This is a genomic window from Streptomyces sp. NPDC085931 (assembly GCF_044540565.1).
Taxonomy (GTDB): domain Bacteria; phylum Actinomycetota; class Actinomycetes; order Streptomycetales; family Streptomycetaceae; genus Streptomyces.
In genome coordinates, this window is sequence record NZ_JBITSK010000013.1 from 114,817 (window position 1) to 171,276 (window position 56,460).

Annotated in this window: 49 protein-coding genes and 3 pseudogenes (2 of these 52 cut by a window edge); 15 read left to right on the plus strand and 37 right to left on the minus strand. The window is 68.8% G+C overall.

Annotated elements, in window-relative coordinates; genetic code table 11:
• The 4 genes from istB to ACIGAN_RS26210 all read right to left on the minus strand — a co-directional run.
• Positions 1-139, minus strand: partial view of an IS21-like element helper ATPase IstB gene (gene istB / locus ACIGAN_RS26195; protein ID WP_399861368.1) — the beginning only. The gene continues 602 nt to the left of window position 1, outside the view; the window shows 139 of its 741 coding nt (coding positions 1-139); it begins with the start codon at positions 137-139; its stop codon lies beyond the left edge, outside the window.
• Positions 133-1,788, minus strand: a complete 1,656-nt coding sequence (gene istA / locus ACIGAN_RS26200; RefSeq protein ID WP_399861102.1) for an IS21 family transposase — start codon at positions 1,786-1,788, stop codon at positions 133-135. Before istA ends, istB begins: the two co-directional genes overlap by 7 nt.
• Positions 1,789-2,120: 332 nt before the next feature.
• Entirely contained in the window at positions 2,121-2,354 is a 234-nt protein-coding gene (locus ACIGAN_RS26205; RefSeq protein ID WP_399861104.1) for a hypothetical protein, read from the minus strand.
• Between the two features lie 36 nt (positions 2,355-2,390).
• Positions 2,391-3,332 carry a hypothetical protein gene (locus ACIGAN_RS26210; RefSeq protein ID WP_399861107.1) on the minus strand — a complete coding sequence of 314 codons (942 nt, stop codon included), beginning with the start codon at positions 3,330-3,332 and terminating at the stop codon, positions 2,391-2,393.
• Positions 3,333-4,110: 778 nt separating this feature from the next.
• On the opposite strand from ACIGAN_RS26210, the pseudogene ACIGAN_RS26215 reads away from it, so the two are divergent.
• A pseudogene (locus ACIGAN_RS26215) lies at positions 4,111-4,368 on the plus strand (IS110 family transposase); the annotation flags it as partial.
• A gap of 926 nt (positions 4,369-5,294) precedes the next feature.
• Here the strand turns inward: ACIGAN_RS26215 and ACIGAN_RS26220 are convergent.
• Together ACIGAN_RS26220 and ACIGAN_RS26225 are read right to left on the minus strand one after the other, a co-directional pair.
• Positions 5,295-5,507 carry a hypothetical protein gene (locus ACIGAN_RS26220; RefSeq protein ID WP_399861110.1) on the minus strand — a complete coding sequence of 71 codons (213 nt, stop codon included), beginning with the start codon at positions 5,505-5,507 and terminating at the stop codon, positions 5,295-5,297.
• Between the two features lie 740 nt (positions 5,508-6,247).
• Complete coding sequence (locus tag ACIGAN_RS26225) at positions 6,248-9,565, minus strand: RHS repeat-associated core domain-containing protein (RefSeq protein ID WP_399861112.1); 3,318 nt, start codon at positions 9,563-9,565, stop codon at positions 6,248-6,250.
• 668 nt (positions 9,566-10,233) lie between these two features.
• On the opposite strand from ACIGAN_RS26225, the gene ACIGAN_RS26230 reads away from it, so the two are divergent.
• On the plus strand, positions 10,234-10,728 hold the full coding sequence (locus tag ACIGAN_RS26230; protein WP_399861114.1) for a lamin tail domain-containing protein: 495 nt from the start codon (positions 10,234-10,236) through the stop codon (positions 10,726-10,728).
• Positions 10,729-10,773: 45 nt separating this feature from the next.
• On the opposite strand, the pseudogene ACIGAN_RS26235 reads toward ACIGAN_RS26230, so the two are convergent.
• The 5 genes and pseudogenes from ACIGAN_RS26235 to ACIGAN_RS26255 all read right to left on the minus strand — a co-directional run.
• Positions 10,774-10,947: pseudogene (locus tag ACIGAN_RS26235) on the minus strand (integrase core domain-containing protein); the annotation flags it as partial.
• A gap of 152 nt (positions 10,948-11,099) precedes the next feature.
• Positions 11,100-12,173 (minus strand): alkene reductase, encoded by a 1,074-nt coding sequence (locus ACIGAN_RS26240; RefSeq protein WP_399861117.1) that lies wholly within the window; start codon positions 12,171-12,173, stop codon positions 11,100-11,102.
• A 252-nt stretch (positions 12,174-12,425) separates the two neighbouring features.
• A complete protein-coding gene (locus ACIGAN_RS26245) occupies positions 12,426-12,905 on the minus strand; it encodes a MarR family winged helix-turn-helix transcriptional regulator (RefSeq protein ID WP_365099684.1) in 480 nt (159 codons plus the stop codon).
• 37 nt (positions 12,906-12,942) lie between these two features.
• Positions 12,943-13,857 (minus strand): NADP-dependent oxidoreductase, encoded by a 915-nt coding sequence (locus tag ACIGAN_RS26250; protein ID WP_399861121.1) that lies wholly within the window; start codon positions 13,855-13,857, stop codon positions 12,943-12,945.
• Between the two features lie 143 nt (positions 13,858-14,000).
• Positions 14,001-15,209, minus strand: a complete 1,209-nt coding sequence (locus ACIGAN_RS26255; protein ID WP_399861122.1) for a serpin family protein — start codon at positions 15,207-15,209, stop codon at positions 14,001-14,003.
• Between the two features lie 183 nt (positions 15,210-15,392).
• On the opposite strand from ACIGAN_RS26255, the gene ACIGAN_RS26260 reads away from it, so the two are divergent.
• Positions 15,393-16,222, plus strand: a protein-coding gene (locus ACIGAN_RS26260; protein WP_399861370.1) for an IS5 family transposase whose coding sequence is annotated in 2 segments (ribosomal slippage) — positions 15,393-15,732 and positions 15,732-16,222 — 831 coding nt in all. Because the reading frame shifts where the segments join, the coding sequence is not laid out codon by codon here.
• Positions 16,223-16,237: 15 nt separating this feature from the next.
• Here the strand turns inward: ACIGAN_RS26260 and ACIGAN_RS26265 are convergent.
• From ACIGAN_RS26265 to ACIGAN_RS26285, 5 genes are all read right to left on the minus strand, one after another.
• Positions 16,238-16,459, minus strand: coding sequence for a hypothetical protein (locus ACIGAN_RS26265; protein ID WP_365740679.1), 222 nt, complete (start codon positions 16,457-16,459; stop codon positions 16,238-16,240).
• 135 nt (positions 16,460-16,594) lie between these two features.
• Entirely contained in the window at positions 16,595-17,428 is an 834-nt protein-coding gene (locus tag ACIGAN_RS26270) for a hypothetical protein (RefSeq protein ID WP_365740680.1), read from the minus strand.
• Positions 17,409-18,320: an aldo/keto reductase gene (locus ACIGAN_RS26275; protein ID WP_399861125.1), complete on the minus strand. Its 912-nt coding sequence runs from the start codon at positions 18,318-18,320 to the stop codon at positions 17,409-17,411. Before ACIGAN_RS26275 ends, ACIGAN_RS26270 begins: the two co-directional genes overlap by 20 nt.
• A complete protein-coding gene (locus ACIGAN_RS26280) occupies positions 18,317-19,489 on the minus strand; it encodes a JmjC domain-containing protein (RefSeq protein WP_399861127.1) in 1,173 nt (390 codons plus the stop codon). Before ACIGAN_RS26280 ends, ACIGAN_RS26275 begins: the two co-directional genes overlap by 4 nt.
• A 20-nt stretch (positions 19,490-19,509) precedes the next feature.
• Positions 19,510-19,659: a hypothetical protein gene (locus tag ACIGAN_RS26285; RefSeq protein WP_365740683.1), complete on the minus strand. Its 150-nt coding sequence runs from the start codon at positions 19,657-19,659 to the stop codon at positions 19,510-19,512.
• 187 nt (positions 19,660-19,846) lie between these two features.
• Here ACIGAN_RS26285 and ACIGAN_RS26290 point away from each other — a divergent pair, with 187 nt between their 5' ends.
• On the plus strand, positions 19,847-21,145 hold the full coding sequence (locus ACIGAN_RS26290) for a hypothetical protein (protein ID WP_399861129.1): 1,299 nt from the start codon (positions 19,847-19,849) through the stop codon (positions 21,143-21,145).
• 100 nt (positions 21,146-21,245) lie between these two features.
• On the opposite strand, the gene ACIGAN_RS26295 is transcribed toward ACIGAN_RS26290, so the two are convergent.
• Genes ACIGAN_RS26295 through ACIGAN_RS26305 form a run of 3 tightly spaced genes read right to left on the minus strand, consistent with a single transcriptional unit; the run spans position 21,246 to position 23,405 of the window.
• The gene (locus tag ACIGAN_RS26295) at positions 21,246-22,241 is read right to left on the minus strand and encodes a hypothetical protein (RefSeq protein ID WP_399861131.1); all 996 of its coding nucleotides are present in this window, start codon (positions 22,239-22,241) and stop codon (positions 21,246-21,248) included.
• Between the two features lie 10 nt (positions 22,242-22,251).
• Positions 22,252-23,190, minus strand: coding sequence for a sigma factor-like helix-turn-helix DNA-binding protein (locus ACIGAN_RS26300; RefSeq protein WP_399861133.1), 939 nt, complete (start codon positions 23,188-23,190; stop codon positions 22,252-22,254).
• Positions 23,187-23,405, minus strand: coding sequence for a hypothetical protein (locus ACIGAN_RS26305; protein WP_365740687.1), 219 nt, complete (start codon positions 23,403-23,405; stop codon positions 23,187-23,189). The genes ACIGAN_RS26300 and ACIGAN_RS26305 overlap by 4 nt, the downstream gene beginning before the upstream one ends.
• A 608-nt stretch (positions 23,406-24,013) precedes the next feature.
• On the opposite strand from ACIGAN_RS26305, the gene ACIGAN_RS26310 reads away from it, so the two are divergent.
• Positions 24,014-24,721, plus strand: coding sequence for a hypothetical protein (locus ACIGAN_RS26310; protein WP_399861136.1), 708 nt, complete (start codon positions 24,014-24,016; stop codon positions 24,719-24,721).
• On the opposite strand, the pseudogene ACIGAN_RS26315 reads toward ACIGAN_RS26310, so the two are convergent.
• Positions 24,678-25,130 (minus strand): annotated as a pseudogene (locus tag ACIGAN_RS26315) (PucR family transcriptional regulator); the annotation flags it as partial. The gene ACIGAN_RS26310 and the pseudogene ACIGAN_RS26315 overlap by 44 nt on opposite strands.
• A 455-nt stretch (positions 25,131-25,585) precedes the next feature.
• Here ACIGAN_RS26315 and ACIGAN_RS26320 point away from each other — a divergent pair.
• Together ACIGAN_RS26320 and ACIGAN_RS26325 are read left to right on the plus strand one after the other, a co-directional pair.
• A complete protein-coding gene (locus ACIGAN_RS26320) occupies positions 25,586-25,732 on the plus strand; it encodes a hypothetical protein (protein WP_399861138.1) in 147 nt (48 codons plus the stop codon).
• A gap of 223 nt (positions 25,733-25,955) precedes the next feature.
• A complete protein-coding gene (locus tag ACIGAN_RS26325; protein WP_399861141.1) occupies positions 25,956-26,897 on the plus strand; it encodes a hypothetical protein in 942 nt (313 codons plus the stop codon).
• 512 nt (positions 26,898-27,409) lie between these two features.
• Here ACIGAN_RS26325 and ACIGAN_RS26330 read toward each other — a convergent pair.
• The 5 genes from ACIGAN_RS26330 to ACIGAN_RS26350 all read right to left on the minus strand — a co-directional run bounded on the left by ACIGAN_RS26330 (position 27,410) and on the right by ACIGAN_RS26350 (position 34,351).
• Complete coding sequence (locus tag ACIGAN_RS26330) at positions 27,410-28,690, minus strand: metallophosphoesterase (RefSeq protein WP_399861143.1); 1,281 nt, start codon at positions 28,688-28,690, stop codon at positions 27,410-27,412.
• 207 nt (positions 28,691-28,897) lie between these two features.
• Positions 28,898-29,575 (minus strand): response regulator, encoded by a 678-nt coding sequence (locus tag ACIGAN_RS26335; protein WP_392120699.1) that lies wholly within the window; start codon positions 29,573-29,575, stop codon positions 28,898-28,900.
• Positions 29,572-30,888 carry a sensor histidine kinase gene (locus ACIGAN_RS26340; RefSeq protein WP_399861146.1) on the minus strand — a complete coding sequence of 439 codons (1,317 nt, stop codon included), beginning with the start codon at positions 30,886-30,888 and terminating at the stop codon, positions 29,572-29,574. The genes ACIGAN_RS26335 and ACIGAN_RS26340 overlap by 4 nt, the downstream gene beginning before the upstream one ends.
• A 190-nt stretch (positions 30,889-31,078) precedes the next feature.
• The gene (locus ACIGAN_RS26345; RefSeq protein ID WP_399861149.1) at positions 31,079-33,313 is read right to left on the minus strand and encodes an MMPL family transporter; all 2,235 of its coding nucleotides are present in this window, start codon (positions 33,311-33,313) and stop codon (positions 31,079-31,081) included.
• 171 nt (positions 33,314-33,484) lie between these two features.
• Positions 33,485-34,351 carry an SDR family NAD(P)-dependent oxidoreductase gene (locus tag ACIGAN_RS26350; RefSeq protein WP_399861152.1) on the minus strand — a complete coding sequence of 289 codons (867 nt, stop codon included), beginning with the start codon at positions 34,349-34,351 and terminating at the stop codon, positions 33,485-33,487.
• A 57-nt stretch (positions 34,352-34,408) separates the two neighbouring features.
• Here ACIGAN_RS26350 and ACIGAN_RS26355 point away from each other — a divergent pair, with 57 nt between their 5' ends.
• The gene (locus tag ACIGAN_RS26355) at positions 34,409-34,873 is read left to right on the plus strand and encodes a MarR family winged helix-turn-helix transcriptional regulator (protein WP_399861154.1); all 465 of its coding nucleotides are present in this window, start codon (positions 34,409-34,411) and stop codon (positions 34,871-34,873) included.
• Positions 34,874-35,125: 252 nt separating this feature from the next.
• Here ACIGAN_RS26355 and ACIGAN_RS26360 read toward each other — a convergent pair whose 3' ends face one another.
• Positions 35,126-35,275 (minus strand): hypothetical protein, encoded by a 150-nt coding sequence (locus ACIGAN_RS26360; RefSeq protein WP_399861157.1) that lies wholly within the window; start codon positions 35,273-35,275, stop codon positions 35,126-35,128.
• Positions 35,276-36,030: 755 nt separating this feature from the next.
• Between ACIGAN_RS26360 and ACIGAN_RS26365 the strand changes: the two genes are divergently transcribed.
• Both ACIGAN_RS26365 and ACIGAN_RS26370 read left to right on the plus strand, forming a co-directional pair.
• On the plus strand, positions 36,031-36,624 hold the full coding sequence (locus ACIGAN_RS26365) for a thermonuclease family protein (protein ID WP_399861159.1): 594 nt from the start codon (positions 36,031-36,033) through the stop codon (positions 36,622-36,624).
• A gap of 88 nt (positions 36,625-36,712) precedes the next feature.
• A complete protein-coding gene (locus tag ACIGAN_RS26370; protein ID WP_399861162.1) occupies positions 36,713-36,922 on the plus strand; it encodes a DUF6207 family protein in 210 nt (69 codons plus the stop codon).
• A gap of 360 nt (positions 36,923-37,282) precedes the next feature.
• Here ACIGAN_RS26370 and ACIGAN_RS26375 read toward each other — a convergent pair whose 3' ends face one another.
• Positions 37,283-37,660, minus strand: a complete 378-nt coding sequence (locus ACIGAN_RS26375; protein WP_399861165.1) for a peptidase inhibitor family I36 protein — start codon at positions 37,658-37,660, stop codon at positions 37,283-37,285.
• Positions 37,657-38,313, minus strand: coding sequence for a hypothetical protein (locus tag ACIGAN_RS26380; protein WP_399861167.1), 657 nt, complete (start codon positions 38,311-38,313; stop codon positions 37,657-37,659). Before ACIGAN_RS26380 ends, ACIGAN_RS26375 begins: the two co-directional genes overlap by 4 nt.
• Before the next feature lie 317 nt (positions 38,314-38,630).
• Between ACIGAN_RS26380 and ACIGAN_RS26385 the strand changes: the two genes are divergently transcribed.
• On the plus strand, positions 38,631-39,134 hold the full coding sequence (locus ACIGAN_RS26385) for a hypothetical protein (RefSeq protein ID WP_399861170.1): 504 nt from the start codon (positions 38,631-38,633) through the stop codon (positions 39,132-39,134).
• A gap of 365 nt (positions 39,135-39,499) precedes the next feature.
• Positions 39,500-40,231 carry a hypothetical protein gene (locus ACIGAN_RS26390; RefSeq protein ID WP_399861172.1) on the plus strand — a complete coding sequence of 244 codons (732 nt, stop codon included), beginning with the start codon at positions 39,500-39,502 and terminating at the stop codon, positions 40,229-40,231.
• Between the two features lie 212 nt (positions 40,232-40,443).
• Here ACIGAN_RS26390 and ACIGAN_RS26395 read toward each other — a convergent pair whose 3' ends face one another.
• The 8 genes from ACIGAN_RS26395 to ACIGAN_RS26430 all read right to left on the minus strand — a co-directional run bounded on the left by ACIGAN_RS26395 (position 40,444) and on the right by ACIGAN_RS26430 (position 50,393).
• Positions 40,444-40,797: a hypothetical protein gene (locus tag ACIGAN_RS26395; protein ID WP_399861175.1), complete on the minus strand. Its 354-nt coding sequence runs from the start codon at positions 40,795-40,797 to the stop codon at positions 40,444-40,446.
• Positions 40,798-41,394: 597 nt separating this feature from the next.
• The gene (locus tag ACIGAN_RS26400; protein WP_399861177.1) at positions 41,395-42,726 is read right to left on the minus strand and encodes a hypothetical protein; all 1,332 of its coding nucleotides are present in this window, start codon (positions 42,724-42,726) and stop codon (positions 41,395-41,397) included.
• Positions 42,727-42,758: 32 nt separating this feature from the next.
• Entirely contained in the window at positions 42,759-44,009 is a 1,251-nt protein-coding gene (locus tag ACIGAN_RS26405; RefSeq protein ID WP_399861179.1) for a gluconolaconase, read from the minus strand.
• Between the two features lie 743 nt (positions 44,010-44,752).
• Positions 44,753-45,682, minus strand: a complete 930-nt coding sequence (locus ACIGAN_RS26410) for an acyl-ACP desaturase (RefSeq protein ID WP_399861182.1) — start codon at positions 45,680-45,682, stop codon at positions 44,753-44,755.
• Positions 45,679-47,841 (minus strand): methyltransferase, encoded by a 2,163-nt coding sequence (locus ACIGAN_RS26415; RefSeq protein ID WP_399861185.1) that lies wholly within the window; start codon positions 47,839-47,841, stop codon positions 45,679-45,681. Before ACIGAN_RS26415 ends, ACIGAN_RS26410 begins: the two co-directional genes overlap by 4 nt.
• Before the next feature lie 35 nt (positions 47,842-47,876).
• On the minus strand, positions 47,877-49,112 hold the full coding sequence (locus tag ACIGAN_RS26420) for a beta-ketoacyl-[acyl-carrier-protein] synthase family protein (RefSeq protein ID WP_399861187.1): 1,236 nt from the start codon (positions 49,110-49,112) through the stop codon (positions 47,877-47,879).
• Positions 49,109-49,360 (minus strand): acyl carrier protein, encoded by a 252-nt coding sequence (locus tag ACIGAN_RS26425; protein ID WP_399861190.1) that lies wholly within the window; start codon positions 49,358-49,360, stop codon positions 49,109-49,111. The genes ACIGAN_RS26420 and ACIGAN_RS26425 overlap by 4 nt, the downstream gene beginning before the upstream one ends.
• 61 nt (positions 49,361-49,421) lie before the next feature.
• The gene (locus ACIGAN_RS26430) at positions 49,422-50,393 is read right to left on the minus strand and encodes a 3-oxoacyl-ACP synthase III family protein (RefSeq protein WP_399861193.1); all 972 of its coding nucleotides are present in this window, start codon (positions 50,391-50,393) and stop codon (positions 49,422-49,424) included.
• Between the two features lie 688 nt (positions 50,394-51,081).
• On the opposite strand from ACIGAN_RS26430, the gene ACIGAN_RS26435 reads away from it, so the two are divergent.
• Positions 51,082-52,380, plus strand: coding sequence for a wax ester/triacylglycerol synthase domain-containing protein (locus ACIGAN_RS26435; RefSeq protein ID WP_399861194.1), 1,299 nt, complete (start codon positions 51,082-51,084; stop codon positions 52,378-52,380).
• Positions 52,381-52,403: 23 nt separating this feature from the next.
• Positions 52,404-53,288, plus strand: coding sequence for an SDR family NAD(P)-dependent oxidoreductase (locus tag ACIGAN_RS26440; protein ID WP_399861197.1), 885 nt, complete (start codon positions 52,404-52,406; stop codon positions 53,286-53,288).
• Between the two features lie 391 nt (positions 53,289-53,679).
• Here ACIGAN_RS26440 and ACIGAN_RS26445 read toward each other — a convergent pair whose 3' ends face one another.
• Positions 53,680-55,905, minus strand: a complete 2,226-nt coding sequence (locus ACIGAN_RS26445; protein ID WP_399861200.1) for an MMPL family transporter — start codon at positions 55,903-55,905, stop codon at positions 53,680-53,682.
• Between the two features lie 215 nt (positions 55,906-56,120).
• On the opposite strand from ACIGAN_RS26445, the gene ACIGAN_RS26450 reads away from it, so the two are divergent.
• Positions 56,121-56,460 carry the 5' portion of a hypothetical protein gene (locus tag ACIGAN_RS26450; RefSeq protein WP_399861202.1) on the plus strand. Its footprint extends 245 nt past the window's final position, so only the first 340 of its 585 coding nucleotides appear in the window; it begins with the start codon at positions 56,121-56,123; its stop codon lies off the right edge, out of view.

Sequence of the window (56,460 nt, forward strand, 5' to 3'; positions counted from 1 at the left end):
ACATCTGCTCACGGGCGGCGCCGTCGGCCTGGTCCTTGAACTGCTGGCGGATGGTGGGCAGCCGCAGCATGCGGCATGCCTGGTCGATGGAGGCGGTGGCGGCTTCTTCGGTCAGCCCGCGCTTGCGTGGACTCATGATCCTTCTTTCTCGCCTGCCGTGCGGCCAGGCCGTTTGAGGAGCTGGTCGTAGTGGGCCACCGAGGGAAGCGGCCGGGTGTCGGGCGGGAGATGGGACAGCTTCCAGTCGGCGAGGAAGGTCACCGACGCGGTCGGTCCCTCGTCCTTCGTCGCCTGTTCTGTCCCGGGACGGGCCGGTGGGACCGGGTCACCGTCCGACTCGGCGAGCTTGCGTGCCTCCAATGCGACCGCGTCGGCGGTTAGGGCTCCGGCCCGGTAGGCGGCGGCCAGACCGGCCACGACCTGCTCGTGGTCCATGTGCCGGGCCAGCAGCAGTACCTCGATCAGTGCACGGGTGCCGACCGCGTCACCGTGGGCAGCCTTCGCCGCGGCCCACCACTTGTCGTGGACAGGGGTGAAGCGGCCCGCGGAGCGGGCCTGTTCCAGCGCAGTCGATCCAGGAAAGGCTCCCGGCTTGCGCAGCAGGGCTTCCAGATAGTGGTCGAGGACCAGGCGGGAGCCGTGCCGGCCGCCCAGACGCTCGTGCCGTGTGATCACGGTGCGACCGTCGTAGACGACGAGGTCGTTGGCGTGGAGGAGCACTCGCAGCTGACGCCCGATGAAGCGGACCGGTACCGAGTAGGCGTTGCCGCGAACACTGATCTGGCTGAACCGGTTGACCCTCGGGGTGAACCAGCGTCCCGTCTCGAACGGCTCTGTGGGCAGCGGCCGCAGCAAGTGCTGTTCCTGTGCGAAGTAGTCGCCGATGGTGCGGGTCCGGCCCCGCAGCCTGCGTGCTTCGTCGTCCTGGTCCCACTGGTCGACCATCGCGTTCAGCTCGGTGAGCGAGGCGACCTTGGGCACGGGGACGAAATGGTTGCGGCGGTAGTAGCCGATCTGCCCCTCGACTCCGCCCTTCTCGTGGGCGCCCTCGAGGCCGGGCCGACAGTAGAACGGCTCGATGCCCCAGTGCGAGCGGAATGCCGTCCAGCGGTCCGTCTCCACCCGGCCCCGGTAGAAGCCCAGCACCCGTTCGACTGCGGCCCGCAGGTTGTCGTAGCGGATGTGCGCTCGCGGAATGCCGCCCAGGACCCGGAAGGCGTGCACATGGCCTTCGAAGAACGCCTCCTGACCTGCGGTGGCGAACACCCGGTGCACGGCCTTGCCGGAGTACGACAACCGCAGCGAGAACAGATAGAGCCGGGTCAGCTCGCCCGCCAGGAGCACGTGTACCTCGCCGAAGTCGACCTCCGCTTCCGCGCCGGGCAGGTGGGTCTGTGGCACGAACATCGCCTGCGGGCCGATGCCCGCATCTCGCCGAATCTCCGGCCGCCGGTCCTTCACGTAGGTGCGGACCATGGGGTAGGAGATGTCGTCGGCACCGTGCTCCTCCACCAGCCGGTCGAAGATCCGCTGCGCGGTATGCCGTTGCTTGGTCGGCGCGTCCAGATCCGCCTGCAGAATTCCGTCGATCAGCGGCTTGTAGGGGTCCAGCCGAGACTCCCGGCGGCGGTGCTGTTTGCGGGGCTCCGGCCACTGACCGTCCAGGGCCCTCCGCACCGTCCGCCAGGTGACGTTGTACTTGCGCTGCAGAGCCCGCTGTGACATGCCACCGCGGTGGTCACGGCGGATCGCGGCGTACAGATCGACCTTCGACTGCGACTTCCCCATAGGGCCCCCTGTGGCAGAAGCACACTCCACCGTCGCACTGCAAGACCCTGGGTGACGTCAAAACAAACCGACATCGCAAACTCGGTCAGAAGGTGACTCCCACAGTCACCTCGAAACGACTCCCCCACTGAGATACAGAGCCACTCGGGTGTCTGCGCTGCCACATCGCACGCAGAACGCTTTCTGGGTCTTCATGGTTCTGGTGTACAGCAGATCCGCGGCATCGTTCCCCCCGCTCCGATCCGAGGTGCCGGCGGGCGCGGAGCACGCGGCCCGGGGACGCGGGCCGGGCCCCGGAGGACACTGATGCCCGGGGCCCGTGGCGTGCCGGGTCAGGGTCGCCGACGGAACCAGCCGCGGCCCCGCCCTGGCTCGGGGTCGTCCTCCGGCGCCGGCGGCGCGGCGGCCTCGAGGCGGGCGGCTTCAACGGCGGCCTCCTGGCGGGCGACGTCGTCAGCGTGGCACGGGCTGCACACCGACTTGTCCCCGGCCCGTACGGCGGTGCGGTGCACGGTGATCTCCTCCCAGCGCTCGTCGGTGAACTTCCGCCCGCAACGCTTGCACACTGGGCGCTCCGCCTCCCGCTGGGCGGCGCGGCGCTGCTAGTCCTCCGCGTCGGCGCGGGCCTCCTGGGCAAGGTAGAGGGCGTGGCCGTCGGGGTTGTCGAGCGCGTCCGTCAGCGTCTGTTCCCCGGTGCGTCCCAGCCGCCGCCACACCGCCGCGCCGGCGCCGTGCTCCTGGAGTTGTTCCAGGGTGGTGACGACGACGGGCACGGCCTGGCGGTAGTCCCGCGCGGTGACTGCCTTCGGGTAGAGGGTGTCGTACCGGCGCGGTGCCCAGTAGCGGTGGCCGGCTTCCTCCAGCACGGCGACCGTGTTGGCGACCTTCGCCTCGGTGGTGTCCGCGAACACGAACGCAAGCGGCACCAAGCCCTCCCGGCCGGTCGGCGGATAGACCCGCCGCCACAGCCGCAGCTCGTGGCCGACGTCCTCGATCGCACCTGGCCGGGAGCGGACCAGGTCCACGGTGCGCTTGGCCGCGTCCTTCGGGAGCCACCGGCCCCACTCCCAGTACCGGCACATCTTCTGCACCAGGTCGTGCGCGTCCTCGGAGCGGCGGTCGATCTCCAGCAGCATCACCGGCACCCCGGCCTCCGGCGCCCGCACCACCAGGTCCGCCCGCTGCACGTACCCGTCCGCGAGCCGGTGCCCGATCTCGGTCTGGAAGCCGAGCCGGTGACCGATCCCGGCACGGTGAAGTTCGGCGGCCGTCGAGGTGACCGCCGCCGCGTGGTCGTCGTAGCTGGCACCGAGCAGTTTCCCGGTGACCGGGTCGTACTTCTTTTCGCGCAGCGCCGAGATACGTATGCCCTTCGGCTCCAGCAGCTTCTTCGCCTCGCGATGTCCTCGCTTGGTCAGCACCCACACCTGCCGCTGGTCCTCCCGAACCGCTTCGATCCTCACCAGGTCGTGGTCCTCCAAATCCAGGAGGGTGTCCCGCACGAGCTTGTCGTGCTGGTTGCCCGGCCGGGTCAGCTTCCACAACTGGTCAGGCGTAGACCTCTGGAAGATCCCCAGCGCTTGCAGCAGCTCCCTCCGCCGGGGCCCTGTCGAGTTCCTCCTGTGCTTGGGACGCCGTGCTACATCTGCACGAGGGTTGTCGGACCTGCGCCGCCCCCCTGTCCGCCGCGCCTGACCTGCAAAAACGCCCGGCTGCTGAGTGCGGGGCGCGGAGGGGGTGATGGAGGGGTCCACGGAGGAGGGCTTTTCGGTCCGGTCAAGGGGCTGCTCGGGATCGCCGGCGGTTGCCAAGGGATGCTCCTGGAAGTGGGGCGGGCCTATCCCGCCATTCACCTTGTACAGGTCCGGTCTTCGGCCTTCGTGTGACGCCCACCTCGGAAAACAACTCCGTCGTGACCGCATCGTGATCAACCCTGGGGGAAAGTTTTCCCCCCTCAGCGGCCGGACTTTGTCGACAGGACCTCAAGCCGAGCATCGGTTACGAGGCCGCCGCGATCCGCGGGGCGGCCCGTACGTGAGGAGCCGACATCCCCACACCACGCCGCTCACCCCGATGCCCCCCCACGCGGCGATCAGCGCCTTCAACTACCTCCGTGCCGTCCAGGCCGACGACGTCGACACCGCCCGCGAGTTCGCCGGCGCCGAACCGCAGATGCCCGAGCTGCTCGTCGACGTCGCCGAACGCATCGTCGTCCCGGTCACCGCGCTGCCCGGCCCGGAGGCCGGCGAGCCGTGCGCGGACACCTTCGCCCTGGAGGCCCTCGGGCGCGTCTTCGTGACCTCGATGCGGACCTCCCGGGCGACCCGCCAGTCCGGCACGTCGATCCAGGGCGAACATGCACCCCGCGGCGGGAACCGGCAGCTGAAACGGGCGATGTTCCTCTACGCGTTCGCGGCCCTGCATGATCCCGCCTCCCGGGCCTACTACGGCCGCTGCCGGGCCCTCGGCAAGACTCACACCCAGGCACTCCTCCGCCTCGCCCGCCACCGCATCAGCGTCCTGTTCGCCATGCTCCACGACGGAACCTTCTACCAGCCGAGAAGCCCACAGCTCGCTTGACGAAGGACATAGAAGCCCCCCGGCAAACCGCCCGTCAGCGAAGGTCCACCGCCGGCCAGTACACGTGTCGAGGAACTCCTGGCCGCCTTCAAGGACGCACTCGGCTTCGTGCGCATCCCCCGCCCTCACCCGCCCGCCGATGCCTCGCCGCCCCCATCCCCGGCGCCACCCACTGGAGCGGCCGCTGCCCCAGAGAGCCTTCGCAGCGGCACCCGGCCTCCGGGCGCGCTGCGAAGGCGGCTGCAGTGCCGGGTGTGACTACACCTGGGTGTCTGGCTGCCTCTCGGGACGCCGGACGACCTGTCGCAGCCGCTTTTCCACCTCGTACCGGTTGAGGCCTTTCGACCTCTCGTAGTGGGTCACGGCAGCTCGTATGGCCACAGCGGCGTCGCGCCATACTCGGCGCTGCTGGTCGCGCTCCTCGTGGTCATCGCGGATCGCTGTCACCGGGCTAGTGCCCCGCGGCCGCCGGGCGAGCACCTGCTGCACCGCCTGGCCATCGCGGACGTCGGGATCACCCTGGAGCGGGTAGGCGGGGCTCTCCGAGCGGGAGGTCCACCCGCGCCCGGCGCTGGCCACAGAGTTGCTCGCCCGGCAGCTCCAGGGCGGCCCCCGGCCTGAACGGAGCGTAGGTCCACGGCGCCGCCCAGGACGCGGGCCTATGTCCACCGGGCGAGCCCTTAACCGGGAGCCGCCGGGCATCTTAGTGTGCAGCCGTTCACCCTCGAGCACGGCATGCGTATCTGAAGAACTGGCGGGCCTTGGCCCGACACCTCGGTCGCCGAGAGCACATCAGCGACACCGTCCCAACCGCCGCCAGCCTGCTGTCTCACCAACACATCGCGGACCTGCACCCGGCACCGCAGGCGTAAATACAGGCCACCGCGAAACTCTCGATGCCTCACCACTTACCGTGCACGAGCTCGTTAGTGGCGCTGGTGGTCACGCCGGGCTAGCAAGTAGTGCTCCACACCAACACTGTAAGTAATGCGATCGCTTTGCGCCTGCATTCGCCGTTCCTGCTCGACGAGGAGCCCGTCGGCATTCTCCGTCCTGCGATTCCCTCGCCTTAACAAAATGAAGGTCAACGCCAATACTACCGCCGCCAATAGGCCGAACAGAATGGCAAGCTCAGTCATGAAAATCCCCTGGAGTGCGCGCTGGCGATACCAAACAGTCAGGTTAGTGATCGATCTAAAGCTGGTTCACATTATTCCCCCGACTCCTGGTCAGTAACCTGCTAAGTCATCTCAACGGCTTACCTTGGTCGTTGAGTGGTCGTTTCTTGCTCGGGGCGGGCGACCCTCACAGGCGGTCCGGAACGCGTTCAGGCCGTCTTGGCAGCGCACTGGTACAGCGCTTGCAGTCCTTCCGAGGACCGGGGAGGCACCCGGGCGGCTTGTGCGTTACACGGCCGTGGACGACCCAACCCAGGCGGTACCCCGCGTGGGTTGGGTCGTCTCGCAAGCGGTCGGTGTGAGGGAGGTAGCCATGCTAGGCAGTGGCCAGCGAGGTTATCCGCCTCATTCACACCCAATCGGGCATTGCCGAACAGCTCTCAGCAGACGGACGGGCGTCCGTTCGGAATCACCTTCCACGTCGGCGCTGAGCAATTGCTGGCGGTCAAGAACCGGTGGTCTGCCTACCTCTTTCCCAGACCGAACCTGTTCGTCAGCAGAGAGATTCCTGCCAGGCCCAGCGCTGCTGCGGCGACGTACATCCACACGTTTCCACCGGCCGCAATCACCAGTAAGACACCCACGATGATGCAGGCCACTGCCAGCATTACGAGGGGTAGCGACCTATTGTTCGTGTCTGACACTGCAACTCCCGAGAGACCGGCTGCGGGGCGACTTCGAGTCACGCCCGCAGGTACTTGCTATTCCATCGTCACGAAGGACACGACACCGGCTGCAGCCCCGACAGCACCGCAACCGGCACCGACGGGCGTCGGCCCAGCGACTACCGTGCAGACACCAGCGCCCGCCGCGACGCCTGTCGCCCCCTTGTTGACTTTCTTCTTCACTTCCTTCGATGCGCACACCACGCCGCCGGTAGCCTTCCCGAAGGCGTTGTCGCAGAAGCCCAGGCCAGACGGATCAGCATGGTTGACAGGGTCCCCGGCGGCGTAGAGGTACGGGTTCGTCTCCTGCCCCGACGGGTCGGGCTGGGTGAAGCGGCCGAGGGACGGGTCGTAGTAGCGGTGGCCCATCTTGTAGAGGCCGGTCGGGTCGAGGTAGGCGCCGGTGTAGCGGTGGGGCTGGGGGGCTGCCTCTGTGGTGGTGCCGCGAGGCAGGCCTGTGGGGCCGTAGGCGTAGGTGTGCGTGCGCTTGCCCGTGTCGTCGGTGAGGCCGAGGACGTTGCCCGTGGCGTCGGTGAGGTAGTAGTAGGACTTCCCCCCAGTCGTCATGGAGTTCAAGGTGCCCGCCGGTTCGCGGATGAATCCGGTGTCCACGCCGTTCGTCGTCGTGGAGGCCAGGCCCAGTGCGGTGTGGTGGAACCAGGTCGAACCCAGCTTCGTGCGCTCGGAGTTGTCCGTGCCCGCGTGGACCAGGTCGTAGCTCTTGCCGCCTGCGGTGATGGCGGAGAGCTGGCTGTAGTCCGTCCAGGTTTCGTTCGTGCGGGCGGTGGTGCTCGCGGCCGCCGTCTCGTTGCCGAGCTTGTCGTAGGACCAGCCGGTGGTGGAGCCGTTCTTGCCGGTCAGTTCGCTGGCGTCGTCGTAGGTGTAGGTGGTGCCGCCGGGGCAGGCGTTCTTGCTGCCGTCCTGGCTGGTGAGGTTGCCGGCCTTGTCCCAGCAGTACAGCCACGACGCCTTGCGGGCTCCGGCGGAGTCGGCTTCCAGGGCGTAGCGCAGGCGGTCCTGGGAGTCGTAGTCGTAGGTGGTCCTGTACTTGGTGAGGTTGTCGGTGCGGGTGCGGATCTTGGTGGTGTCCTTGCCCGCGGTGTTCTTGTAGTCGTAGGTCAGGTCGATCAGGGTGGTCGTGCCCGAGGTGGTCTTGACGGCCTCGGGGCGGCCGTTGTCGTCGATCGTCACCGACTGCGTCGTGCCGCCCGGGTAGACGGTCTTGGTGCGCTTGTCGTTGTTGTCGTAGTCGAAGTCGGTCTTCTTGCCGTCCGGGGCGGTCAGGTAGTCCAGGCGGCCGGCCTTGTCCCAGGTGTAGTCGGTCTTGCCGGTGGGGTCGGTGTAGTGGTCGACCTCGCCGCCCGGCGTGTAGGCCAGCGCCGTCTGAGCGCCGTTCTGCAGGGTGCGGACGCTTTCGCGGTTGAGCTTGTCGTAGGTCCAGCCGGTGGTGCCGGAGGCGTCCGTACGGGACTTGACGTTGCCATCACCGTCGTAGGAGTAGGTGACCGTGGCATTGGTGGAGGACACCTTCGTCACGCGGTCGCGGTTGTCGTAGACGTAGACGGTCTTGATGCCGCGTCCGTCGGTGACGGTCTCCACCCGGCCGAGCGCGTCGTAGGTGTAGGTCGTCTCGCCGAGCGGGGCGGGCGGGGTGACCTTCTTGAGGTTGCCCTTGGTGTCGTACTCGAAGGAGGTGACCTTGCCGTTCGCGTCCTTGGCGGTGCAGCGCTGGCCCTCGAAGCCGCCGCAGGTCGGGGTGTCCTTGTTGTAGGTGTACTCGCGGGTGCCGCCGGCCGTGCCGGAGGTGGTGACCGACATCGTGTTGCCGTTGGTGTCGTACTTGAAGGTGTCCTTGCGGCCGTCCGCCGTGGTGAAGTCGTTGGGCAGGTCGGTGCCGGCGACGGTCTGGTACGCCGTCACCGACGCCGTGGCGCCGAGCGGGAGCTTCTGGGAGAGGGCGTTGTTGCGGCCGTCCCAGCCGTAGGTGGTGGTGTTGCCGCCGGTGCCGTCCGCGCCCGTGCCCATCGCGTCGGTGGCGGTCTGCAGCAGGTGGCCCGTGTACTTGGCGTGGCGGGAGTGGTCCAGCGCGTCGGTGACCTTGGTGACCTCGCCGTCCGCGTTGTGCAGGTACGTGGTGGCGTCGCCGTCGGGATCGGTGACCGTGGTGGTGCCCGCGTCGGAGGGGGTGGCGGCCGTGTAGTCGTAGCGCCAGGTCGGACCGGTGTGGCCGGTGCTCGTCACCTCGGTGGCCCGCTGCATCGACCTGACGCGGTTGTGGGCGTCGTAGGTGAACAGCGTGACGGTGCCCTCGGGGGTGGTCACCTTGGTCAGGCGGCGTGAGGAGTCGTACGCGTAGGCCGTGGCCTTGCCGTCGGTGTCGGTGACCTTGGCCAGGTTGCCCGCCGGGTCCAGGTCGAACAGGGCCGTGCGGCCGGTGTGGTCCTTGGCCTGCCACTGGTTCGGGTAGGTCTTGACCAGGTCGATCCAGCGGCCCGAGCGGGTCTCGGTCAGCTTGAAGCCCTTGTGCTCGCCGCCCTCGTCGTGCTGGTCGACGGTGATCGTGCCGTCGTTGTTGTCCGTGACCTTGGTCAGCGTGCCGTGCTCGTCGTAGGTGTCCTTCGTACTCGACTTGCGGTCGGTCAGGGTGTAGGTGCCGTCCGCGTTCTTCTTCAGGTCCTTGGAGTAGCCGGTGGGCGTGGTGTAGCCGCCGGTGGACGTCTGCTTGAAGCGGAGGGCGTCGCCGGTGGAGTCGTAGACGACCACCTCCCCGTCACCGAACTGGAGGTAACGCTCGTACGCCTGCCACCAGCGCTGCGACACCTTCCCCCAGGGCGCCTCCAGGGAGTTGTACGTCCGCGTCAGCTGGAGCTTCTGGCCCACGCCGGCGATGTCGAAGTCCGTCGCGGCGAGCATCAGGTTGCCGTTGGAGAGGTTCACCCGTGCCACGAGGGCGTCGTTCAGGCGCGTGTCGGTGATCCGGTGCCAGGGCACCTCGCCCTGGCCCTCCGGAACGAACGAGGTGGCCTCGGCCGTGGCCCTCGCCCGCTCGGCACCGGCTTTGCCGCCCGCGGTACGGGCCCGCTGCGCCGCCCGCCACGCGGCGACCTCCGCCGACGGCTCGGCCTCCGCCTGGGACTCGGGTGCCTTCACCGACCCGGCCGGTGTTGCGGGCGCCTCGACCTTCGTCGGTCTCGTCCAAGGGCTCTCCGGCTCCGGTAACTCCGGCTTCGGCGGCGCCGCCAGACCCGGTGCCGCCGAGAGCACCACGGCAGCGGCCGTGAGCGCGGACAGGAGAGCGGTTCTGTGTGTTCTTCGGGCACGCCACAGGGACGTGCTCTGCGCACGTGAATGCATCAGCTTCCCCCACGGAAGTCAGACAGACAGTCAGAACAGGTGACTCATACGGTCACCTGGGCCACACAAGCTGTCACAAGAAGCACACAAAGCGACGGGCCGTTCCCTGTATCTGCCGTCCCATGCCAGCCGGAATCAGCCCCACCTCTTCGACGGGATGAAGGCGTGCATACCGCAGTAACTCGCCGCCTCGGCAGGAGGAGATTGCGCGATCCACTGCGATCCCGGGGGATCATACTGACTGGAACCTTCGCCTTTCGCGGGCACCGCACGCGACCGTGCTGCAGAAGGCAGCCTGTGCAGATCCCGTGCGTAGGCGTGACGCGCTGTCCCACCCGTAGTTGACCAGGCCATCGCGCCAAGAGCGTCCGTCCCCCGAGCGGATACGCGAACAGGGTGTCCGGCCTTGCCTCGGTCCGGACTCTCCTGGCACAGCGCCCGGCTCCACCCGCCAGCGTGGAGCCGGGCGCACCCTGCCGGCCAGATCCGTACTCGCATCCTCGGCCCGGTGGTCGATCTCCAGCAGCACCGGCACACCCACCGCCCGTACAGGCGGGCGGCTCGGCGTCCTTCGAACGGGTGAAGGTCCGCATCTCGCGCAACCACCGGACCCGGCATGAGTGTCGTGCACCAGCGACACCACCCGCTCGACTATGAGGAGCCCGCTCTTGCTCAAGAGCCTCGTCACGGCGGCCGCTGTTGCGGCCGGCACCCTGACCGCCCTGTCTGTCGTTCCCGCGCACGCCGCCGAGTACAGCTCGGCGCTGAAGATCCGCGGAGTCCAGTACGACGCACCGGGCCGGGACTCCAACAGCTGCTCCTCGGGCAACACCGACCAGGAGTACCTGACGGTAAAGAACTACTCCCCCCGGACGACGATCAACCTCAAGGGCTACGTCGTCAAGGACGCCACCGGCAACCGCTTCACCTTCACCGCCAACCACTACCTGCAGCCCGGCGACTACGTGAAGCTGCGCGGCGGCCACGGCACCGACTCCGACACCCACAACGTCGTCTACCGCGACAACTGCAACTTCCTGTGGAACAACGACAAGGACACCATCTACCTCTACAAGCCCTCAGGAAGCCGCGCAGACGTCCACACCTACACCAAATCCAGCAACGACCCCGACGGCAACGGCTACATCCACTTCCACAGCTGACTGAGGCCATGCTGCGCCGGGCCGGCTGCCCAGCCCGCCCCGGGGCTAGATGTATTGGCCCGCAGCGTTGTTCACGCGGCTGAACGGTGGGTGGCCGCCGAGTGCGGTGTGGCAGCGGTGGTGGTTGTAGGTGTGCAGGAAGTCTGCCAGGGCTGCTGTTCGTTCGTTGTTGCTGGTGTAGGGCCGCAGGTAGGCCCATTCGTCGAGCAGGGTGCGGTTGGTCTTCGCCATGATCAAGCCCGGCAACCGTTAACAACGCTCGTGATCAATACATCTAGGGCGAGTTCCTGGAGAAGTGAGCGCGGACGGCGTGACGAAAGGGCCGGGCCGGACCGACCGGCATTCCGGTCGGTATCCGAGGTGAGTTCGCCCTACAGGTAGGGATAGTCGGTGTAGCCGTGGTGGTCACCGCCGTAGAAGGTGGCGGGGTCCGGGGTGTTGAAGGGCCCCTGGGCTGCCAGGCGGGCGGGCAGGTCGGGGTTGGCGAGGAACAGTGCTCCGAAGGCGACCATGTCCGCGGTGCCGTCCTGGACGAGGCCGAGTGCGTCCGGACCGGTCGGGTCCGGGTAGGTGAACGGGTTGAGGATGAACGTGGAGGGCCAGGTCTTGCGCAGGCGGGTGGTCAGTTCCCGGTCGCTTCCCTCGATCATGTGCAGGTAGGCGAGATCCAGTTCGCCGAGCTTCGTGACCAGCGTGGTGTAGGTGTTCTCCACGTCCACCGCGTCCTGCTCGGCGATGTCGTTGTAGGGGTTCGCGGGCGAGATGCGGAACCCGGTGCGGTGGCCGCCGATCGCCTCGGCGACAGCGGTGGCCACCTCCAGGGCGAAGCGGACCCGGCCGGCGGCGTCGCCACCCCAGCCGTCGGTGCGCCGGTTGGTGTTGGGGGCGAGGAACTGGTGGATCAGATAGCCGTTCGCGCCGTGGATCTCCACACCGTCGAAGCCGGCCGCGACCGCGTTGCGTGCCGCGTCGGCGAAGTCGGCGACGGTACGGGCGATGCCGTCGGCGTCGAGTTCCTGCGGGGTGACGAAGTCCACCGGCCCCTGGTGGGTGTACACCTGGCCCTTCGCCGCGACGGGCGAGGGCGCGACCGGGTGCAGCCCGGGAGGCAGCAGGCTGGGGTGGCCGATGCGCCCGGTGTGCATCAGCTGCGCGAAGATCACCCCACCCTCGGCGTGAACGGCGTCGGTGACCTTGCGCCAGGCCGCCACCTGCTCCGGCGTGTGCAGGCCCGGCGTGTCGGGGTAGCCCTGGCCGACCGGCGAGGGCTGGATCCCTTCGGTGACGATGAGGCCGGCGCTCGCTCGCTGGCTGTAGTAGGTCGCCATCAGATCGGTCGCGGTGGCGCCCGGCCCGTAGGCCCGGCTGCGGGTCATCGGCGCCATCACGATGCGGTTGGCCATGGACCGGCCGGCCACCTCGATCGGGGCGAAAGCGTTCGTCATGGGAATCTCCTTGATGTCGCGGAACGGATGGAGGAGAGGAAGAGCCGGCTGCTGCCGGCCGGCCAGTGAGTCGTTCCGGTGCGCCGGTCATGGGCGGCGATGCGGGGCTGCGGTGCCGGGCGGCTGCGCCGCGCCGACGGAGGGCTGCACGAGGGCAGGACAAACCGCACCCTCGCTCCGCACAGGGCAGGGCGGAGCCGGACAGCACGAGAAGCTGTCCGCCCGCCGATCGGGACGGGTCTCCGTCTGTGCTTACTCGGCCGGAGACTGCCGGCTGCGGTCCCTGATCGCCTTCTCGATCGTCCACGCACACGCGGTGAACATGTCGACCTGATTAGCAGTCAGATCGCGTACGGAAATCTGCTCGAGGGACCGCCACATGTCGGCGATGGGTTCCTTCAGGGCGCGGCCGGCATCGGTGAGGCGGACCACCATGACCCGCCGGTCGTGCGGGGCCGGCTCCCGGGTGAGCAGCCCTGCCTCCTGCATACGCCGCAGGGACTTGGAGACGGTGGAGTGGTCGAGGCCGACCCGCTCCAGGAGTTCCGCCTGGGTCAGGCCGTCGTGGTCGAAGAGCTGCATGAGCAGCAGTTCCTGCCCCGGGTGCAGGTTCATGGCGCGCAGCATGCCGGCGGCATGGCCCCGGTGGGCGCGGGCGAGTTGGAAGATGGCGTAGCTCAAGGGCCCTTCGCCCGCCGCGTCCGGCAGCTCCGCTGAGGTGGTGTCCGACATTGCTGCTCCCTGTTCGTGCGGAGAGTGGTGTGATGGTTCAGTCGACGGTGAGGACGATCTTGCCTCGGTTGTGGCCCGCGTCGCTGGCCTGCTGGGCCCTGGCCGCCTCGGCGAGCGGATAGGCGGCGCTGATCGTGGTGACCAGTGTGCCGTCCGCGGCCAGCTGGGCGAGTTCGGCGAGACGGGCGGCGGAGCGGCGCTGAGGGCCCTCGGCGAAGACGATGCCGAGTTCGGCGGCGCGGAAGTCGGCGGTGGTGACGATCCGGTCGGTGCCGCCGCGCAGGGTGATGGAGTCCTCCAGCGCGCCCTTGCCTGCGGCGTCGAACACGGCGTCCACCCCGTCGGGGGCGACGGCACGGACCCGCTCGACCAGGTTGTCCCCGTAGACCAGCGCGGTCGCGCCGAGCGAGGTGACGTACTCCTGGTTGGCCGGTCCGGCGGTGCCGATGACGCGGGCACCGCGGGCTACGGCCAGCTGGACGGCGATGGTGCCGAGCGCGCCGGACGCGCCGTGGATCAGCAGTGTCTCGCCGGAGGTGACGCCGAGCAGGTCCAGGACCCGCTCGGCGCCGTCGGTCGCCACGGGCAGGGCGGCGGCGTTCTTCCAGTCCAGACCGGCCGGCTTGGGTGCGAGGACGGCCTCGGACGCCAGGGCGTACTGCGCGTAGGAGCCGGTGTCGGACCAGCCCAGCACCTCGTCCCCCACCTTCAGCCGCTCGACGCCCTCGCCGACGGCGTCGACCACACCGGCGATCTCCCCACCTGGCACGGCGGGCAGCGTCGTCGGGAAGATGGCCTCCATCCCGCCGGACCGGATCTTGCCGTCCACCGGGTTGACGCCGACGGCCCGCACGCGAACCCGGACCTGGCCGGGGCCGGGCTGGGGAACGTCGATCTCCGCCTCGTGCAGGACCTCGATGCCGCCGAACGTGTCGAAAACGATGGCCTTCATGACTGCTCTCCTCGGAGTGAGATGCCACACCGACCACATTCTGTGGCCGACCACATAAACGTAGCACCGTTTATGTGGCTAGCCAAGTAATTGTTGAGAAGGGCTCCCGCGCATGTTGATCCGCCCTTCGTCCAGAAGGGTCCTCAGAGCACTCCCTCGTCCTCCCAGCCGTACTCGGGGCACGGCAGGGGGTCCGTGACCCAGCCCGCTGTCAGCACCAAGCGCGTGTGGCGATGCAGGGCGAGGAAGCCGAAGGGCCGGTCGAAGACGGCACTGATCCGGGTGGTGACGTAGCGGAGGTCGGGTAGGCCCCCGGCGACCGCGCTGAACGCCGTCACCGCGGCAGCCTCAAAACCCGACGCGCCGAACTTGGCCCGTGTGTTCTGCTCGGCCGACCCGATGGCGAGCGGGAAGCCGCTGATGCCGGGGAAGTGTCCGCGCGAACGGTCCCGAGCCGTCGTGAGACCGAACAACCGGTGCAGCTTCAGCAGATCGTGGCTCGCGTTCATGTCGTACGCAACGGTCGTCACCTCCAGCCACGGCGGCTCGGGCCGGGTGTTGCGCAGCTTCTCCACGCGCAGGCCGGGGCCGACGTCCCCATAGGGCAACAGCGGTCCCGGCACGACCGGGTACCGGCCCGCGAGGATGCCGACCCCGGCTTCCAGCACCTGCCGCGGCTTCATGTTCTCCTCGCCGAGCAGCAGGTGCACGTCCAGGGCGTTGTTCCCCAGCACCTTCAGTTCGGTGACGTATCCGCCGGGTGTGTCCGCCACCCCGATCCGGTCCAGTACGGCACTTGAGCGCTGCAGCCCCAGCCTCGGTTCGGCGGCCCAGGGCTCGTACGCCGTCTCCAACGGCACCTCGGTGAACGGGCTCAGCCACTGTGTGCGCATGGTCAGCGCACTCGCCAGCACCATCTCCGTGTCCTCGGTCAGCGTGACCGGCATACGGTCGATCAGCCCACCGGTACGCTTCGCCGTCCACGCGTCCAGCGCTCGATGGTCGGCCGCGCGGTCCCCGGTGAGCACCCCGTGGACGTCGGCCGACAGGCCCGCCTCCCACTCCTCCCGCAGCTCCAGCGTGCGCTTCGTCCACAGCCCCAGCGCCGTGTCCAGACCTCGCATGGCGCCCATCGCGGCAAGCAACTCGCGTGCGGCGCCGGCTGCCTGCCCGGCGTCGATCCCGAGAGCCTCCGCCAGTTCTGTCCGCGCCTCGCCCGCGGCCCCGTCCGCCAGGTGGGCCAGCAGCGGCCACACACCCGCCGCCGAGAACACCGTGCCGCCCTCCGGCACACCCGCCCACCGCGCGGTCAACTCGTTCACCGCGCGGACCGTCGCCGTCGCGACTCCCATGACACTCCCGTCGTCACCACGCCCACGGTGCGCAGTCCCACTTCTGCACCGGCGTCGCCGCCATCCGCCCGCCTGGAAGCACGGTACCTGTCCCCCCACCTCCGCCTTCGGGCTAGCGCGTGTCTCTTTGATGGGTTGGTCAGTTGATCAGATGTGCCTGTCCGATTAGTGATCACTGATGCGATGTGGGACCGGATCGCGCCGCTAATGCCGGCCGATCCGGCCTGCGGCAGGCGGTGGGCAGACCATCGCCGCACGCTTGAGGCCATCGCGTGGAAATACCGCACCAACTCGCCATGGCGGGACCTACCCGACGAGCTCGGCTCATTCCAGACCGCCCACAAACGGCTGATCAGATGGGCCATCGACGGCACCTGGGAGATGATCCTTGCCGCCGTCCTGGCGGCGGCGGACGCCGATGACGACATCGACTGGACGGTGTCAGTGGACTCCACGGTCGTCCGGGCTCACCAGCACGCCGCCGGAGCGCTCAAAAAGGGGCGGCCCACCGCGGCGAGCCGGCCAATCACGCGCTCGGACGCTCCCGCGGCGGGCTGAGCACCAAGGTCCACCTGGCCGCAGATGGCCACGCACGGCCCCTCGCCTTCGTCGTCACCGCAGGCCAGGCGGGTGACGCGCCCGCCTTCGAGACGGTGATGTCCCGCATCCGCGTGCCCCGCGCTGGCCCCGGTAGGCCCCGGACCCGGCCCGTGGCCGTTCTGGCCGACCGCGCGTATTCCTCACGTGCCATCCGCAGCCACTTGCGGCGCCGGCGCATCCGCGCGGTCATCCCGCAGCCGTCCGACCAAGTCGGCCACCGCCTGCGGCGAGGCCGACTCGGTGGCCGCCCGCCCGGCTTCGACCGCGAGGCCTACAAGCAGCGGAACACCGTCGAGCGGTGCATCAACCGCTTCAAGCAGTGGCGCGGCCTGGCCACACGAACCGACAAACTGGCAATCGCCTACCAGGCCGCACTCCACCTCGCAGGCATCCTCATCGGGACCCGACGCTGACCAAAGAGACAGAACCTAGCCGGGCAGCTGCACGTGGTGCTGGAGGATCGGGTCGTAAAACAGGACGGGCTGGTCGACGCGGGCTGACAGCTCCGCCCGGTAGGCGGTGCCGTCGTCGACAGCATCGTGCACGGCAAGGAGCTCGGGGAGGTGCCCGTTGAGGTCGCCGAAAGCGTGCTGTGCGGCCCGGGCGCCGTCCCACAGCTTCCCTGACGCCTTGGCCTGCGGGACGGACACCTGGTGAACCCGGTTTCCGTGCGCGGTCAGCTAGCCGCCCGCGCGCAGGAGCCGCGAAGAACCGTGGCAGTCTTCGGCTACGCGTACGACACGGGCCCGGTCGGCTGGCCTTCAGTTGTGGAGAGGTTGTCGGACTCAGCGACGGCGGAGTTCCCCGGACCATTCCCGGAGCCGGTCTTCGAGGGTGAGGTTGTCACCCCGGGCCACGGTCTGCAGCAGTTGGGCGCACACGGTCGCTTCGGCGGCGAGGCCGGCCGGGCTGCCCAGGATGGGGAAGGCTGCACGGACGCGGGCGGCGACGTTCGGCTGGAGCAGCGAGTATGCGTAGAGCATGGCGGCGTCGAACCCCTCGGGGGCCTGCCCCCAACCTTCCCAGTCGAGAAGCCGCAGAGGCTTGGTGAGGTTCGCCCAGTGCAGGTCGGCGTGGGCGGTGGTCCAGTTGGTCACGGCGGGGGTCGGGATGCCGACGAATTCGGGGATGGCCCGGTCCATGTACTGCTGACGTACGGCGACACGGTCGGTGACGGTTGCCGACACTTTCTCCAGTGTCTTGGTCAGGTCGGCCCACCAGGAGCGGGGCAGCTGGAGGTCGTGCTGGAGGATCGGGTCGTCGGACAGGACGGGCTGGTCGAGGCGGGCTGACAGCTCCGCGCGGTAGGCGGTGCCGTCGTCGACGGCGTCGTGCACGGCCAGGAGCTCGGGCCGGTGCCCGTCGAGGTCGCCGAAAGCGTGCTGTGCGGCCCGGGCGCCGTCCCACAGCTTCCCTGATGCCTTGTCCGCCGGTGCGGACACCAGCCGTAGCCACGCCGGGGCGCCGGCCGCGGTGCGGGCCGGGGCGCCCAGGGTGCGTCCGGCCCACCCCCAGAACTCGCCGTCCGGCTCGACTCGGACGTCCAGGGCCTTCGCGGCGCGGGCGTGGTGGGTGCGCATGCGCTGTTCGGTGTCCGGGTCAGGGGGAGGCGAGTACATGAGTGATCTCCCGCAACTTGGCTGCGGTCAGGTAGGGTTGGGCGACGGCGTCGGCCGCGTCCCTCCAGTGTGGCGTACTGGAAGCGGCGATGAGGACGTCCGTCACTCCTGGGCATGACGCGACGGTGAGAAGGCACGCCTGGGCGGGGGTGAGGCCGGGCTGGATGAGGTCGGCGAGCTCCTGGTCTGCCATGCCGGGGAGCTCGCCGCCGTGCAGCGGCGCGGAGGCCATCACCCGCAGCCCCGCGTCGGCGGCGACCGGGAGCGGGCCACGGCCCTCCAGGGCTTGGACGATCGGCGTCATCATCACCAGGCTGACCGGCATCTGGACCGCGACCAGGTGGTGCTCCGGCCCGCCGGCGGCTGCGGCGGCCAGGGCGAGCAGCTCCCCCACCGTGAACGCTTCTTCTTCCAGCCCCGCCCAGGTGGCGATCCCGTACCCGGCCACGTTCCCGGCCGCCACCTCCTCTTCCAGGATCACGAAGGCGTCCCGCATCGCCGGGTGCAGGGCGAGACGGTCGCCGGGGTGTGCGCGTTCCGGGTTGTGCAGCAGGACCAGGTCCAGCCGCTCACGTCCGAGCTGCTCGCGGTTGCGGCTGATCTGCCAGCGCACGTAGTCCGGGGCGAGGCCGTGCCCGGTCATCGCCTGGTCGGCGGTGAGGACACCGGCGTTCACGGCGTCGGTGCCGGTGGCCGCTGTGAAGTACCCCGCTTTCGTGGAGACCCGCAGGGACGGGTGGGTGGCCAGGACCGGAGCCAGCACGTCTTGGGCGCGGCCCGCGGCGTAGTTGGGGGCGGTGTCGATCCACTGTGCGCCGGAGGCGGCCGCGCGGGCAGCCGCCTCCGGGATCGCCCGGCACCGGTAGGTGCCCAGAGCGAGCTCTGCTGTCACAACAGGCTCCCCACCACGGCGGCCTGCCCTGTGACGAGCTCCTGGATCAGCCCGGCGACGTCCTCCAGGGCGAGGCCGGCCGTGTCGGCGAGCGTGGCCAGGTCCACGGTGCGGCCGCCGACCAGCGGACGCAGCACCGCCTCTGCCTCGAGGGTGAAGTCGTACACGGTGCCGGCGGCGGACAGAGTCACGATGTCGTCGCCGACGTCCAGCACGGCGCGGGCGGTGGTCAGCCGCACCCGCAGGTGCGGGTCCGCCGGGATGCCGTCGATGTATGGCAGGCTCGGCATCATGCGGCCGACGGCCTGGCCGTCCATCGCGGTCCGGTAGCGGGCGAGCAGCCTCGGGTCGTCCAGCAGTTCGGCAAGCCGCTTGCGCATCCCGTCCACGGCGTCGGCCTGGACGTCCGGCCCGGCGTGCAGCGGCAGGTCGCGGCGCCAGTCCTCGTGGGTGAGCAGCTGCTCGGACACCCACGCCATCAGGTCCGTCGCGGTGTGGGTCTGCAGTCCGCAGGTGACGTGCAGGGACCGGGTGCCCTGGTCGGCGGAGACCGCGTGCCACACACCGCGCGGCACATAGAGCACGTCCCCGGGGTGCAGGACCAGGTCGGCCACCGGCTCGGTGGGTGCCTCGTCCGGGTCCTCGATGTCCCGGTAGAGGGGGAACGGGCGGGTGGTGCCGTAGATCCTCCACCGCTTCGCGCCGTCCAACTGGACCACGATCGTGTCGTGGTCGTCCCAGTGGACCCCGAACCCCTCGGTGCTGGTCCACGAGGCGTAGAGGTTGGCCTGTACGCGGGTGCGCAGGTCTCGCTCGATCGCTTCGGCGAGGCGGGCGAGGGGCGGGTGGAGTTCGTCGACGCTGTCCAGGGCGAGGGAGGCGCCCTCGAGGAGGCGGGTGTGCAGTTCGGCGGGGTGCAGGCGGTGCCACACGGTGTGCCGGCGCGTGGCCACCGGGGTGGTGTACCCGCCGACCAGCAGCGTCTCGCCGTCGCGGGAGAGCCGCATGCGCGGCGGCTCCAGGCGGTGGGCGGCCAGGATGTTGTTGAGGTCGTCCCAGGTCATCAGCCCGGCGACGTCGAGCGCGCCAGGTGTGTGGCGGTGTTCGCGGTGCAGTGCCTGGGCGAGGAAGTCCTCGCCCAGGCATGCCGCGATGGACAGATCCGTCATCGCGTCAGGGCTCCCGATCGTCAGTCGTTGCCGTCGCTGCGGCCGGTGCCGCCGCCGTCCGAGGGGATGGCGTTGCGGTTGCGGGCGGCGATGATCCGCTGCCGAGAGCGGAGCAGGCCGCTGGACTGCGGCCCGGGCGTGGCGGGTGGGGGCGGGACGGGACTGGGCATGAGGACCCTCCTCCTGATCGGTCGGCCGGGCCCTGGACAGCCGCGGCCGCGACACCCGTCAGTACAGCCACGGCAATGGCTGGCGATAACCCCGTGGCGGGGCCCCCACGGTGGGTATGGTCGTTGGGCTGTCATTCCACGAAGTTCAGGGGGACTTGTGGACGACTTACCGCCGTCACCCGCTCAAGTGCCGCGCAGTCTGCTGGCCGACCCGGCGTTCGTCCGGGCTCTGCGCGAGCGGGACTTCACCACGGTGTTCGCCATGGCCCATGACGCGGGGCTCTCCTTCAACCGGATCGCCGAAGCGTGCGCGCTCAAAGCCGATCGCGTCAGCCAGATCGCCCGGGGCACCGCAGCGGTCACCGCGCTGGCCACTGTCGAGCGGATCTCCGGCGGTCTGCGCATTCCCGGTGCCTTCCTGGGGCTGGCTGCGCAACCCTGGGAGGACACCGCCGTTCTCAGCACCGAGTCCCACCATGGAGTTGATCCGATGAAGCGCCGCAACCTGCTGCGCGGCGCGCTGGCCGCCGGCCTCACCGCTCCGGCCCTCGCCGCGCTCACCGCCGCCCGGACCGACGTCGACCAGACCCTCTCCCCCGACGCTCCCGAGGCCCTGGCCGACCTGGAGGCCGCTGCCGAGAGCTACGGGTACGGCTACCACGGCCAAGCGCCCACCCGTGTCCTGGCCGATCTGGTCGCCGACTTCACGACCCTGCGTCCGCTGCTCACCGTCCCGCAGCCCGCCCCGGTCCGGGCCAGGTTGTGCCGCACGGCCGGGCAGATGGCCGGGATGACCGCGATCGTCTTACACGACCTGGGCAGCCGTAAGGAATCCCGGGCCTGGTTTGCCACCGCCGCCCGGGCCGCCGCCGAATCCGGCGATCCCCAGCTGCACGCCTGGGTCCTCGCCCGGGAGGCCATGGTGCCGCTCAACTACGGCGCTCCGAAGGCGGCGGCCCGCCTCGCCGAGCAGGCCCGCCAGGCTGCCGGCACCCGGCCGACGGCCGCTGCGGTGCTGGCGGCCGCGGTCGCCGCTCGCGCCTATGCCCTCAACCACCAAAGCGAGCAGGCCCGCGCCGCACTCGCCTCCGCCGACGCCCTCACGGAACGGCTCCCCGACAGCGAGCGGCCGGACACCTGGCTGACGTACAGCGAGCAGAAACACCACGTCCACCTCAGCCACGCCTACACCACCCTCGGAGACACCCGCCGCGCGAACGAGAGCCAGCAGCGCGCCTTGGAACTGTCCGCGCCGACCAGCACCATGACGCGCACCCTGCTGCACATCGACGCCGCCGCCTGCTCCCATCACGACGGCGACACCGAACAGGCGTGCCGCCGCACGATCGCCGCCCTGACGGCCCTGCCCGCGGACTACCGCAGCGGCCTGGTCCGCCGGCGCGCCCTGGACCTGTACGAGGCGATCCCCGCCCAGCACCACCAGGAGCGTGGTGTGCGCGAGTTGCGGGAGGTCCTGGCCGCTTGATCCGGACCAGCTTTCCATCGCCGGGCCGCCGTCGGCGTGGGTGGCGGCCGCGTCCCTTCCGATTCGCACTCCTCCGGGGGGGGGACAGTTGCCCAGATCGTCATGGCGTGGATCGCAGAAGATCACGCACAGCACCGTCGTGTGAACGGGCGTGGGCGGGCGTGCACAGGCGGCGGCGGTCGAGGAGGAATCGCATGAGGACCTCCCTCTGGCCGGGCTTGTGGGGCTGCTCCGGGGGGATGTGCGTCCAGGCATGGGCGAGGGCTGCCTCGCGGAAGGCCGAGGCGGATTCGGCGTCGGGAGCCGCAGACTGGACCAGGACGTGGTCCGGGTCGGGTGTTCGGGTGCGGCGGGCGGCCACCTCGTCATCTTCGACAGGGCGGGCCGGCAGGGGGTCCGCGGAGGGGTCGGCGAACTCGTCGTCCGGGTCGGTGAGGGCTGCGAGGATGATCTGCAGCATCTCGGCGAAGTAGGGGCCGGGGGCGGGGATTTCGACGTCGGGGTGGCGGCGGTAGCCGTCGGTGACGGCTGCGGTGGTGTAGGACATGACGGCGAGGGTGGTGTCGCTGTAGGTGCGGTCGCTGTCGGCGGTCAGCTGGGCGACCATGCGCAGGACGGTGGCGGTGCTGGCCGCGCAGCCGTCTTCGGGGGTGGGGTCGGCGTTGTCGGTGGTCTGGTCGAGCCAGAAGTCGGCTGTCTGGTCGTCGCCTTGTGCCCGGTGGTGCAGGACCAGGCAGTAGCTGGCGCCGCGCTCTCCGGCCCCGGCGGCGTACTGCCACCAGTAGCGCGCTCCGTCTTGGGCGCCGGCCAGGTGCAGCAGGCAGCCCAGGATCCAGGCTCCTTCGGGGCTGGGGAGCTGTTCGGTGATGAAGTCGGTGATCTGGGGTGTGCTGGCGTGGGTGACGGCGACTTCGCACAGGGAGCGCAGGTGCTCGGCGGCGGTGTCGTCGGCGAGGGTGTCGTCGCCGAGAATTCGGCCTTCGTCGGGCGGGGAGGCGTCCTCGGGACGGGTGGTGAGGCAGGGGACGGTGTCGGTGGGGATGCGGGGGTTCTTCAGCAGGGCTGAGCGGGTGAGGAGGTCGTCGATGGCACTCATGTCGGGGTGATCACTCCCGGGCTGTGGGACGGTGGTGGAGGTGTTCGAGGGCTCCTCGTGCGTGGTGGTCGAGGGTGTGGACGTGCGCCGGGGACAGGCCGGTGGCCTCCTGGACCTCGTCGGGGGTGAACTCGCACAGGTAGCGCAGGACGACGACGTCGAACTGGTCGGGGGGCAGGTGGCTGATCGTGTCGAAGAAGTCGGCGATCTCGCTGATCTCGACGAATCGGGCCACCGGGTCCTCGATCCGGCTCTGTGCGACGGTCAGGAACGCGGCCGGGCGCAGGTCGGGGCGGCCGTCCGGGTGCCGCCTGACGCGCAGCAGCACCCGTGAGCGCAGCAGCCGCCAGGCGTAGCGGGGGAGGTTGGGGCCGGCGGCCGCTTCTGCTTCGTCCCAGCCGGCCCACAGGATGTCGAAGGCCTCGGCCACGATCCGCTCGGGCCGCTCGATGTGCAGCAGGGCCCGGGCGTAGGCGGTGTAGTAGTGCTCCATTCGCAGGATGAAGCCGCGGTGCTCCACGGGCCGCTCCTCGGGCCCCAGCGACCGGACGGCCGCGATGCGTTGGGTGATCCACGTGGTGGACTTGGCGGCCTCATACGCTCCTGCGGTCCACAGGCGGCACAGAGGCCAGGGCGGCAGGCCCAAGGCGTGGATGACGCTGTAGGTGAGCTCCCAGCTGGGGTAGTACTCGATGCCGCGCAGGAGAGCGGAGATGCGGGTCTTGGAGAAGCCGGTGATCCGGGCGAGCTCGTCGAGGGTGATGCCGCGCTCGGATATCCGGTGGCGCAGCCGCTCCAGCAGCGCCTGGTGGCTGGGTCCGATGTTCTCGGCCATCGGTTCGGCGCGCCGGCCCCTGCGCCCGGGCCCCAGCGGAGCGGGAGCTACCGAGAAGGGGGCGTCCGGCACGTCATCGGCCGCGGGCAGGCCGTCCTGAGGGGTGGAGGTCATCGCTGCGCCTCCTCGGGCCCGGCCGGCTCCGGCGCCGGCGCCCGTGCGGGCGCGGCGCCGGGGCCGTGGGCGGCGGCGGTGAGCTGCTGCACGAGCAGGCCGAGCGAGGGCAGCAGCGCCACGACCGCGGCGAGGTGTCCCAGCACGGTCATCACCGTGCTCCACGCGAGGACCACCGCCAGCACAGCGATGATCCACACCTTTCGACTGGGCATTTCACCTTCTCCGTATCGGAGTTCACACGTCTGGAAGGCCTCCCGGCCTGGCGGTGCTCAAGCGCCGGGCCGGGAGGTGGTGCACAGCATTGCGGGCACCACAGCCGACACTCAACGTGATCAAGGAGTCACGGAACAAATACGTTCGATGAGCCCCTCCTCGGACAGGAAAGGGACAACTTGCGTCCCACTGGAGCTGAAACCGCAGGGGATCGCTCGGTTTCGATCACCATGCATGCAATTGCACAGCCGCTGCCCGGGGGACGGGCACCATGAAGGGGACGCCTGGGCGTCACACCTTCCCGTCTGGAAGGCGCGCGGGTTCCCTCGTGCTCAAGGAACCCCAGGAGGGCCCCGTGCTGCTCCCGTCCGGCACCTCGAAGCTGCCGGACGGGAGCCAACACTCCGCCGGCCCCTGAACATCACCTCGCCCCGCATCCGATCTTGCCGAGGTACCGAGTCCGCTTCCTGACGAGCGGGGTTGCAGCACCCCAAGGCCCGCCGAAAGGCGGTCGGGCAGAGCCAGTGCTGTAATTGGAAACAGCGCTTCTCACCTTCGGAGGGCGCCATGTGCCCTTCAGCATCGACAACGCATCGCGCAGCACAGCATGCAGGTCGAGTCCGTGCCGCAGGACATCCGCGGAGCGGACTCCCCGTGGCAGGGCATGTCCGGGGCCGGGGTGTTCTGCGACGAGGTGCTGATCGGCCTGGTCACCGAGGCGTTGGACGGGTGGGGCAACGGCAGGCTGGAGGTCCCGCCCGTACGGCGGCTGCTGGACGACCGCCAGTTCTGCAGCCTCATTCACCAGGCTGTGGCGACCTGGCCCAGGCTGGAGCCGGCCGATCTGGATGCGCTGTTCGACACCTCGCCCGTGCCGGCGGCGGCGCCCTCCTATCTGCTCTCTCCCCGCTCGGAGGTGGTCTCCTTCACTGGGCTGGCCACCGAGATGACCGATCTGGTCGACTGGTGCCGTACCGGCAAGGCGGTGGACGTGGCGGTCGTGCCTGGTCCGGGCGGGGTTGGCAAGGCCCGCCTGGCGGTCGAGCTCGCGCGGCGGGTGTCCGACCGCCGGCCGGAAGCGGAACGCTTAGCCGACGACCTGGAAGCACCGTGGTCTGCCGGGTTCCTCCACCTGGACCTGCCTGCGCAGCAGCCCTCGCCCGGGGGGGGGGGGAAGCCCTTCGTGTCCACCGCGACGTGCACAATCGGTGTGCACCCTCGGGACCTGGCGCGCGGACACTGTCGGGTCCGGTCGGAGACGGTCACCCAGGTCAGACCTCGTGGCTGGGCCAGCCCAGCAGCCGGGCGCCGATGACGGCGGTCTGCAGGGTGTAGCGGTGGACGGGGTCGGCCGGGTTGGTGCCGGTGAGCTTGTGGATGCGTTCCAGGCGGTAGGTCAGGGCCCGCACGCTCAGACGTAGGCGGCGTGCTGCCTCGGCCGCGATGCATCCGGAGTCGAAGTACGCGGTGAGGGTGTCGAGGAGCGGCTGGGCGCCGCCGCGTGCGGTCTGGAGCGGTCCGAGGGCGCTGCGCACGAGGTCGGCCATGGCCTGTCGGTCGCGGGTGAGGACGGGGTAGACGAGCAGGTCGGCGGAGCGCAGCACGGGCTCCTCCAGTTCCAGGCGGTCCGCCAGGTCGAGGGCGTTGAGGGTCTCCTCGTAGGAGTGGACGACCCCTCCTGCGCCGGGGTGGGCACGGCCGAGGGCGACCCGGCCACCGCTTGTGAGCCCGCCTCGCGAGCGTCCTAAGGCCTCATCGGGACGGTGACGCGCCGGACTCTTGGGCCGACCTGGGATCTTCGGGGCACGGGTGGAGGCGCCAGTTGCGTGCTGTTCTCCAGGATTCGCAAAGGCGCGGTGAGGTTCGCCCAGTGCAGGTCGGCGTGGGCGTGGTGGGCGCGCATACGGCGCTCGGTGTCCGGGTCAGGGAGAGGCGAGTATATGGGTGGCCTCCCGCAACTGGGCGGCGGTTGGCCAAGGTTGGACGGCTCGGCCGCCTCCCTCCAGTGTGGCGTACTGGAGGCCGCGATGAGGACGTCCGTCACTCCAGGGCATGACGCGACGGTGAGGAACAGCTCCACCTGCTCGAAGGGGTGGCCCGTTGTGGCTTCATGTCGCCCCGTGGCCGGGTACACTCGCACAACACGATCATGAGGTACCTCATGGAAGGGGATCGTGAGATGGACCATCCCGTCGCCGTGATCACCGGAGCCACCTCCGGACTGGGCTGTATCGCCGCCTTCCAGCTGGCCCGCCAGGGCACCGCATCGGCACCCTGTCCCGCTCCCGCAGCAGGGCCGCAGCTCGCCACCGACGGCGCACAGTGACTGGCGGAAACCCGCATTAAGCGCAGCCCGAGCCACGTCAACACAAAAGACATAGTCGGAAGGCTTTACCGTGCCACTGAGAAGAGCCCGCCAGGCGCTTATGTCTGCCGCAGCAAGTATCGTCGTCGTAATAGGGATTGCGGACTCGCCTGCGGCGGCCGCGCGCATTGAGTCCTCCTGGACGAATTCCGGAGGTGCCGCCCGAACCGACTCGACCCCGGAAGTGCTGAACTACAACAACAACGAGTATGCGGCAGTGGAGGGGAACGACGAACGCATCTGGTGGTCCTGGAATCAGGAAGGCTATCGCCCTCACCCTGAAAGTCACCGAACGCTACAAGCGCCCACCCTGGTAGTCCTTGGCGGACGCGTGACTATGTATATCACGGGCGTCGACTACCAAATCTACTACAGCTTCCTGGAGGATGCGGCCTCCAATAACTGGACTCCGTGGATGCGGATCCCGGGAGATGCGTATACAGATCAGAGCCCCGCGGTCACAACAATCCAAGAAGAAGCTTACATAGCGGTGAACCGCCTGGATCGCCATCTGGGGATGCAGCGTATGACCGTGTCTCCCCGGCCCGCGCCAGTACCGGATGCCGTTTCCTTCAATGCCCACTGGGGGAGAGAGCCCAACGGAGTTATGCGTCCTGCTGGAAACTGGACCTCGCAGAGTCCGGGAATTTTCGGTCAGATGACTTCGACTGCCGCTGGCTGCGCTGTCGGCAACTTTGTAGGGTACGGTATAAGTTCGCTGATTACCGGACGAGACGATCACCTTTATGGGGCTACCGTCTGCGCTGAAGACTGGGGGGCACCCTTGGACTGGAACAGGCTGGAGGACGGAGAATGTCTGACGCAGCCTGATGTAGCACGGGGAGGGTCGCTTGATCGTGTCGACCCTTCGAATCAAGCTGCCGAGAGCCGTCTGCTTGTGGCATGCGAGGGGATGGATGGAAATGTGTGGACTAACTACACGACAAACAGGGGAGCCAGTTGGGGCGGCTGGTCCAGTACCACTGACGGAGCAGGCCCCTCGACCCGGCGGCCCGCAGTGAATAACCAAGGCGGAAACTTCGATCTTCGCATCACCTGGAATGGCGAAGCGAACCACCGCTTCCCCGACCATTCCGTCATAGAAAAGACGATCAACTTCTCCTGACGAGAACTGGCTGGGCCACCCAGGAAGAGAAGGTAAGCGAGCCGAGCGCATAGCGCTCGGCTCTGCTATGAGTTGAGACGTCGAAGCCTTCATCTGGCGCCGATGAGTCTCTCGGCCCCTGGGCGATGACCGCGCCGTCGCCCAGGGCCGCCGTGGTCTGCATGATCTGGTTCGTGCGGTGCCGTCGTCCTCATTCACAGGGAGTGGGTCCATCACGGCCCGCTTTCGCTACCCCGTTCACACCCCGGCGCGGCACACGCACCACTCCCCCGTCCCGACTCCCCACCGGCGCAGCAGCACCGCCCGCACGTGCAGAGCACGTATTACGGGGCCAAAGTCTTGATGTGCAAGTCGGCGTCGACGACATCATGCAATGCCACCCCACCCTGGACGAGGCCCTGGCCGCCTGGGCCGCTAGCACCCCTTTCACCAGCACCCGACCCAGGTGGCTGACGGGGACCCGGGGAAAGCATCCGGACATGTCCGGAACGCTGCTACAGCCCATACGCGCGTTACTGCCTGCGCAGTTCGATCACTGTGATGTCGGGTGGTGCTCCGACTCGGATGGGTGGCAGGGATGCTCCGACTCCGCGAGAGACGTAGAGCTGTGTACGGTCGATGGTGGTCAGTCCCGCTGTGAGGGGCTGGGTCAGTGGCACGAGCAGGTTGCCGGGGAAGAACGCTCCGCCGTGTGTGTGCCCGGACAGTTGGAGATCGACTTTGTGTCGGGCAGCCTGGTGCACCTGCACAGGTTGATGGGCGAGCAGGACCACGGGGTGGGAGGTATCGCGGTCGTCGAGGGCCCTGTCGTAGTCGGGCGCGTCATGGTTCTGCCGACCTGTGACGTCGGTGACGCCCGCCAGGTCGATGGCTCCGCCCCCGTGTTTGATCAGTGCCCGGGTGTTGCGCAGTGTGGTGATGCGAAAGTCGGCGAGTGTAGCGATCCAGGCGTCGACATCGTGGCGGTAGTCATGGTTTCCCGTGACGAAGAAGGCGCCGTGGGTTGAGGACAGCCGGGTGAGCGGCGCGGCGTGGGTGGCCAGGTCGTCGGCGCTGCCGTCGGAGAGATCTCCCACGATGGCGACGATGTCGGGCGAGGTGTCGTTGATCATGCGCACCATGCGTGCGGTGTGGGAGCGGCCGAAGAACGGCCCGAGATGGAGGTCGCTGGCCATGGTGATACGCATCCCGTCCAGCGAGGGATGCAGTCGGCGCAGGGCGACGGGCACGACCTTCACATCAGGTGCTCCTAGGCCGCGGTGGAAGCCGTAGCCGGTGGTGGCCGCAGCGGTTCCGGTGGCGAGCAGCGCGACCGAGCGCGCGAGCACGAGGCGACGACGCAGTAGCTGCGATGATGCGTCTTCGGCCTTTCGGGTATTCGTGTTGTCCATCATCGAGGTGGCGCCGGAGTGACCCTGTTGCACGACCAATGCGTGAGGGGTCTGTTTGGGCACTATTGTGGTGGATCTACTGCGGCGTCGCAGCGTACGAGCCGTGAGCCGTACCGGTAGTTCGAGCGCGACGAGAGTCATCAGCAGGTAGGCGGCCAGGGCGACCCAGAGGAAGGCCGGCCAGGCCAGCCAGGCGATGCGGGTGGGGTTCGCGTACTGGGCGGCGAGGACACCGGTGGGGACCAGGACCGTGAGGGCGACTGCCGTGGTCCTCCCCGCGCGGCGGAGCCGGGTGGATGTCGTGACGTCCTTGACCAGCCGCAGGTAGAGGTAACGGTGGGCGGCAGCGGGGGCGGCGATGCTCGCTGCGGCGATGGTGGCGTCCTGGGCGAGGGTGCTCACGCCGTTGCCTGGGCCGGCGGGAACGGGCTGGGGAGGGGTCCCCCGGCGTGGGTGATGCCGGGGTTACGGTGTCGCTGCATGGCGGCGGGGTGCTCCAAAAAGGTTGTTGAGCAGGCTGAGTTGGCTGGTCGCAGTCAGTGGTGCCTTGGCGGCGGGACGGTCACGGCGGAGGAGGGGGTGCGGGGCCGGGTAGCTGCTTGTGCACGCTCACCGGGGGCGGCCGAGGCCCACGTCGTAGGCGAAGATGACTGCCTGGACGCGGTCGCGGGCGTCGATTTTTGCCAGGATGCGGCTCACGTGGGATTTGACCGTCGATTCGGCCAGGTGCAGGTGGGCGGCAATCTCCGTGTTGGACCATCCTGCGGCGATGCCGGTGAGCACCTCACGTTCGCGTTCGGTCAGGCCGGCCAGTTGTCGTTGCCGTTCCGCGCCGGCGACGGGAGAGCTCGGCGTTCGCTGTGGTGGTGCGGTGGTGAACGCGTCGATGAGTCTGCGTGTCAGGCTGGGCGAGATGACGCTGTCGCCGGCCGCCACCGATCGGATGCCGACGACGAGTTCCTCAGGGCGTGCGTCTTTGAGGAAGAAGCCGGCGGCGCCGGCCCGCAGGGCCTCGTAGGCGTACTCGTCGAGGTCGAAGGTGGTGAGGACCAGTACCCGCGAGCGGCCGCCGGATCCGACGATGCGGCGCGTGGCTTCGATGCCGTTGACGCCCGGCATCCGCACGTCCATCAGGACGACGTCCGGGCGGAGTTCCGCGGCCAGGCGGACAGCCTCCTGGCCCTGGGAGGCTTCGCCGACGACTGTGATGTCCGGCTCTGCTTCGAGGAGCATGCGAAAGCCCAGTCGTTGCAGGGTCTGGTCGTCCACGATGAGGACGGTGGTCATGTGCGGCTCTCCGTGACGGCGCTGGTCAGGGTGCGGGAGGTGCTGAGAACGGTGTGCACGCGCCAGCCGCCGACGGGCGTCGGGCCAGCGCTGACGCGGCCCTGGTAGAGGGCGGCGCGGTGGCCCATGCCGGGCAGGCCCTGCCCGCTGTGCCTGCCGTGCTGTTCGCTGCGCGACGCGCGGGACGGTCCCGTGTCCTCGATGGTGATGTGCAAGGACTCCTTGTTCCTGTGCAGGCTGACGGACACGGTGGTGTCGGGTGCGGCATGTTTGAGCGTGTTGGTGAGGGCTTCCTGAACGATTCGGTAGACGGTGAGTTGGAGGCCGGGACTGAGCAGTTCCAGGTCCCCGTCGGCGTGGAGTTCGGCGGTGGGGCCAGCGGTACGGACGCGGTGGAGCAGCGCGGGCAGGTCCCGAAGGGTTGGCTGCGGGGACAGCGAGGCGGTGTCCCGCTGTGTCGCGGAGTTGTCGGCCACGATGAGCAGACGGCGTAGTTCCGCGAGGGCTTCGCGCGCGCTGTCGCCGATGAGGCCGAGGGCGTCCGCGGATTTTTCCGAGCGGGATCTGGCCAGGGCTGCCGCTCCATCGGCGAGGCCGATGATGACGGCAAGGGTGTGGCCGAGGATGTCGTGCATCTCGTGGGAGATGCGGGTGCGTTCCGAGGCTGCCGCCAGGCGGGTCTGCTGGTCCTTCTCCGTTTCCAGAGCGACGATGTAGGCCTTTGCCAGACGCCCGGTGAAGGCCAGTCCTGCGCAGGCGATCACGGCGAGCAGGGCCAGCAGCGTGACGATCTCCGGGCGCTTGACGTGTCGCAGCTGGCCGCTCCCCCAGAACACGGTGAGCCAGACGATCAATTGGACGGCGGTGATGGTGCACGCGAGGGCCAGCCGGCGATGCGTGCCGTAGCGGCCCATGTTGTACAGCGCCACGATCCGGGCCGCGTCGGCGCCGTTGAGGATGTTCAGGGGCAGTGCGAGGACGGACGCGGTTGTGGTGATCGCGAAGACCAGGCCGGGACGGCGTTCTCGCCACAGCAACGGAACGGTGTAGGCGAGGGTGAGGACGATCTCGGTGGGTACGTAGGCCCGGTTGGCCGGATTGAGCAAAGAGGGCAGTCCAAGGACGGCGCAGAAGAGGGGCACAGCCCACAGCCGCAGCCTGGGGTGGTCACGATCGAGCATGCGCCACGTGGCCAGCCCGCTGATGATCGACACCGTGACGCGGTGCTCGGGGTCGCTGGTCAGCGATCGCGGAAGCCGCGAAGCATGTGGTGAGGCGCCGTGTTCAGGGTCGGCGGTGGTCGGCTCGCTCATGGCGGATGGGGGCCTTTACGTTGTCCGGGCGGGCTGCCCGTCTCTCCGTGGGGAGGATGAACCGGCGGACGGGGGCGGGCGGGGCCCGGACAGCTGATGTGCGGTGCACCGTGTGCTGTCCGGGCCCCGGGGACCGCCTGCCGCACCCCGGGGGACGGTGGCGGCAGGCGGGGTCGGTGCGGGAATGCGCCTACCCGAGGGGGGTGGGCGTCGCCGGCTCCTGGTGGCTCTGTACGGGAATGCGGGACTGGTGGTCGCGTTCGGCCAGAACCTGGCGCAGCTTCGCGCCCTCCACATCGACGTCGGGCAGGAGGCGGTCGAGCCACCTGGGCAGTGCCCAGGCCCGTGCACCGAGCAGGGCCATCACGGCGGGGACAAGGGTCATGCGGATGACGAAGGCGTCGAAGAGGACTGCGGTGGCAAGGCCCATGCCGATGGACTTCACCAGGGCGACGTCGTCCAGGAGGAAACCGGCGAACACCGAGATCATGATGACGGCGGCGGCGGTGACCACGCGGGCGCCGTGACGGAAGCCGGTGATGATCGCCTCGGTGGGGCCGGCGCCGTGGACGTACGCTTCGCGCATCCCGGAGACGAGGAACACCTCGTAGTCCATGGCCAGCCCGAAGACCACCCCGATCAGCAGGATGGGCAGCAGGCTGACGATCGGGGCGGTCTCATCGATGCCGAAGACGTCCTTGAGCCAGCCCCACTGGAACACGGCGACCAGTACTCCGAGGGTGGCGACGATGCTGAGCAGGAAGCCGGCCGCGGCCTTGATCGGGACCAGGACCGAGCGGAACACGAGGAGCAACAGGATCAGCGCGAGGCCGACGACGACGGCCAGGTAGGGCACCATCGCGTCACCGAGTTCGGCGGAGACGTCGATGTTGAGTGCCGTCGTGCCGGTCACCATCACCTGCGTGCCGCTGCCTTGCTCCAGTTCGTCGCTGCGCTCGCGGATGTCAGCGACCAGATCGACCGTCTCCTGACTCGTGGGCGAACTGCTGGGCACCGCGGTGATCAGAGCGACGTCACCGGCTTCGTTGAAGACCGGAGGCCGGACGGTGGCGACATCGTCGAGACCGTCCAGCATGGCGGAGGTGTCCGTAGCCGCGGTCTTGGCGTGTTCGCTGTCCCGAGCGTCGACGACGATGGTGAGCGGACCGCTGAAGCCCGGCCCGAAGCCCTTGCTGAGCGTGTCGTAGGCCACGCGTTGCGTGCTGCCGGGGGCGGCCATGCTGTCGTCGGGCAGGGTCAGCCGCAGCGACAGTGCCGGTATGGCCAGCACGCCCAGGCCGACGACGGAGGCCAGCAACATCTTCCAGGGGTGGCGGGTGACGAAGCGGCCCCAGCGGACACCCATGGTGACGCGCCGGCCGCGTTGCTCGGCCCGCACGCGGCGTGTGGTGAGACGGCCGTCGGCCACGCGGGTGCCGGTGAAGCCGAGCGTGGCGGGAAGGAGGGTGAGCGCGACCAGCACGGCGACGGTGATGGCGAAGGCAGCGGCCAGGCCCATGGTGGTGAGCATCGCGATGCCGATGACGCTCAGACCGGCGAGCGCGATGATGACGGTCAGGCCTGCGAAGACCACCGCCGAGCCCGCGGTCCCCAGTGCACGCCCGGCGGCTTCCTCGGGCGTGTGCCCCTCACGTAGCTCTGTCCGGTAGCGGGAGACGACGAACAGGGCGTAGTCGATGGCCACAGCCAGCCCCAGCATGAGTGCCAGCGTCTGCGCGTTGGAGGCCATGTCGACGAACGACGAGGCGACCGTGATGGAGCACAGGGCGATACCGACGCCGATGATCGCGGAGAGCAGTGGCAGTCCGGCCGCGACCAGCGAGCCGAAGGTGATGACCAGAACGAAGGCGGCGACCAGCAGGCCGATGAGTTCGGCGGCGTTGCTGCCTTCCTCCTCCAGCACGGCGTTGCCGCCGAGGCTTACCCTCAGGCCCGATTTCTCGCCCTTGGCCGCAGCTTCGTGCAGGGCGTCCGACGCGGCGGGAGTGATGTCGGCCTGCGGGACGGCGTAAGTCACCTGGGCGTAGGCGATGTTGCCCGAGGAACTGACCAGGCCTCCGGTGAAGGGGTCGATCACGCTCGCCACCTGTGGCGCTCTGCGCAAGTGGGCGACCAGGGATGCCACCTCCTGCTTGTGCGCGGCGGACGTCAGCTTCTGCCCGTCCGGAGCCTCGATGACCACACGGGCCGTGGCACCGGCAGCTGAGGCCTGGGGGAACTCCTTCTGCAGCAGATCGATGGCCTGCTGCGACTGGGTTCCGGGAAGCGTGAAGTCGTCTGTCGTGCTGCCCGACACGCCGCTGACGCCGATGACCGCGGCGACGAGCACCGCGATCCATGCCAGCAGCACCAGCCGACGCCGCCGGAAGGCGAGCCGGCCGAGCCGGTAGAGGAAGGTGGCCACGAAGTGCACTCCCACCAGGAGAGGAACGGATGTGTGAGGGTGAGCCCGACAGGCTCCGCCCATGAACGTAGGCGTCAGGTGCGGCCGAAAAGAGCTACTGGAGGACCAATCCGCGCCCGGGGCAGTACCCCAGTACCGGGCGGTGTCCTCCTCGAGTCGGGTATTCGGGTCTCAGCCGACCGGATGGGCAGCGAGAAGTTCCGTGGTCGCGTCCCACAGCTCCCGCTGCACGCGCGGATCCCGGCCGGGCTCGGGGCACGGCAAGGGACGGGCGCCGCGGGCGGAGAAGTAGCCGCCGGTGGTGCCCGCGAAAGCCGGGTCGGTGGCCAGTCGCACGATGATGCCGGCGCCCTTGCGGGGATCGCCGATGTGCAGGGTGTTCAGCACCCGCTGCAGGATCGCGGAGCCGGGCAGGTCCCGGCCGAGGCCGGTGGCATTGAAGCCGGGGTCGCAGCAGTTCACGGTGACCCTGTCCGCGTCCAGGCGGCGGGCCAGTTCCTGCGTCCACATGATGGTCATCAGCTTCGTGCGCCCGTACAAGGACATCGACTCCCGGCGGGTGTAGGGCTCGGTGCGCCGCAGGTCCTCGGCCGGGGAGATCGTTTCGGCCTGCCGTGATGCTTCGGAGGCGACGTTGACGATCCGGGCCGGCGCCGAGGCGCCCAGCTTCGCCGTGAGCACTGCAGTCATGACGAACGGGCCGAGGTAGTTCACCGCCGTCATCTCGGCGAGGCCTTCGCTGGTGACGCGCTGTGCGAAGGCGTGCAGACCGGCGTTGTTGACCAGGACGTCCACACGCGGGTAGCAGGCGGCGATCTCCTCGCCGGCGCGGCGGGCCTCGGAAAGCAGGCCGAGGTCGGCGTGGAAGACGTCGACGGGCTCGTCGGTCACCGCCTTCAGGTCGGTGACGAGTGCCTCCGCCCTGCTGCGGGAGCGGGCCACGGTGCCGATGCGGTAGCCCTGGCGGGCCAGCTCGAACGCGGCGATGCGGCCCAGTCCGGAGGTGGCTCCGGTGATCACGGCGACGGGACGATCCATCCCACAACCCCTTTCATGAGGTACCTCATGATGCTGTTGTGCGAGGATACCCGAACCATGGAGCAGCACGAATCGCCAACGCCGGACAACCCTCCGGAGCAGGTGGGACTGTCCTTTCTTACCCTCGCGTACAGCCTGCGCGAACAGGTCGACCAGCACATGCTGGCGACCGCCGGCCTTTCCCTGTCCCGCACCAAGGTCCTTCAGGCCTTGGCCGACCACGGCCAGCTCCACCAAGCGGAGCTTGCCGCCTCCCTCGGCCAGGCTCCACGCTCCGTCACCCAGATCGTGGAGGGCCTTGAGCGCCTCGGCATGGTCCTCCGGACCGGCGACCCCGGGGACCGTCGCCGCAAGATCGTCGCCCTGACGAACGCCGGCCGCACAGCACTGGCCGCCGCGGAGCAAGCGGGCATGACCACACTCAGGCAGTACTTCGGCTCGCTCGCACCGCACGAACTGGCCACCCTTGACGCCCTGCTCGCGCACCTGAACACCGCCATCACCGACGACCGTACCGGCTGACACGCGGCGCATCAGCACTTCCCTTTGACCTGGCCTTTCGGGCTGGTCTGGGGGATGCGCGCCCCGGCGTGGGCGAAGGCTGCCTCGCGACAGGCCGTGGCGGACTCCGCGTCGGGTGCCGCGGACTGGACCAGGACGTGGTCCGGCTCCGGTGCTGGGGCGCGGCAGGCGGCCGTGTGTCGTCGTCTTCGGGAGCTACCGAGAAGGGGGCGTCCGGCACGTCATCGGGCAGGTCGTCCTGAGGGGTGGAGGTCATCGCTGCGCCTCCTCGGGCCCGGCCGGCTCCGGTGCCGGCGCCCGTGCGGGCGCGGCGCCGGGGCCGTGGGCGGCGGCGGCGAGCTGCTGCACGAGCAGGCCGAGCGAGGGCAGCAGCGCCACGACCGCGGCGAGGTGTCCCAGCACGGTGGGGTCAACTTGTCCCTCACCAGGGCTGAAACCGCACTGGGGATCGTTCGCTTCCAATCATCATCCATGCAATTGCACAGCTACCGCCCGGGGACGGGCACCATGAAGGGGACGCCTGAGCGTCACACCTTCCCGTCTGGAAGGCGCGCGGGTTCCCTCGTGCTCAAGGAACCCCAGGAGGGCCCCGTGCCGCTCCCGTCCGGCACCTCGAAGTAGCCGGACGGGAGCCAACACTCCGCCGGCCCCTGAACATCACCTCGCCCCGCATCCGACTTTGCCGAGGTACCGAGTCCGCTTCCTGACGAGCGGGGCTGCAGCCCTCCAAGGCTTATCGGAAGGCGGTCGCGCCGAGCCAGTGCTGTACTTGGAAACAGCACTTCTCACCTCTGGAGGGCGCCATGTGCCCTTCTCCGCCGCCTGACGCGAACGACCGGCGCGGCCAGCCCTGGCGTCCGGTTTCCCAGGGCCCGCGTGGTCCCAGAGGCCCCAAGCATCCCTGGATCACCGCAATCCTCGTCCTTTTCGGCCTTCTTGTCCTCATGGGCGGCCTCGGGTCGCTGCTTGACGGGAGCCAGGAGGACACGTCCGGCAAGCCTGCACCGACCGAGGCCTCCGCGACTCAGCCGTCCGAGAACCCTGACCCCGGCTCGCTCGCAGGTACGACGAAGCCACCTGCCGAGCCCTCCGACAAGCCCGCGGCCGCGCCGTCCACGAAACCCAAGCCACCCTCGACCGCTCCGACGGGCGGGGTGGTGCTCCGCGTTGTTGACGGTGACACCCTCGAAGTGCGCGGCGACGGCGGGGTCCTGCCGAAAGACACCGTGGCCCGGGTCCGGCTTCTGGAGATCGATACCCCGGAGCGAGGTGCCTGTTTCGCCGATGAGGCCACCGCCCGCACCACCACGCTCCTGCCCCCGGGCAGCCGCATCCGCGTCGAACGGGACGTCGAACTGACCGACCGCTATGACCGGTATCTGCTGTATGTGTGGAACGAGCAGGGAACCTTCGTCAACCAGTCCCTCGTTCGCAGCGGCCACGCCGAGGCGGTCCTCTACCCGCCCAACGACAAGTACTGGACCAGGATCTCCGACGCTGAGGACGCCGCCCAGCAGGCCGGAGCCGGCCTGTGGACCGCCTGCCCCGAGCAGCCGGAGGTCTCCTCCTCTCCCCCGCACTCGCCTGTCTCCGCCCCGGAGACCCCGGCGCGCCCAGACCTCCCGGACGGGCCTGACGCCGGTGCGCCCGATGTGGACTGCTCGGACCTGCCAGGCCCCGTCTGGGTCGGCCCCGACGACCCGCACCGCCTTGACCGGGACGGCGACGGCATCGGCTGTGACGCCAACTGATCGGCCGGCCGCGCCCGGCGGCATACCCGGCCGGGTGAAGACCCCCGCACGGCAGAACCTGCCGCGGCGCCCAGACGTCGTGCCAGGCATGAAGCAGATCAACGAGTCACACGTGGCAGTGCCGGGCCTGGCGGTCGTGGAAGTCGCGGCCGCCGATGACGACACCGCCTTCGCCGTCCAGGAGCTGCTCGGCGCGCGATGCGCCATCGCGCCATCGGACCATACGACCCGGGCCCCCGGCGAGCCCGGTGTACGGCTGCGCTGCTTCCTGGACCTGCGTCAAGCGCCTGACGCGTAGCGCTACGGGCGGCGGCCATTTCAAACAGAGCGCCCCGGCTGTTGCCTCGGTCCGGCCCTGGCACAGCTCCCGGCCCCGCCCTGACCGCCGGGGGGGCTGGTGTCGGCCGGTCCGCGTGGGCTCGCCTGTCCCGCCCGGCGGTGCGGTGACTTCGGGGCCGGTCCGCTGTGCGGCCTGGCGACGCTGACCGCACAGCGTTGTTGTGCGGTCAGGTTCGCCGGCGGAACCAGCCGCGGCCCCGATCCAGCTCGGCTCCAGCCTGCGGCTCCGGCGGCGCGGCGGCGTCGAGGCGGGCGGCAGTGAGCTTATGGTCCCAGGGCTGCGCGAGGACGGCAGCCCTCTAGCCGCGTGTCTCGGCGGTCAGCAGCCATGGGCCCATCGGTGGGAGTCGCCGCGGTCGTTGGCCACGCCGTTCCAGTGGACCTCCTGGCCGGGGGCGAGACAGATGGTCATCTGGCCGCCCTGCCACGCGTCATCGTAGACCTGCACGAAGGCGGGGACACCCGGGCCTGTGATGCCGTGGTTGGCCCAGGAGGAGTCGGCGTCGGCGATGTGGCCCTCCCACCAGCCGTCGTCACCGTGCCAATTCGCCCGCTGGCCCTGGTAGTCGCTGTGTTCCCAGGCGCAGAAGTGCCCGCTGGGGCAGTCGGCCGCGCCGGCCGGAGCAGCTCCGGCGAGGCTGCCGGTGAGGGCGAGGAAGACCGCTGCGGCGGACGTGAACAGCTTGCTGCCGGTCATGAGGACGGGTTGCCTTTCCGTTGGGTGGTGGGGCGGTCGGCCAGAAGGCCGGCCGCGCGCTGCACTGCGCGGTCGCGCAGGCGGTCATAGGTGATGAGGTCGTCGCGGTGCTTGGCGCGGACCTGTGCCAGCCGGGCCGGCTCCAGCCGGGTCCGCAGCGCCTTGAGTCCACTCGCCCGGATGCAGGCGGTGTCGTGGTCGTCGCAGGCGGCCCGGCGGGAGAGCGCGGCCCGGTAGTCGGCATCGTCACGGAGCCCGAGCTGGGCCTCGGGGCGCAGATTGTTGACGGTGACCTCGGCGCGGAACCAACGTTTCTGGTCGCCGTAGAGATAACGGTGCGCTTCGGCCAGACAGCCGTCGGTGTGAGCACGGACGGTATATCCGGTGGTGAGGGTGATCGACAGCTCGGCAGGGCCAGTCCCGAACAGCACCTCCTGGCGCGGGGGCGGCCCGGCGGCGCCACGGGCGTGCAGGCACCGGTCCACGAGGACCTGCTGAGCGGTCGCGATCAGGTCACTACGGCCCCGCTCCGTGGCGGGCAGAGGCGGGGCCGGGTGAGGCCGTGCCGTACAGGCCGCAGCGAGCAGCACCGGCAGCGCGGCGGCCACCACGGTCCGGCCCATGGCCCGCACCGAGGAAGCGTTGATCTTCACATTGCTTCAAACGATCACCTTGGTGCCGAGGGCACGGCGGCAGCCGAGGAAACCAGGGACGTGGTGCAGCCAACTCGTCAGCGCTCACAGCTCGGTTGCGCGCTGCCCACCGTCGCGGGCAACCCGGTATCGAGCCGGACGTGCGGTCCTGGCCGACAACGTGCATTCCTCGTGAGTAGCGGCCATGGTCAAGAAGAAACGCGGTCGTGTCTGCTCGCGGTTCGGCGCCGCCGCCGAACTCGTGCCCGGGATCGACTTCGACCACGGTTTGACCGACGGCAGGGATGGATGACGCTGCAGACCACTGAGGAGGCGACGTGCGGCTGACGATCAACACCGAGACAGACACCTATGAGCAAGCGATCGCCGCGGTGCAGGCGGCCTATGGCAAGCGCCCCGTGACTCCCGTGACCTGGCCGGAAGCATCGACACCTTACCCAGGACCCGAACCGGGCGAGCTGAGTGACGACGACCTTGGAAACGGCTGGAGCGAACGGCTGCTCTTCGACGTGATCGCTGCGCTGATGCCCGGTGCCCGGCAGGTGATCCGGCGGATCGTCGACATTGGCGGCCAAGCCAGCTACGACTCGGTGCAGCAGTACTTCGCCGGCCAGATCCCGCGGTCGGCGATCGGCGGGACGCTGGTTAGCGTGCAGGCGGTCGTGCGCCGCCGGGGCCCGCGCACCGGCGCGAAGTTACTGCAGCGCAACGAGCAGACCCGCGTCTACCGTATCGACCAAGAACTGCTCGAGCCGCTGCGGCGGGCCTTTGCCCTCGCCGAGGCCCGTCCCGACCTGCTGCGCGGTCACGAGGTCGGGTGACCCACGCGAAGCGGTTCCGCTCCCCAGAGCTGAGCGGTGCCGAGGAGTCACCGGCACCGCAGCAAGGCCGCACCGACATCGCAGGGTCAAGGACATGACCGGACCGGCCCGGCAGTACGGACCTGATCCTCCGCCCTGCCTCGTCTCTGCCCCGCCTGCCGGACGGCCCCGACGTACGTCGCCGCTCCGGACGAGTGGTCTGCACGGAGCCGCCGTATCGCAGCGAACCGAATCAACTCAGTGGCCGGCCCTCCCTGCCGGGGTGCGGTCCGGGCTCCTGCCGCTGATGCGCCTGCTGGTCGTCCGGGCGCACCGCACCAGCGGCGGCCTGTGCCGTGTGACGGTCCGCGCGGGCACGGGAGTCGTTGACCATCTTGGTGGCCGCCTTCTGGATGCGGCGCAGCCGGTCGGCGGTGAGATTGAGGGGCTTCCACGTCCGTGCGGGATGCCCGCAGGGCCCGCAGCGCTGTCACGTCGATCGCCTCCATGCGACCGGCTTCCGGCTCCTGGTCGTCGTGCTCGGGGTCAGCCGACCCGGGCGCGAGGAGCTGCTCGGACAGCGCCGCCGCTGGTGGGCGACGACGTCGTACGCCCGGCCCCGCACGGCGATGGCGGAGATGGTGGTGCGCAGCTTCTCGCGCACCACCACACCGGCGAGGACGGCACGGTCGTCCCTCGTTCATCACGAGCACCGTCGCGGTGATGTCGACGGCCGTCAGGGCGACGTCGACTGCGGCTGCGACGCGGGCCCGGATCGCTGCGGCTGCGGCGCGGGCGTGCTCGAGGAGGGAGTTGATGACGTCGGCGGCGACCTTGCAGGTGAGGATCGCACTCACCTGCCACCAGGCGCGCAGCTGCGCGAGCGGCTGGGTCTTCTGCTTGGGCGGACGGATCTTGCGGGCGGTGATCTGGTTCATCTTGGCGCGGGCCCGCATGGAGACCACGGGCAGGAATTTCAGCTCGCCGTCGTCGTCGACGGCGGTGACGTACTCGTGCTCCAGCTCTGCCAGGCAGGCGGCGATCTGGTCGCTGCGCCGGGCGGTCCAGCTCGTGCGGCACCCCGGCAATCTCCATCGCCGACCGGCGCCCCGGGGTGACGGTGCGCGGCTCGGTCGCAAGCTCCAACGTCTCGCAGGCTTCAGCGGCTACCAGCTCGTTGTTGAGCGCGGAGGCGGCCGCGGTGTTCTCGTGTAGGGCCTTGGTGTGGATCGAGCCCCACTTGCCGTCAGTTGGTGCTGCCCCCGCGGCCGGCCTCGCCCCGCTCAGTGCCCCACAGCAGCACAGGCGATCTGCGAATGTTGAATCTCTTCTACTTGAGGGCATTGTGGTTGAGGGCGTCCTGCAAATTCACGAGGCCCACTTGGATGTCCTCCACGGTGACGGCCTCGGCCACGTCCTGGACTACGACCGGTGCGTCGGCGCCGCCGCACTGGTTGAGCGCTCCGCCGAGCGGGATGCCGGCAAGGTTGCCGTTGGCAGCGCCGGTGCCGCGGGTGGTGGTGCCGTTGGCGCGAGCACCAGTGTGGTGGTTAGCGCAGGCGGTGCCGAAAGCGGGAGAGAGGAAGTCGCCGATACCACCGGCTGACGCCGGTCCCGCAGCGCCAATGCCTGCGCCCACAACAGCCGCAGCAACCCCGACCGCAATTTTTACCTGCTTGATCATGCCCGGTTAACGATGCTGTTCATCGGCCGACACCGTTCGGCGACGGACGATCTGTCGGAATCAGTTCATCTGTGAGCGTCGTCCGGCCGACGGAAACAGGCACTTTGCACTGCGGTCGGCCGTGCCTTTGCCTCGCAGGTGCCCGTCCTGCGGGATGGAGGGGGCGAGGCGGTGCATGCGACCGGCCGGACAGCGCGGGCGATCGAGCTGACCTTCGGATGAGTGTCCTCTCTCTCCCCTCCCCGCCTCCGCCTCGGTTCGTCCCACCACCACGGACAAGCCGGAATCAGGACATCAAGGAGGACTCGGGTACTAAACCGCCTCAGGAGATGGGGGACGGCCTGGCGTCCTTGCCTTCCCACGTACTGGGCGGATGACTGGTACGTATCGCGGGGCGGGCCATGTCGGCCTTGCTCCACCGTGAGATGCCGACCAAGGCACCGTCGTTGTCACCAGCGCCGTGAGCAGGGAGCGGTCTTCGTTTTCTCGGAAGGCGGCCATGCCGACGGACGCGGCGTCAGGTGGAGGGCAGGTGGCATGACTGAAGCGCGTGCTTGCCCCGTGCCCCGGCACCGCCCCCACCTGCAGCGAACGGCGCTACACCCGTGTCGTGATCTCAATCAGCTCGGGGCTTTGGAGTACGCGCAGGGGGAACCGCCACAGCTGGCCCTCCCAGGTTCCGGCGTAGACCAGGCCGTGGAGGTCGTCCAGCGCGATACCGAGGGGGGAGAAGGCGCCGGTGGCCTTGACCGACTCGCGCTCCTTGCCGGTGGCCAAGTCGACTGTGTATAGGACATCGTTCACGTGGTCGGTGACGTATGCCCTGCCCCTGCCTGTCATGTCGAGGGCGATGCCGCCGCTGCACCACTGGGAGATCACAGGCATCGTCTGCGGGGCCGGGGTGTCGGCCCGCAGGTCGATCTGCCGCATGCTTCCCGCGGCGTCCCTGTTACCGGTGTAAGCCTTTCCCCGCCCATCCAGCGCCACCGCGGAGGTGGAGCTACCCAACCCCTCACTGATGATGGTGCGTTGCGTCTTCGTGTGCAGGTCGACCTCGCACAGTTTCCCGTTGAAGGACGTGACGTAGGCCTTGTTGGCCGTGTGGTCCAGCGCGACGCCGCAGGCGGACGGGATCGCGGCGATCGCCTCGATGCGGCCGTTGGTCAGGTTCACCCGCAGCAGGCGGCCGGAGGCACCGCTGTTGTCGGTGATGTAGGCACCGCCGTGGTCGTCGAGTGCCAGGCCGCTGGGCAGGCCGAGACTGCTGCTGGAATCGCCGCTGGTGATGATCCGGTGCTTGGTGTTGGTGGTGAGGTCTACGCTGTACAACTTGCCGGTCTCGGTGACGGTGTACGCCTTGCCGAGCGAGGGGTCCACCGCGACGCCCAGGATGTGCGTCATCCCGTCGGCGACCAGGACTGCACCCTCGGTCTGGTAAGAGATCCGGGCCAACGTCCTTCTTGCTTCCTCGCTGACGCTTGGCCGGTCTTCGTCGCGGATCTTCGCCGCTTGCCGGAAGGTCTTCTGCGCGGCTGAGGAGGCAACGGCCGACGCCGCCACGCCGGATGCCGATCCGGGATCCTCGCTGACCTGGCGTTGGTCGTCGGCCACTGTCTGGAAACTGCTGAAGTGGGGGCCGAGGAAGTGGCTCATGACGTGCAGCGCTCCATGAGCCGTCTGACGCGGGTGCCAAGGGTCGCGGCCGGCCTCCAGCCCGTGTACGAACGCCGAGACGTCCCCCGAGACGCTCTCCTCGTCCTCGTCCCAGTCGCCGCTCCCGGCGCCGGGGGTGCACCCCCTGAGCGCCTCCGTGGACTTCTCGGCATCACTGGCCCGGTCCTTGCCGCTGCCGAAACCGTTGACGAAAGGGGACTTGGACGGGGGTCGGGCTTCCTTGCTGTTGTCGGAACCGTTCTCACTGTCGGGCATGCGTTTGCCTTTCTTTCTCGGTAGGCGCGAAGTCAGCGTTTGTAGAACGGCGCTTCCTTACCGACACCATCGCTGTTCCCGTCGCCGAGCTGGAGTTTCTCTAGTTCAAAGACCTCGGCCTCTCCAGCGAGGACAGAAAGGATCTCCGCCTGCCCCTTTCGCGTGAGGTATTCCTTGCCGTCCCCAATCAGTTCGAGAATGTCGACGGCCCGCGCAATGACCCGGTAGTAGTCGTTGTCCGGAAGTTGTTCACTTTTCCCGCGGGTCTGTGCACGCGTGCGTCCCTTGTCGTCCTCTACTCCCCCGATATTAGTGATGCTTCCGTATTCCACCGGCTCCTCGTAGTAGAGGGCGACCCAACCGCCCAGCGTGATGGGAAGCTCGTAGTCGAACTTGCTCACCTTCCGCCGTTGCGTGGCTCTGACGACCGCCCGGCTACCCACCGTCCCGCTGACCGAAAACGAGCCCTTGAACTGGGTGGTGAACGAACCGCTCACAGAGGCGCTGATGCCGAGCATCAGCTGTTCCGAAAGCTCTCCAGTACCCGTGGCCGTGGCCGTGGCCGTGGCCGTGCTCGCCGCTTGGGCCTGGGAGGTCACGTCCACCCCCTGGTTGTCCCTGCTGTTTTTCAGGGTGATCGTCTTGGACTCACTCGCCGACATACTGCTCTGCAACTGCTGCTGCAGTGACGCGGTGCTCTTCGCCCCGAACGTGAGCTGCGCCTGCCCTTGCAGCGACCAGCTGATCGTGTTGGAGATCGAAAATTCGAAGGCTGCCGTCCACGTCACCGGCCGGGGGTCCGTCCGGTTGACGAACGTGTTCTCGTAGATCACGTCGGGAGGGGGCTGCTGGATGTCGCTGCGCTCCTCGATGAGTGGCACACCCATGTTCATATAGGTGGTCCAGCCACGCGCGTGCGCGGAGTCCCCCGAAGGAAAGGTTCCGTACGTCACCTTGTTGATGGAAAACCCCACAGGAGCGATCCACCGATCCTGTTCATCGGGGGACTGCTTCTTTACCTTCCCTCTCACCCTCTCCCACTTGCTGGAAATGCTTTCCCAGCCCTCAGGCTTCTGCTCCTGCTCGCTTGCCCGTTCCCACTCCTGCCATTTTTCCAGGATCGGCGGCGGCTCGCTGGTGAGGATATCGAGTTCCCTCTGATTCTTCCGTGTCAGCGGATGGCGCATGAACCTTGTGGGCTTGAAGGTTTTCCCCACCACGTGTTCACTGCCCTCGCCGGCGGGATCACTGGCGGAGGTTCCAGCGGCCGAAGAAGTGCCCATATTGCAATCCCCCTTGTGCGGCAGGAATGCCGCAGTGTGCTGATTCCGGATCACGTCTACGCAGCTGTGCTACCCGGCTGCGGTGAACAACATCCGTACACGACCGCCCAATCGACGGCGCACGGAAGCAAGGCTCAACGTCGACGGCACGCCGGTACTCACCAGATTAAAGGATCACCTGACAACCGAGATGACATGGAATGAGCGACAGAGGACATCCCCGGCAGTTGCGCAAGGTGTACCGAAGTCACTCCAAGTCGGATCATTCCTCGCGAGGCAGCACTCGCAAAGACGATTCGTATGTCTTCAGAGGGCCCACGTCATTCAGCCACTATGTTGCCGTACGCCGCGCCGGTGCCATGAGTGTGGTGGCGCCGTCCGCGCGGGTCCCCGCACTGCGGTTCGCGCAGACAGTGCCAAAGGCGGGTGAAAGAAAGTCGCCGATACCTCCGGCCGAGGTGGAGCAACAGCGACGGCTGCAGTAGTGATAAGAACGCCGCCCAGGACAGTCGTTGTGCAGCCGATCATGCCTCGTGCAACGAGACGCTCGTGGCAAGGTCACTGACCTTGCCACGAGCGTCTCGCATAACCGGACCCGGCCGGTGGCTGAAGGGTCGAAGCACGCCTTCACTTCGCGAACGAGGGTGCGCATGTCCCTGCCGGCCGAACTGCTGTGGGACGACTCACGAGCTTTACCGCTGCGTGCGCCCCCTAACGCACGGCATCTGGGGCAGCCCTTTGCGTCATGTGGTCGAGGAGCGGATGTCTGCGCTGAGCTCGGCGTAGCGGCGTGCCCGGTGGGCGGAGGCGTCGAGAAGTACCGCGATCCGTTCTTGGGCTTGTCGGCCCGTGCCGGTGAGGCCGGTTGTGTCCAGCGCTCTGAGCGTGCGGGTGAGGGGCACAAGGACGTGATCGTGGTGGATGCTCGGAGAGTAGATACCGGAACGGGCCATGGAGGTGGCGAACCGGGCGTATCCCGGAATTGCATGTCCGGGAGGTCTGAAGTTGGCCATGACCTTGGCAATGCCTTGGAGCGTCCGATCCGGGTCGATGCGCATGGCGGCTTGGAGGACGGCGCGGTAGAAGAGCATGTGGCAGTTCTCGTCGTGGGCGATGCGGTTGAGCAGGGCGTCGCAGGCGGGCTCGTTGCAGAGGCGGCGGATTCCCTGGTAGGCGACGCGGGTGCCGAGTTCTTGCAGGGTGACGTAGACGAGTGAAGCCAGGACGTCACCGTCATAGTCGGCTTCGTAGCCGTGCTGTACGTGAGCGGCGCGGTTGTCTTCGAGTACGACTGGGTCGATTGCGCGTGTGACGATCAGATAGTCGCGGAGGGCGGTGCTGTGGCGGCTTTCTTCGACGGTCCATCGGTGGACCCAGGTACCCCAGGCGCCGTCTATCGAGAAGCCGTTGGCGATGACCCGGTGGTAGCTGGGGAGGTTCTCCTCGGCGAGGAGACTGTAGAGGAGACCATCGCGGGATGCGGCGTTGAGGCGCTGGTCTGCTGCTTCCCACGGGCGGCCGTTTATGACGCCTTCGTAGTCGAGGCCCTGACTCCATGGGATGTACTGGTGTGGGTACCAGTCGGTGCTGTTCGCGAGGTGGGCGTCCAACGCGTCGGCGGCGACAGGTTCGAGGTCGAGGAGGATCTTGGCGTTATCGGTGAGGCCGGTCATGCGAGGGTCTCCCGGAGGGACTGGATCGTCGTCGCCGTTTGTGGCGGGAAGGGCGGCGCCGGCGGTTCGTCCAGGGGATCGAAGGTGATGACGACCATGCCGATGCTGTGCGTTGACTGCTGCAGTGCGAACGCTTCCGTGACGCGAGCGGCGGGAAACGCCAAGTGGGGCAGCGGATGGAGTCTTCGTCGGGCGACGAGATCGGTGACTTCCGTCAGCAGGCGGTCGAGGCGTTCCGGGTCGTCGGGGAGGAGCCATGGAGCCGCCGTATCGGCACGGAAGGGGACGGAGTCGGACACGGCTGGCTCGTCGGCTTCCGGAGCTTGGGTGGGGTCCGGAAGCCGGGCCTCGGCGGCCAGTGTCCGGTCGGCAGCGGCCGACACGTGTCTGACACCGACACCGCGTAGGAAGGCGCGATGCAGGTCGTTGGTCACAATGGCGATGACATCGGCTTCCTGTGCCCGGAGGTACTGGAGAACCGCGAGGCCGGTGCCGTCGGTGGCTCGGTGGAGGACAACGGGACGGTGAGGCAGGCGGCTGAGGCGATGGCGGACAGCCGTGAAGGTCGATGGCCAGGTCGACGCCTCGGTGAAGGACTGCTTGCCTGGGATGGGACGAAGAAACCGCGCGTCGGCCACGATCCGGGAGGCGAGATGATGGGTGGTGAGACCGGCAACGCGATCGCCGGGCCGAAACGTCGTGACGCCGGGGCCGCATTCCGTGATCACCCCGGCGCTGCTGTGGCTGGGCGTGCTGCGAGACGGGGCAGCTTCCGGCATGCGGCCGGTCGCCCAGGCGATGTCCAGGTCACTGAGTGCGGTGGCGTGGACGTCGAGGAGAACCTCGCCGGGGCCGGGCGGCGGGCAGGCGGTCGCGCTCCACTGGAGCCGGTAGGCCGGTCCTTGGTCGCCGAGCCCGAGTGTGAGCGCGTGTTGATGCTGGGGGTGCCCTTCGCGGACATCGTCGGTCCGCGCCGACGGGATCCCGTGAGGGTGCGCGTGGTGGTGGAGACGGGCCGACGTGCGGGGAGAGGCGGTGAGGAAGGTGGAGAACTGCTCGCACAGGGGAAGCGCGTCGTCGCCGACCTGGACAACATCGGTGTATCCGCACCGTTCCAGCAGGCCCGGCCACTGATCCCGGGCAAGGAGCAAGGACGACGGACGCAGCGCCTTGTCGGTATGGCCGTAGAAGCTGTCCAGGGTGCCGAATACGAGCGCCAGGATTTCCGGGTCGTGTGCCTCGACGCCGAGCAGGTGGCCGCCAGGGGCCAACAGGGTGCGGAGGTGGCACAGGGTCGCCTCCAGGTCTTTGGCGGTGTGCAGGGTGTTGCCCGCGACGACGAGGTCGAACTGGTATGGGCGAAAGCCCTGTTCTGCGGGATCGCGGTCGATGTCGAGCGTGCGGTATTCGACGCGTTCGTGGGCGGCGAAGCGCTGTTGTGCCCTCGTGAGGAAGGAGGGGGCCACGTCGGTGAAGGTGTAGTGGGCAGCGGGCGGCAGTAGCGGCAGGAGGGCAGCTGTCAGGCCGCCTGTGCCGGCGCCGACTTCCAGCACGCGCAGGAGCTGGCCGGTTGGCTGGTGGCGGACGATTTGCTGCAGCAGGGCCTGAGCAAGGCGGTTGTGGAAGCGGCAGACGGGAGCCAGATCGTAGAAGTACCCGAGCATGGTGCGCACGGGCTCTGGCACCAGCAGCATCAGTGGGTCCTGCTGGCCGCGCAGGACGTGTTCGAGGTGCTCGGCCAGGTAGGCACCCATGGCGAACTGGGAAATGAATGCGGGTGCCGCGATCGTTCCGCGCCACAGGCTTTCGGGGAGGTTGAAGTCTGTTGCTGTCAGCTGCCAGGAGCTGTTGTCGCGTGGCTCGAGGAACCCATACCGGCGCAGCAGGGGTGTCAGCAGGGTGAGAAGTCGGCTGTGCCGCGCGTCCATCCCGTTTTCGACGAGGTCGTCCGTCTTGAACGGCACTGCCGGATCGGCGCACAGTTTCGCCAGGGCGGTTGCCACGGCACGAGCGGTGCATTCTTTGGAAAGGTTGTGAGCGTGTGCCCAGCGCAGTTGCCGCCAGTCGGACACGAGCCGGGTGATGCTGTCGCGAGCGTGGACCGCGATGTGACTGGGGCCGGGCAGACAGGACTGCTCGTTGGTGGGATTGCTGATCATCCTGGTCCTTCCTGCGAGGCCGGCGGCTTGCGGTCTCAGGTCTGCGCCCAGGCGGTGAGGACGAGTACGACGTTGTGGCCGCCGAATCCGAACGAGTGACTCGCTGCGACGCGGACTTCTTGCCGGCGCGGCTGTTTGGTGACGCAGTCGATGTCGAACTCGGCTTCGGGGGCCTGGAGGTTGGCGATGGGCGGCACCAGGTGGTGCTGGATCGTCAGGACGGTCAGGGCCGCCTCGATGGCGCCTGCGGCACCGAGTGTGTGGCCGAGCACACCCTTGGGGGCGGTGACGCTCGGGCGGTGGGGCAGAACACGGGCGATGAGTCCGGCCTCGGTCGCGTCATTGAGGACTGTGGAGGTGCCGTGGGCGTTGACGTGGTCGATGTCGTACGAGTCGAGCGCCGCTTGGTCAAGCGCGGCGCGCAGGGCGCGTTCGGCACCCGGTGCGCCCTGCGGAGGCGCGGTGGGGTGGTATGCGTCGGATGTGCTGCCGCATCCGGCCAGGAGTGCCCGTGGTCGGGCACCACGGGCCACGGCGTCGGTGGCTCGCTCCAGGATGAGGATTCCGGCGCCTTCCGCCATGACGAAGCCGTCCCGGTCCGCGGCGAATGGGCGGGAGGCTGCGGTGACGGCCTTGGTGCGGCGGGACAGCGCTCCCATTGCGGCGAATCCTGCTGTCGTCATGCGGCTGACGGCTGCTTCGGTACCTCCCGCGATGGCGATGTCGCAGGCGCCGAGGGTGAGCAGGTCGCGCGCGGTGGCGAGGGCCGTAGCACCGGAGGCACAGGCGGTGGCAGGTGCCAGGCTCGGGCCGCGGGCGCCGAGGTCCATGGAGACTTCACCGGCGGCCAGGTTGGGGACGATGACGGGAATGGACGCCGGGGACACCGCGTTGGGGCCGTTCTGGTCGAGCAGGATGCTTTGTTCTTCCCACTTCTCAGTGCCGCCCATGCCGCAGCCGACAACCACGGCCACTCGGCTGCCGTCCCAGACCCGAGGGTCGAGTCCCGCGTCCTGCACCGCTTCGCGGGCGGCGAGCACGGCGAGTTTCGCATGGCGGCCCATCCGCCAAGCCCGGCGGCCGATCTGTCGGTCAAGTGCCTCGTGGCCGGGCACCCGGCAGGAGAAATCCGCGGAAAGCCCCGCAAGGAGGGGGTCATGCGTGGCGGCCGTAGAGCGTCCCTGGCTCACCCCGTGCCAGGTCGCCGCGACTCCTTCTCCGGCAGGGGTGAGAAGTCCAAGACCGGTTACCGCGATCGCAGGGTACTTCACCGGGCCGCCACCCGCAGGGCCAGCTGCTCGTCGATGTACTGGGTGATCTCGGCCAGCCGCGACGTGCGGGTCGTGTGCTCGCTGTGCGGCTTCACTCCCAGTTTCTGTTCGAGGATGAGGGCGAACTCGGCCAGAGCGAGCGAGTCGATCTCCAGCTCTTCCAGGGTGGACTCGGGCGTGACCTCGTCCCCGGGGATACGGAAGGTAGTCGTCAGGGTGTGACGAATGATCTCGTAGGTGTCCGACATGGTGCCGGGTCCTTCCTCTCGTAGGTCGGTTGTGAGATGCGTAGGCCGGTATGAGGGTGCGTCACCACTCGAGCAGAACGAATCCTGCGCTGGCGCCGCTGGCGAGACCGAAGAGTGCAACCAGGCTGCCGGGACGCACGCGGCCTTCTTCGACGGCTTGGGCCAGTTGCACAGGCAGGCTGCCGGTCGCGAGGTTCCCGTACTGCTCGAAGGTGGAGATCACCTTGTCGGTCGGAATGTGGAGTGCGGCGCAGAAGCGAGGCAGCACGTGGGTGGCCGCCTCGTGGAGGCAGAAGACGTCAATGTCGCCGAGCTTGACGCCCATGGCGTCTAGTTCTGCGAAGACGGCCGTTTCCATGCCGTCGAATGCGGCGCTCAGCAAAGGGCCGTCGAACCGTACGGGACAGGCACCAGGGGTGCCGCTGAAGTGCGGGTTGTCGATGACGGCGGCGGGCCAGCCGGCGGAGTTCGCCAGGAAATGGCTGCCGAGGATGCCGCGGCGGCCACCGGCTTCGACGAGCATCGCCGCTCCCACGTCACCCATGACGCAGCCGGGGAGGAGCAGACTCAGCTCGGTGCGGTCACGTACCGGCTGCCGGCTGAGCAGGCTGCCCATCTCTCCAGTAGTGACCAGCACCTTGCTGTGCTGTCCGGCGCGAATGAGGGCGTCAGCGATCTGAAGGGCGTTCAGCAGGCCGTTGCAGGCGTTGCGGACGTCGAAGACCGGAGAAGTGATGCCCAATTTGTGGGCAACGATGTGGGCGGTTGCCGGTTCCTCGACGTCCTCACTTACCCCGGCGAAGATCAGCAGGTCGATCTCGTCCGGTGCACGTCCCGCCTGCTCCAGCAGACGCTGGGCCGCATGCGCCGCCAGGTCCGAAGGCATCGTGCCCGCGGGAGCAACCGGTCGTTCCCGGAAACCGAAGAGGGTCTCGAGTGTGCCCGGCATCAAGGGCGCGCGGGGGCTTCGGGCCGACACCGCTCGCTCGACGTCGCGACCGTTCTCGCGCTGGTCCGGCAGGTGAACCGCCACGCTCGTAACGGCGCTGAACGCGTGCGGTGCTGCGGTCTGTGGCCTTCCGCTGACCGGGTCGGTCGTCACAGGACGCCCAGCCGGCCTGCACCGTTTGCCGTACGCAGGCCTGAATGTGCGCAACGCGTGACGTCGCTGGTGATGGTGGCGAAGCCGCGCACGCGTGCGGGACCGGGGCCGGCCAGGGTCATCATGGGGAGTCCTTCTGCGAGGGAGGGGGCGGGGACTGGCACTAGGAGCGCACCGGTTGGGTGGCGCGGTGCCGCCTTTTTTTGGCCTGCGGCTGCCCGCGGTGACGCCACCCTGGGTGGGCGACAGGTCCTGGCGGGGCGGCAGCGGTGTTCCGGTCACCGCGTGAGTGTGGGCACGGCCAGAGGGCGGATGCGGTGCCGTTCACGGGCGGCGCCGTTCGAACCGGAGGCAAGACACTCACCCCGGGCGGCGGGAGTGTTTCGCTGCGCCGGATATCCGCGGACCGGGTGTGACCGGTGTGCCCGCCGCGGAACGGATCCAGAGCCTGGTCGCGCCCGCATCGTGCCCGTGCCGATTTACATACCCGCCTTTCGCTGTCCGTTGCACAAGACTTCGGCGGCTTGCAGGGCCGGCAGACGTGTCCTGGTCTGATTCACCTTCAGACGTCCGACATAGTGGCACAAACCAGTACAGACATATTGCGAGGCGGATCCGCATGTCGACCCCTTCCTCAGCCGTGCCCGGTGCGCTGCCGCTCGCCTGGCCCGACAAGTACCTCTGTCTCGATCCGGATCCGACCCAACTGCGCTTTGCAGGTGCCTTGAGGAGGGAAGGACCGCCGCCTGCCCATGAGGAACTGCGGGAGATGCTGGCTGGCGCCGTCGGCCAGGTACCGGCGCTGGGTTACCGCGTTACCGGGCGCGGATGGCGCAGGCGCTTTGAGCCGTGTCCCGACTACGACCCGGACGACCACATCGAATTCGTCCGGTATCCCTGTGGGCAGGAACCGGCACTCTGTGTCCTGGATGCCCTCGAGCGCCCCTTCCCCCACGGGCGCTCCCCTTGGTCCCTCCAGGTCATCAGTGGTTACCGCGACACCGAGCACCTACTGGTCTACCGGGTATGCCACCTGCTCCAGGACGGGATGGGGGCCTCGCTGACTGCGCACGCGCTCCTGTCCGGCAACGCACTTCCCCCACCTGGACCCCCGCTCCCTGCAGAACCGGTCACCGCCCAACATCTGCTGCGAGGGGCGCAGTTTCTGCCGCGCTTCCTGCAACGCCCGGCGCGGTGGCTTCCAGCGGGCAGACCGGAGCCCGGCCCGGCACTGGCGCCCGTCGTCCTGGACCGGTCGGCATTCGACGACATCACCCGCAGCACCGGAGCCGGCACCGCCCAGATCTGCCTCGCGGTACTGGCGGGCGCACTCAGGGCCTGGGCACCCCATCATTGGGACGGGACGGCCGGACGTCGGCAGCGCCGCGGGCTGCCCGTCCACATGACTCTCGACCTGCGGGGCCCCCGCGAGCGCACCACCCTCGGCAATCACGTGGGCATCGTGCCCCTCACCCTGCCCTGCGGCGAGGCTTCGCCCACCCAACGCCTGCAACAGACGCTGCGGCAGGCCGACTACGGCCGGCTGGGGCAGTACCGCCGTCTGCTTCGCGGCTTCCTGCACGGGACGAACGGCGCGCAGTGGCCCGCCGCGTGGCTCTGTCGCACGCTGGAGAAGCCCCGCCCGCTGGTGACCATGGTGTCCACACAAGTCGATGTCAGCCGTCTCGGTGCGATGGAGCTGTTGACCATCCCACCCCGTCCCCGTCACGTGCCGGGCGGCTTCATCTTCATCCACCAGCCGTCCACGATCACCGCCTGCGCCGCTTTCCACCTCGACCACCCCGGCACCGGCCTGCTGCCCGGCCTGCTCACCGACGCTCTCACCGAACTGCACGCGGCGACCACGGGCCACCCCGCCCGCGGCCGCGCCGCGCGAACCCCCACCAAGACCTCCTGACGCCCACCCCTGCGAGGACCAGCATGAAGCATGTCGTTGTCACCGGCGCCACGAGCGGAATCGGCGAGGCCACAGCCCTGCACCTGGCAGCCCACGGCTTCCGGGTGATCGGCACGGCCCGCAGCGCCGAGAAAGCCGAGAAGCTGCGCGCCCGGGCCGCCGAGCGGTGCTGCGCACTCACCACGGTGCTGATGGAACTCACCGACCCCGACTCGTGCCGGGACGGCTTCGCCGAGATCACGGACTTGACGCAGGGGGGCCCGTGGGCGTTGGTGAACAACGCCGGCGTCGCACCCGTCGGGGCCTTCGAGGACGTCAGCGACGCCACCGCCCGTGCCACCCTGGAAGTCAACCTGCTGGCCACCGCCCGTCTGACCCGTCTCGTCCTGCCCGGCATGCGACGAAGAGGCAGCGGGCGCATCGTCAACATGAGCTCCCTCGGCGGAATCGTCGCCATGCCGCTCAACAGCTGGTACGCGGCCAGCAAGTTCGCCCTGGAAGCACTCACCGATTCCTTGCGCATGGAGACCTCCGCCTGCGGCATCCGCTACAGCCTTATCGAACCAGGGCTCATCGACACCCCCATGGTGACCAACGCCCTGGCCGGTCTCCCCCTGCAGTCGCGCTACGCACACAGTTACGCGGTGCTGCGTCGGCTCGGACCCGCCGCACCCACCCGCACTGCCGACGTGGTCGCACGCACCGTGCGCAGAGCCCTCGAGGCCCGCCGCCCACGGCGTCGTTACCGCATCGGGCTGGAGACTCCCCTGGCGCACCTTGCCCGCATCACACCCGCTGCCGTCACTGACCGTGTTCTGAGAGCCGCCGTACGGCTGGATCACAGCGCACACCAGCCCGACCCGCAGAACACCAGCGCTCACACGTCTGGTGCGCCGCGTGATCGCTGAAACGGCCGGCTGGCCGCGTTGCCGAGTCCCTTGCTGCCGTTCGGACTCGGCACCGGCTTCTGCGTGGCGTGGCCCGGGTGCACCTGGGGATCACCTCTATTAGGGCACGCTGGCGGCCCTACGGTGTGACGCCGAACGGCAAGGCCGCAGCCGGCCGATAGCCCATGCGTCGCGCACCTAGCGGAACCGGCGCCCCGGAGTGAAGTTCACTGCACAGTTCGCTGTGGCGCTCACCGCCGACAATCCCGCGTGACACCGGATCTCACTGGTGCTGGACTCGTCCTCCGCCCGCTGTCTTCCGGCGAAACGTGCCGCCGGCGCGACTGACACGGTCCTCGGCTCCCGCCGCCCTTTGGTGGCTCTCATTGCCGCGGGAGCGGTTGGTGAGGTCCTATACGTGGTGGCGACTGGCCGGCTCGGTCTCGGCGGGCGGGAACTGGGCTGGAAGGCGCAGCTGGCCGCGGCGCGGGGGGACCAGGCCCGGCAGCCACCAGTTCCACCGGCCGAGCAGTTGCATGAGGGCCGGCATGAGGACCAGCCGCACCAGCGTGGCGTCGAGAGTGATGGCAACCGCCGCTGAGAAACCGAACTGACGCAACTCTGCGCGGTCGATGACCAGCAGCGACGAGAAGGTGCAGACCATGAGGACGGCAGCCAGGGAGATAGGCCGTGCGGTACGGGTCAGCCCGGCGACGACGGCTTCGGTATTGGATCCCGTCCTCAGGTAGTGCTCCCGCATGCGGCATACGAGGAACATCTCGTAGTCGAGCGACAGCGCGAAGAGCATCACGATGGTGATCAGGGGCACGCACTCGCTGATCACTGCGTCGTTGCCCGTCCCGAGCAGCGGCGACGCCGCGGCGAGCAGGCCACAGGACGCTGCGGTGACCACAAGGTTGGCGAGTACCGCCTTCACGGGCAGCAGGATGCTGCGGAAGGCGACGAGCAGGAAGAGGAAGGCCGTAATGAGCAGGCCTGCGCCGACCGGCAGGACGCTGTCGTGGACCATTTCGCGCAGTTCGGACACCGCGGCGGGGGCGCCGCCCACCAAGACTGCCTGATCTTGAGGCAGCGCGCGTGGAAGGAGTTGCCGGAACCGTTCGATCATCGCGGATGTGCGCGGCGCGTCCACCGGCGCTTCGGGCACAACGACAATCATTGTGGTGCCGTTCTGGCCGGTGACGGGGAAAGCGGCCGCTACTGCAGGGTCGCTGTCGACTTCCGCCATCACCTGTGCCACTTGCGCAAGCGCGGAGCGATCGGCGTGAGGCAGGACGATGAAGGTGGCGGCGGAGGCGCCGTTGACGCCGTTGCTCTCGAGGAGCCGCAGCGCTGTCCCGAACGACGTGCCGTCGAGTGAGGGGCGGTCGAGGTCGAAGCCTGTGCGCAGGCCGCTGAGCGGCGCCGCGGCCAGCAGAAGGGCAGTCATGGACACGATGACGTACCGCCAAGGGTGTCGCATCAGATGACGCGCCCAGCGCTCCCATCCGCGGTTCATGGAGTGCTGGTGCCCGTCGGTCTCGTTCGAGGGTCGCGTCGAACGGCACACCGCGTCCGGCCACGCAGCTAGACAGGCCGGCAGCAAGGTCAGGACGGCGGCCGCGGCCACGGCGGTTACGGCGACTGCGCCCAGGGCGCAACTGCGGACCATGGGAATGTCGACCAGCAGCAGGCACGCCGCGCTGGTCATCACCACAAGGGCCGAGTAGGCAATGGTCTTGCCGGACGTAGCCATGCAGGCCGCCACGGACCGAGCGCCGCTGATGCCGTCGGCGCGATGCTCGCGGAAGCGGAACAGCATCAGCAGTGCGTAGTCGATGCCTAGCCCCAGACCCAGTGCTGACGTCGTGACCAAGGAAAACAAGTCCAGCGTGCCGGTGGGGCCAAAGCCCAGCAACGTGAGGCAGATTCCCACTGCCCCTCCGGCGATGCTCAGCGGTAGCAGCGCCGCAGCCAGCCGCCGAAAACTGAGGTACAGGACCAGGAAGGCAGTGAGAAGTGCCAGGGCTTCAGCCAGACGCACAGTTGGCAGGAGCCTCGTCTGGAGTTGACTGCTCAGGGCGCTCATCCCGATCAGGTGCGCCTCGACACGTCCCTTGGAGGCTTCGTGCGCCGCACGGGCGGCAGCCTGGTTCTGTCGTTCCGCGCGCGCCAGACGCTCAGCCGGGCTGCCGTCGACCCCGATCAGCTTGGCGGTCGTGTACCCCCCGCCGCGGACAGTGTCCGGGAGCGGCAGGTCCAGTACTCCGGTGATGCCCGGCTGAGCTCTCAGGGCGGAATCGGCCTTATGTACCGCCTGGTCGTGGACCGGCCCGCCCACCCGCGAGTGGAAGACGGCCAGCATCTGCTCCTGGCCGAACTCCGGGAAGCTCCGGTGCAATTCGTGGGCCGCCTTTTCGGCTCGCGAGCCGGGAAGTGAGAAGGGAGACGCCAGTCCCCCCACGATGCGAGGGAGGAGCAGGCAGGACAGCGACACAAGAAGCAGCCACGCCACGATCACGCTACGGCGTCGCCGTGCCAGTGCCAGACCGGCTCTGAACGCGATGCCGCGCTCGACTGCTGGGGCTTCGGGATCGAGGCTGCGGGCACAACCAACCGGTCCAAGTCCGTCACTCATTCAAGTCATTCCTTCTCACGAGTCGAGACCTCGATCGGGAGCCGGCGGTAGCAGTTTCCTGGTGCGACCGACAGGACAGCGTCGATGTACGGACGGTGCACCTGGAGTCACCACGCGAACCACTCGGCGACGACCGCCCTAATGGCGCTGAGAAACGACCGAGCCGGAGCTACGAAAGGATCAGCGTGAATACGCGACCATTCACCCTGGCAGGTATGCGGGTCAGTACGAGCGTCGCCGCCGCCGTGGTGAGTGTCGTGGCGCTGAGCGCCGCGGCGCCCATCCCCGCGCGCCAGGCCCCCGCCGGAACGACGAAGACGGCCGCCGCGCGCTCGGCCAAGCTGGCCTGCAACGGCGCCACCGAGCCCGGCAAACCGATCAGGGTGAGCCCTGCCATCAACGCAAAGCTCAAGTACACGACCGTCAGCGGCAGCGTGCCACTGAACCACTGCACCTCGCCGGACGGCTCACACCGCCACCTGCGCTCAGCCAGGCTCGACTTCCGCCTGACAGGCCAGGCCAGTTGCACACGAGTGCGCGACGTCCGGAGTGTCG

What these genes read in the sequence shown, in the direction of transcription:
- istA (WP_399861102.1), bottom strand. Translation starts at nt 1,788, where the DNA reads ATGGGGAAGTCGCAGTCGAAGGTCGATCTGTACGCCGCGATCCGCCGT.
- ACIGAN_RS26220 (WP_399861110.1), bottom strand. Translation starts at nt 5,507, where the DNA reads ATGACTGAGCTTGCCATTCTGTTCGGCCTATTGGCGGCGGTAGTATTG.
- ACIGAN_RS26225 (WP_399861112.1), bottom strand. Translation starts at nt 9,565, where the DNA reads ATGCATTCACGTGCGCAGAGCACGTCCCTGTGGCGTGCCCGAAGAACA.
- ACIGAN_RS26240 (WP_399861117.1), bottom strand. Translation starts at nt 12,173, where the DNA reads ATGACGAACGCTTTCGCCCCGATCGAGGTGGCCGGCCGGTCCATGGCC.
- ACIGAN_RS26245 (WP_365099684.1), bottom strand. Translation starts at nt 12,905, where the DNA reads ATGTCGGACACCACCTCAGCGGAGCTGCCGGACGCGGCGGGCGAAGGG.
- ACIGAN_RS26250 (WP_399861121.1), bottom strand. Translation starts at nt 13,857, where the DNA reads ATGAAGGCCATCGTTTTCGACACGTTCGGCGGCATCGAGGTCCTGCAC.
- ACIGAN_RS26255 (WP_399861122.1), bottom strand. Translation starts at nt 15,209, where the DNA reads ATGGGAGTCGCGACGGCGACGGTCCGCGCGGTGAACGAGTTGACCGCG.
- ACIGAN_RS26270 (WP_365740680.1), bottom strand. Translation starts at nt 17,428, where the DNA reads ATGTACTCGCCTCCCCCTGACCCGGACACCGAACAGCGCATGCGCACC.
- ACIGAN_RS26280 (WP_399861127.1), bottom strand. Translation starts at nt 19,489, where the DNA reads ATGACGGATCTGTCCATCGCGGCATGCCTGGGCGAGGACTTCCTCGCC.
- ACIGAN_RS26285 (WP_365740683.1), bottom strand. Translation starts at nt 19,659, where the DNA reads ATGCCCAGTCCCGTCCCGCCCCCACCCGCCACGCCCGGGCCGCAGTCC.
- ACIGAN_RS26295 (WP_399861131.1), bottom strand. Translation starts at nt 22,241, where the DNA reads ATGAGTGCCATCGACGACCTCCTCACCCGCTCAGCCCTGCTGAAGAAC.
- ACIGAN_RS26300 (WP_399861133.1), bottom strand. Translation starts at nt 23,190, where the DNA reads ATGACCTCCACCCCTCAGGACGGCCTGCCCGCGGCCGATGACGTGCCG.
- ACIGAN_RS26305 (WP_365740687.1), bottom strand. Translation starts at nt 23,405, where the DNA reads ATGCCCAGTCGAAAGGTGTGGATCATCGCTGTGCTGGCGGTGGTCCTC.
- ACIGAN_RS26310 (WP_399861136.1), top strand. Translation starts at nt 24,014, where the DNA reads ATGCAGGTCGAGTCCGTGCCGCAGGACATCCGCGGAGCGGACTCCCCG.
- ACIGAN_RS26320 (WP_399861138.1), top strand. Translation starts at nt 25,586, where the DNA reads ATGGACCATCCCGTCGCCGTGATCACCGGAGCCACCTCCGGACTGGGC.
- ACIGAN_RS26335 (WP_392120699.1), bottom strand. Translation starts at nt 29,575, where the DNA reads ATGACCACCGTCCTCATCGTGGACGACCAGACCCTGCAACGACTGGGC.
- ACIGAN_RS26340 (WP_399861146.1), bottom strand. Translation starts at nt 30,888, where the DNA reads ATGAGCGAGCCGACCACCGCCGACCCTGAACACGGCGCCTCACCACAT.
- ACIGAN_RS26350 (WP_399861152.1), bottom strand. Translation starts at nt 34,351, where the DNA reads ATGGATCGTCCCGTCGCCGTGATCACCGGAGCCACCTCCGGACTGGGC.
- ACIGAN_RS26355 (WP_399861154.1), top strand. Translation starts at nt 34,409, where the DNA reads ATGGAGCAGCACGAATCGCCAACGCCGGACAACCCTCCGGAGCAGGTG.
- ACIGAN_RS26370 (WP_399861162.1), top strand. Translation starts at nt 36,713, where the DNA reads ATGAAGCAGATCAACGAGTCACACGTGGCAGTGCCGGGCCTGGCGGTC.
- ACIGAN_RS26375 (WP_399861165.1), bottom strand. Translation starts at nt 37,660, where the DNA reads ATGACCGGCAGCAAGCTGTTCACGTCCGCCGCAGCGGTCTTCCTCGCC.
- ACIGAN_RS26395 (WP_399861175.1), bottom strand. Translation starts at nt 40,797, where the DNA reads ATGATCAAGCAGGTAAAAATTGCGGTCGGGGTTGCTGCGGCTGTTGTG.
- ACIGAN_RS26400 (WP_399861177.1), bottom strand. Translation starts at nt 42,726, where the DNA reads ATGCCCGACAGTGAGAACGGTTCCGACAACAGCAAGGAAGCCCGACCC.
- ACIGAN_RS26405 (WP_399861179.1), bottom strand. Translation starts at nt 44,009, where the DNA reads ATGGGCACTTCTTCGGCCGCTGGAACCTCCGCCAGTGATCCCGCCGGC.
- ACIGAN_RS26410 (WP_399861182.1), bottom strand. Translation starts at nt 45,682, where the DNA reads ATGACCGGCCTCACCGATAACGCCAAGATCCTCCTCGACCTCGAACCT.
- ACIGAN_RS26415 (WP_399861185.1), bottom strand. Translation starts at nt 47,841, where the DNA reads ATGATCAGCAATCCCACCAACGAGCAGTCCTGTCTGCCCGGCCCCAGT.
- ACIGAN_RS26425 (WP_399861190.1), bottom strand. Translation starts at nt 49,360, where the DNA reads ATGTCGGACACCTACGAGATCATTCGTCACACCCTGACGACTACCTTC.
- ACIGAN_RS26435 (WP_399861194.1), top strand. Translation starts at nt 51,082, where the DNA reads ATGTCGACCCCTTCCTCAGCCGTGCCCGGTGCGCTGCCGCTCGCCTGG.
- ACIGAN_RS26440 (WP_399861197.1), top strand. Translation starts at nt 52,404, where the DNA reads ATGAAGCATGTCGTTGTCACCGGCGCCACGAGCGGAATCGGCGAGGCC.
- ACIGAN_RS26445 (WP_399861200.1), bottom strand. Translation starts at nt 55,905, where the DNA reads ATGAGTGACGGACTTGGACCGGTTGGTTGTGCCCGCAGCCTCGATCCC.